This window comes from Methylomonas sp. 11b (assembly GCF_000515215.1).
Lineage (GTDB): Bacteria > Pseudomonadota > Gammaproteobacteria > Methylococcales > Methylomonadaceae > Methylomonas.
This window is the reverse complement of record NZ_KI911557.1, coordinates 4,999,273-5,056,943: the sequence shown is the minus strand read 5'-3', so window position 1 is coordinate 5,056,943 and position 57,671 is coordinate 4,999,273. Positions and strand designations below refer to the sequence as shown.

Below are 57,671 nucleotides of genomic sequence, written 5' to 3'. Positions count from 1 at the left end.
AGTATGGATAGTATCCTATTAACATATCCGATTCGAGTTTATGCTTAGTATCGACAGATAACCCACTATCGATATATTTATCAACAATAGCGCCAAACTTATCAACGAACACGTCCGAAAACGAGTACCCCCCGCTATTATTACGTTTATAAGCCACCAAATAACCGTCTACATATAGATTAACAGGCGCCTTTAAAGCGGCACTATAAATTAAATCAATGTGTACCAGATTGGTTCCGCAATAATCGCTGGCATCGACACCTTGCAAATAATCCTTGGATATTATATTTACGGAAATTAAAGTTGAAAACTTACCTAACTTAACGATAAACTCGTTTGAGTTTACAAATTCATACAACTTCTCACCACCACCGGGATATTCAGCCCTAAAGTCGAAGTCATATCCATATGCTCGAACCGAAACCACGCCATAACTTTTGCGTGCTAGCAAACTTTCCAGATGCTTTAATGAGCCATCTATCAGTAAGTCGTCATCGCCAAAAATTAAAACGTATTGACCCGCCGCCTGATTAAAACATTGTGCAATATTTAGATCAGGACCAATGTTCTCGGAGTTTCTTATATATCGTATTGGAAGGCCTTTGTTTAAGAACTCCTCAACGCAATCTTTAGTATTATCGGTAGAACAGTTGTCGGATATTAAAATCTCTATAGGGTGAGTTAAGTCACCAAGCTGAGATAAAATTTGTTCGATATTCTTAACTAAATAATCAGCCCTGTTCCAAGTTGGAATGGCAACAGTTAGCAACGGCCTAGTATGTTTATTCATATTTTTTATTATATTGTCGCGTGCCATTTTTTACGAAGCATTACCCACATCAACAGCGATGTCGGAAAACCGAAGCCAACATTTACTGCAAGTAAAACCATCACGATACCGGCAGAACCCCAAATTGGCGCCAGCCAAACCGAGCCACCGACGGTCAATAGCGCACCGGACAAGGACAACCAAAGAAAAGGCTCCTTGCGATGCGCCCTGAGATAGATAGCTAATAATCCGGAAATGTGGGCAAACAAAATTGCACCGATTAAAACAACGGTTTCCCAAAACGGTAAAAACCGTACGCCATACGCCGTGTAATCGGCTGCATAGCGAATCAAAACAAAAAACATCGCCCCAATAACAAATACCGCAAGCGAACGCTTAAAACCTTTGCTGAATTCGTTGTCCAGTAAATCCCATTCCTGCTGCCCGGCAGCTTTGGCTAACACGGGAATTCTGCTCGTCATCCAAGCTAGACTTAACAAACCCAACATGTTGCAAACAGTCATCGTCACACCCATTTGCCCTGCAACAACGGCATTCTGAGTCTGAAACAATAGCGGAGTGTGCATCTGAGTTAAAAAATACCCGCAGAGCCAGCTGATTCCCAAACGCCATTGCATCGGCCAAAGCTCTCGCCACCAACCGAAGTCTCCGGAAATTCCAAACAAAGCTGACACCCATAGTTTCGGATAGCGAAATAGTGCCCATACCAAAGCAATCAAGGCAGCCGATGCGGGCATCATAGCGACCGCATAAAGGCCGCCCCCCTCGATAAGCGTAAACCAAATGGCTATAGCTCCAACAATACCTTGCACCAAACGTAGCGAATAGACCTCTACAACCCTCCCGCTGCCTTCCACTATAGCCAAAACCGGCAATAAGGCCAAACCTACAGCCGTACTAACAACCAGAACCAACCAAGGTTGTTGCCAGGCTAAATCCGACTCCTGGGGCAGATGATTAAAGAAATACAAACCACCTGGATAAACCAACAAAAACAGCAGCCCTGAAACACCATACCAATACAACGCTTTTTTAGTCAGAGCCAGATAGCGGCCGACATTTTTACCAACGACCACCCCATGCGGCAACCAAGTCAATTCGGCAAATTCATGCGCCGCCTGCTGCACCAGTATGGTAGATAGGCCCATATCCAATAACGCCTGCAAGCCGGCGAGACTGGCAAAGGTGTAGTAGTAGCCTTGTTCGGCTGGCGATAAATATCGTGCGATGCAAAATAGCGTAACTAGGCCGGCGCCAGCCTGCCAACCCCGTTGCGCTAAAACTGCTAACGTTTTCTTATCGACCTGCATATAGTTTTGCCTCGAGTTCCCTGCATCCAATGAATGGATTGGCTAGTTATAAATTCAATTCGGCAAAAAAATCAAAGCCTGGATCGATCAATAGTTAAAGTTCTCTCGGGTAAGTTAAAAAGCTTACGATAAAATCGGCGCAACCCTCCAGCCAAACGGCCGGGCATTAAGCAATAGACCAGCAATACGATTAGTATACGGCCGCGCCAACCATCACCATATGCCATCATCGACAACAAATAATTGAATTGATTTATACCTTGGGCTTTATAGTTTAAAGCGACTTTAACCAACCATAAGCAGCCGTTCTTGCTATTCCTGTCCCTTGTCATATACCGAGTGATTTCCCCAATAAATTTTATACGGAGCTTTCTATCCTGCAAAAACCGACTAGTCCTGAACCAACCGGCATACCATTCCAAATCGCCGAAATAATATCCTGGGGCTGTATTTGGGGTATGTGTCATTATGTTATTTTTCGTACTGTAAACAACTAGAGGCTGAGCTTGAACAGCAAGGATTGCTGGTACTAATTGAGGGTAGGCATCACCAATATTCATGTAGGAATTTGGTAAATAAGCGGCCAAAATAGAACGCCGAGTTATTGTTGCGGAAATCATGCTAATACTAGCAAAGAATAACGATTCATTTTGAGCCAAATCCAGCGCACTGATAAGCTGACCTCTATGCTTATCCTCTACCAGCCAACCCAAACGAATAATATCGGCATCGCTATTTTCTAGCGCATAAATTAAATCTATAACATATTCTAGGTGCCAGTCATCATCATCGCCAATAATCCAGCAATATTTTGAATCAGTTATTTCCACTGCACGCAAAATATTACCGTTACCGCCAATATTATATTTATTGCGATGATATTGCAGATTAGGCCATTGTTCCTGATATTCAGCCACAACATCACCTGTTTCATCTGTCGATGCATTATCCAAAACATGCAAACGCATCTCGGCCAGACCGGCATCGAGAAAAGTTCGCAAAGTTTCTTTTAAACATGCGGCCCGATTATAGGTAATTATTACAGGCTCTAAGATGCGATTATTCCAATTAACGCTATCAGACATTTATTTTAAATATTCAAGTTATGTATGACATATTATTCTGGAATAACTAGATTAGCAATTCAATAATTTATTCAAACTCTCAATAATATAGGGCAACTCTTCTTCGATACCTAGCCAAAAAGGCAAACGTAGTAAGCGTTCTGACAGTTGACCGGTATTTGATAGCTTACCATTAGCTCTTCCGAAATTGCGTCCAGCCGGCGATGAATGCAACGGTACATAATGAAATACTGCATTTATACCTAGTTTTTGCAGTTCGTTAATTAGGTGTGTTCTAATAACTAAAGAATCTACCAAAATATAATACATATGAGCGTTATGTTGGGAAGGATCTGGCATAACAACAGGCCGCCTTAATTTCCCAATTTCTTCAAGCAATGCCAGAGAATGATGGTAAGACTCCCAAATAGATAGCCTACGCTTAGTTATATTGCCAGCCTCCTCCAGTTGCGCCCACAGGAAGGCGGCGATCACCTCGCCCGGCAGGTAGGACGAGCCTATATCCACCCAGGTGTATTTATCCACCTGCCCGCGGAAGAACTGGCTGCGGTTGGTGCCTTTCTCTCGGATGATCTCGGCCCGCTCGACAAACCGCTCGTCGTTGATCAGCAGCGCCCCGCCCTCGCCCGAAATCACGTTCTTGGTCTCATGGAAGGAATACGCGCCCATGTGGCCGATGGCGCCCAGCGTCTTGCCCTTGTAGGTGGAAAACACCCCCTGCGCTGCATCTTCGATCACCAGCAGGTTGTGGCGTCGGGCAATGTCCATGATGGTATCCATCTCGCATGCCACCCCGGCGTAATGCACCGGCACGATGGCCTTGGTCCGGGGGGTGATCGCGGCCTCGATCAGGGTTTCATCGATGTTCAGCGTATCCGGACGAATATCCACGAACACCGGTACCCCGCCGCGCAGCACAAAGGCGTTGGCGGTCGAGACAAAGGTATACGAAGGCATGATCACCTCATCGCCCGGCTGGATGTCAGCCAGCATCGCCGCTATTTCCAGCGCCGCCGTGCACGAGTGCGTCAGCAAGGCTTTTTTCGCGCCTGTTTCTTCTTCCAGCCAGCGATGGCACTTTTTGGTGAACGGGCCATCCCCCGCCAGCATGCTGTTGAAGTGGGCCTCGGCGATGTAGAACAGCTCCTTGCCCGTCATGTAGGGCTTGTTGAAAGGGACTTTCACTGAAAACTCTCCAAGGTTTCTGATCGCACCAATGTGCAATCAATCACAGGCTGAACAATTGGCGGGATCAAAATTGCGATTTTGTGCAGCCCGCTTCCAACCACCATCTTGAGAACTTGGCGCATCCACGGAGTCCGACGTGCGGAAAAAATCGGGTCTGAAGCCAATCGCTCAAGCATCCGATAGAACAATTTCTTTCCAAAGTAAACTTTTAACGCTTTGTTCTTCACTACAACATTTCTTATTTTCGGTACCGTAATCCAGTTCAAGGAATTCCATAAGCCTTCAGGGTCTTGCAAATCTTTTCTGTTCCGAATGGACTTTAGAAACACTTTTTCCGTCAATTTTTTTGAACCCAACGTTGGAACATTGAAATGCGCCTCGTACGGAAACATATAGTTGGGGCATGCGAAGCGATAGGCCCCTCCACAGGCAAGACTCCGGGAGACGCTATTGATTACCGCTTCGACATTACCCACGTGCTCCATCACATTGATGGAAAACGCAAAGTCGAACCTGTTTTTGATTTCGAGCGATTCCGCTGGAATCTCCAATAAAACAGGCATGCATTTATCTTCAATCGCCTGCGCCACGACCAGCGAACGCAATCGATCAAAATGCGAAAAACCCTCGCCTGTCGGCTCAAGGGCGGTGACGCGGTAACCTTCACGCACCAGTTGGGACGACAGGATCAACGCTCCTGCACCCACTTCGAGAATCTGTGCACCGGACGTTAATTGCTGGAGATTGGGCTCAATATAGGTTCTCCCAAAGCGGGCCTCGCCAGCATAGGTGTTGAACAATTCCAAAAGCTCTGGCGCGTCGTGAGCGACCTTTGTGTGAAGCCTGTCGAGCCATTCATCCATTTCGGGGTTCATGACTCCGTAGCCCCAAGCACGATACCCGCAAGAATGAGCGTGGCCGCAGCCATTCTTATGACCGAGACAGGCTCACCCAAAAATAACCAACTCCCCACCATCACCATGAGGAATGTCACCCCGATATAGACAGGGAAGCCGATGGAGAGAGGAATACGAGACACCACGACCAGCCAAAGAAAAGAACCCAGCAGGGCCGTAGCATAGGCAGAGAGAATGTATCCATCGGAAAAGTAACCTACCAACTTATGGATAAAATCCTTATCGAGCGAAACCACCCCGCCTAATTGTGCACGCCACTTGACGACCAACTGGCTGTAAGCAACAAGGAAAGCGACGGGGAGCACGTAAAGTAACAGCCTCATTTCACGCAAACTCCCGTCTGTTCAGAGATACTTTCTACCCGCTTCGCCGGCACGCCCTGGTACCAACCCAGAGGCTCGCCATCGTCAAGCAGGAGTGACTGGGCCGCCAACAGCACGTCGTCACCAACACGACGCTGATGTACAACCGTCGAGGTGAATCCGAAAAAGCAGCGGTCACCGACTGTGACTTCCCCACCCACGGTCACGTTGCTGGCAAAGAAGTTGTGGTGGCCGACGACGGTGTCATGGCAAAGCGTGGTGTTGGACCACACGACGTTGTTGTTCCCCAGTCGCACCCCGGGTTCCACGACCGCGCCGGGCATGATGAAATTGTTTTCTCCCATTTGTACGGTTGCCGCTAAGAATCCCGAGGTGGAGACGATGTTCTGCAAACCATATCCGGCGGCCTTGGCACGGTCGAACAAGCGTTGGCGCTGGCGCATTTCGCGGTAGCCAACGGCAACGTACATCGACGTTGAGGCCGGAGGGTGTTGCGCCGGGCACGCCTCCCAACTGAACACGGGCAAACCGCAACATGTATCGATATTTTTTCTGTCGGCATCCACGACAAACCCCAGCACCCGCAACCCCATTTCGTGGGTGGCGTAGTAATGGGCCAACCGGGCCAGCGACCCCGCGCCGAAAATCACCAGTGGCCTGGTCATTATTTGACGAAAACGAACCGCAGGTATTTGAACAGGTGTGACGACACCGGCAGGACGGCGTTCAGATACTGCTCTACCGTATCGGCATCCGCACGGGACTGCTCGTGCATCACCTTGGCCTGGCCGAGGAACCATTCGAATTCGACGCGGCAATCCGAAAAACCGATGGCTCGCGCGGCCTCCAGCACTTCCACAGCACTGAAGCCCTTGTCATGGGTCTTGATCGGCTCCGCCTTTTCCAGCAACTCGGCGTTCATGCCGTAGTGCTCTTCATAGTGCTCGCCGTTATGCAATGCACCCTGAATCTCGCGATGAACGATCGGGGTGATCGGCAATACCCCGCCGGCGAGCTTTTCGGCCCCGGCAATCGCCATGATGAAGTCGCGATTGGGGTTGAGGTCGGAGTAGAACACCCCGCCTTTTTTCAGCACGCGATATGCCTCCTGAAGAAATGCGCGGTAATCGACCAAATGATCCATGAAGGAGTACGCCGTGGCGAAATCAAACGTATCAGCAGAAAATGGCGTGCTTTCGGCCATACTTTCATGCAAGGTCACATTGCCTGAACTCAGGTCTACCTGCTTCATCATGTCTTGGGTAATATCCACGCCATGCACTTCGCCGAACAGGTCATGCATCAGGTGAATCATGAAGCCGGTGCCGCAACCGAAATCGATCACCTTGTTTTTCTCGCGGCAGGCAGCAGTCAGCCGCAGCAGGATATTGCGCACCTTTTCCTGGTTTTCGGGACGAAAATGCGGGCTCTTGTTGTATTCACCCGCGTTGGCGAGAAACGCATGGACGTAAATGTTGGCATTGATCGCCTCTTCCCTGCTTACCGTGGTCTGACTCATGGTTAAAACCTCTCAGTTAATTCTTAATCCCGTACCCGGGAAACATTGATTCTTTCCTGCACCAGATATCTGGGGCGGTGCAGCACTTCCTGATACACGCGGAACACGTAGCTACCGATCACCCCCAGGGTCATCATGACGCTGCCCAGGGTCAGGCAAAGCACCAGCAGAATCAGCGTGCTGCCGCCGGGCAGCGAGGCCCCGAACAGCAAATACTGCAGCGTGACGACCAGCCCATACAGCAGGCTGCCAAGCAGCAGGATCACGCCGAACATCATGGAGAGCCTGTGTGGCACATCGGTGTAGCTGATGAGGGAGTCAACCGCCAGTTGCAGGCGTTTCCTGAAGGTGTAGGAACTCTTGCCATGCGGCCGATCATGATAGGGGAGCTCCAGAAAACAGGATTTGAACCCCATGAAGAACATGAGCGGTCCGTAGAGAACGTTGACTTCCCTGAACTGCAACACGGCCTCCAGGAACTTGCGGTTGAAGGCCCGGAACGTCCCGATGTTCAGCGGCACGTTGGTTTTTACAATGCGGGCGAAGACGTAGTGGTAGAGCGTCGAAGTCAACCGGCTTGTCATTTTCCTGTCCGTGGACTGCTTGATGGTGTAAGCAATGTCGGCGTCTTCCGCACGCAGCTTTTGCACCAGCTCGACAATGTCTTCCGGCCTGTCCTGCAGGTCGGCATCCATGAGGATGGTGATCTCCCCTGAAGCATGTTCGAAACCAGCACAAATCGCCGGATGCTGGCCGAAGTTTCTCGACAGGTTGACGACCTTGACCGCAGGCGTTTCCGCGGCAAGTTCCTTCAGGATGGCAAGCGAGTTATCGCGGCTACCGTCGTTGATGTAGATAATCTCATAGCCACGGGAGCATTGTCCGAGGGTCGCCAGCAGGCGCTCTGTCAGTTCCCGCAACGCAGCAACGTTGTTGTACACGGGAATCACGACACTGATTTCCACTAAACCCGGCATCGCTTACCCCTGATTCGCCTTGTACAAACGCTGCTCTTCCGGCAGGAAAAACTCTTCCAGGTTGGTCGGCAACCGGGTGTCAAACCCGATCAGCCTTCTCGCCTGAGCGTTTAATTGACAACTAATCTCATTCGGTATGAAACGCACCCAATCCATGCGGGGCTTCATGAAAGACCTACATGCATTGAGTGTCATCGAGTGATTCCAGTGATCGGTGGTGTTTTCAAATGTACGATGATAAATCCTCGCATTGAATAACAACAGCGACCCGGCCTTACAATCCACCTGAATACAGTGCTTCTCAAAGAAATCTAGCCCAGGATTGATGTCCGAATGCTGTGAGCCAGGCAAAATCTTGAGCGCCCCACCGTTATCAAACGTGTAATCATCAAGCACCCAAATCAACCCCATGTTAAAGATATACCCCGGATGAAAACGAGGACAATCAACATGCAATCGGCTTGAGTAATTGCTTCCATGCGGTGGAATCGACGATGACGTCGCCGCGTACATGATCCAATGTTCACCTAAATGAGGGGCGATTAACTGCTGCAGGCGTGGGTCCTCCAAGAGACGGCCATAGTTGATGTCTCGGTTAATCAAGTCATGTATTTGGTAGCGGTCCAGAAAGCTTCTCTCAACTCCTTCAATCGGTTTAAACTCACTGATTGCGCACTCCATGGAAGTCCTAAGAATATTTACCTCTTCCTTACTAAGAAAATCGGGGAGTTCACTATAACCACGTGTTTGAATTTGGTATATATGCTCTGCTACTTCTGCACTAGCAAGTAATTCCTTATTGCTTACATCGATATTTTTCATAATTTAAATATACTCCACGCCATATACTAAAACAGCCTATTACTTTGCTACGAATTTCATATAGCGCGAAGAGTTTTGACCACAGTTAAACAATAAATCAACTATTGAAACTCCATGACAAAACTCCCCCCACAACTGCGGATATTCAGGATAACCATCGTAATTAATCCAACTAACATTGATACCCTCTTTTATGAAAAATTCTTGTTTGATGTAGTCAATTGCAGAGGGCCCAGAGAAATATTCACACGCGTTTGATTGCAAACATAAGCTAACAAGACGCTCAGTTTTTCCATCTCCTATAGTGTAGTCCCAAGAATTTTTGATAACCGTATCGATATTAAGGTAACCACAAATAGCCTCGATGAGAGTTCTATTAAACACTGACAAATTCAGGTGATTTTGCCCTAAATAAATTGGCTCCAACAATGAAGAAATCTCAAAAAAAAACGGCGCCCTTCTGTAATTTGCTGCTAGTGTTTTCCAATGCTTGTGCTGCCATAAACTGTTCGACATTTCCACATCGCGAATTCGTCGACTTATTCCCTGCCCCACTGGAACAGTAAGCCACTCGACACCTTTGGGTGTCTTAATCTTATTGCGATTTCGCCAATCATTCTTAGTAAACTGCATATCATCATAGAGAATAAACTCATCAACAGCCGCGATAATATCGAAGTAACCCTTCCACGGAATATAGTTCGATTGAAGAATAGCTACTTTTTTCACTTTAAAGTCACAGTAGAATAATAAAATATATGTGTGTTTACATTGAGCAATGTCATGCACCGCATACTATTTTACATTATCAAATAATTTTATAAATAGAATTCGGTGTACAGAATCCCTAAATAAGCTTTGCGCAACATAAGCCATTTTGAACATGCGTGTAAGGAATATTAGCATGCTGAACATACCCACAACGAGCAATAATTGCGTTAGGCTTTGCAACGTCAAGCACACTTAAAGTTCCAGTTCCGATCAACTGCCCTTGTAAGTCAAGATATGTAATAGGGAATAATATGGGAAAACGTTTCAAACTATCGTAGACTAAATCATCAACAATGATACGCCCTTTATCCAAATCTATATCGCACAGACTTGCCATGGCAACCACATCGGCATTTATATTATTTAAGTTTTTCAATGCAATTGACGGCCCCTCAAAGCCTTCTATCAATTGCTTTGTAAAAATTTTATAGTTCACCAATAACGATGCAATAACAACAAACATACAGAAAAATGAATAGAACTTAACAAATTTTAAAAAAGACTGATTCACATTATTTGCCAGCACCAACCCAAGTATAACTGATGTGATTACATTCAAGAAAAATGTTCTATAAAAATTATGAGCCGCATCATAAAAGTATAAAAAAACAATAGGGAAAATAGCCAGAATCAGCAGAAAACTACAAAAATAATTAAAACTCAAGGCATTAACTTTTCCATTCCGCAGACTAAAAATAATTTTACATAAAAATATTGATAAGCTATATATTAAAATAACAAAAACAGCCACCAAATTAAAAAACAATATAAATCTTATTAGAAAATTTAGAACCGATATACCAACCGAGCCTTCACTAACAGGAGGCAAATAGCCTATAGTATAACTAGCATTATATAAGAAAGGTTGTGAATATCCTATAAAACCATCAATCAACCATTTAAGCACTCCTTTTGATAAAACCAAATCGAAATCGATTGTCAATGAGGCAAAAAAATTCTCGATATTAGGATAATTTGGACACATCAACCTCTGCTTGGAGTAAAATATAGCCGACAGAGTAATACTACTAAAGTATATACCAACAATTGACCATGTTATTTTCTTGTTAGGAAAATAAGATAACAAATACAAACACAATACGAACGTAAGCGGGACAAACAAAATCCCTTGAATATGTACAAAAATAGAAAGCCAAGCACTAATTATCAACCCCATCAAGGTTATAAGACAAATAGATGACTCTCGATAATTTCGCTCAGAGCACACAATAAAGGCTAACAAGCAAAAGAAAAGATTAAATAAATGTAAAAACTCTGGCCTAGCCATAACTAACCCGGACCCCGCAACACCTATAAATGCTGTTGTAATAATTGTCGCGGAATAATGATTACTTAATTTTGCGACTCTGTATATGGCAGTTAAAACTATCGCCAAAGTGACTAACAAAGGGATAAATCTAAAATACACAGGAGACATGTTAAGCATGACAACCGATAAAACCCATGCCGGAAACTCAAGTAACAATGGAGTTTCTTGTTGCCACGATGGACAAAGCACGTATAACCCGTGCCCCATGCCATGGTCTTGAATATACCTCCCTGAACTAAACTGCAGAGCGATCTCATCAGGATAATAAGGCATATCACGCCAAACAATTAAAGACAGAATACATAAACCACTGACAAAGATTGCTAAATAGTTATTTTTTTGATAAAAACCCATGATTTGAATATATTGTCCAGCTTTAAAATACAATTTATAGACTCACGACCTATAATACTCAATGATTAGCAAGCTTGAAAACATCCACATGAATAGCGCTACTAAATAAACTGTCCCATAATCGATAGATACAATATCAAATGACTTTGATGCGGGAGCCACGATTTCTGTTGGCTTCATACTCAAAATAATCAATTTTAGCTGGGAAATTGATTCAACTGCCTGACTATTGCATTCCTTCTTATCTAAAATTTTCTCCCAATAAAGTATTTCATTTTTGACACTATTGAGTTCTTTGTTCAATTTTTGCTGATGATGATCGACAATTTTCTGAGCTAAAGCGGAAACTAAGCGCTCAGCATCGTCAACAGAATCCCAATGGACTAGTATCTTTATTGCTTTATTATTATCGATAGGATGCGTCCTAATTCTTTTTGAGAGCTTATTAGGAGATACGTTATTAGCAGTCGCCACCGTAATTAAGGTTTCTGAGTTACGTAAATATTCGATGGACTCCGCCGCACCAGCAATGGGCGTATTGTTATCAAATTGACCTAACTTAATTATAATTTGTGCCTCATATTTAACAGGCATTACTTCCAGCAAAATAAAGGCCATTAAAACCCAGAACAGGAGATTTAAACCTATATATTTCTTATTTTTTATCAGCGCATCAACTAGGCTTTTAAATGTCATGAAAATTTCCTTAAAGATATTAAAACCGGGTAACTCATGATTATCAACATGAAAAGCAGACAAAATGGACGAATATATGCACCAAATGTCAACCCGGTTGATACATCCACGTAATGCTGAGAAAGAAAACTAAATTGATTGAACTCAATTATCGGACCAACCACAAAATCTAGAGGAATCAACAGCACAAACATGATTATCCTTCTATATTTATTAGCATATCTTCCAATTAAAATTGCACTTAAATATGGCAGTAACAAAATAACTGCATACCCCCCTGGAGAATCAGTAGCCACCATCATACAAAGCAAAACAACTACGCTTAATTGCTCCCAAGTGAAAAAGTGAGCTTTTCGCGCTGATAAAAATAAAATATACGCCGCAACAAAAAGAACGAACCACCTTAAAAAGTGCGCAGCCAAATAGAGGATTCCCGGAATCCGGTCCTGATAGTAAAAGACAGCTTTCGACCAGGAACTAAGCGAAGTTGTATACCAAACTTTCTGAAAAAAATCCGAATTAACAGCGCCAGAAAAAGAAAACATATTTTCGAAAATTTGCCTATAGTTTCCATCTTCCAACACAAGCATACTTATTTGATTAATCAATAATGATGCAAAAAGACTCATCAAAAAGTATGTATATTCCCTTTTAAAAAACGGCACAAACCATAGCACTATTAAATACTGCTTAATATTTATAGCCAACGCAAGAAATACCGCGTCTTTCCAATTGACGCCAAAAGCCTGAGAAAAAGCCAACAACATAAAAGCAACTATAATATAGTTCCCTCTTTCTAACGCATAAAGCCCGGGGAATTGCATCAGCAACGCGAGAAATATAATTATCTCAACCGAAATATATTTTATCCTCACCCGCTTTACGATTAATTTTGTACATAAAAAAATTGCACAAAAATAAAATAAAAATAGCCAAGCGATAGAATGTGGCGCGCAATCTCGTAACTCTGCAGGTAAAACAACGGAAGCACAATAATCCGGCACTAACATTTGCGCCAATGCAAATACACTTATCGGATAAATTGATTGCCATATATCATAACGCCCATCATTCAGACTCCAATAATTTGTATTATAGAAGTCCATAAATGTATCTAAAGGCGCAAAGAAAAATGGTGGTATTGCAGAACCGCTGGATTCAAAATACTTGACAAAAAAGATCAGAAAAATTAGCTCTGAAAAGATTATCCATACGAACCACCAATGAATATCTTTATTTTTTACACACACACTATCAGCTGAAGTCATTCAATATGCCATCCATACTAGATAGTAAATTTAAGATAACTTACTTTGCGCACTATTCTTTTTAAAAGAAAATCGGCGATGCAAGATATAACTGCTTATCACAGTAATAGATACAATAATTGCCTGGGCAATCAATGTATGTAGATTAAGTCTCTCGACCAAAAGAGGTAATGCTATTAAATTAAAACCAAAAGCACCAAGGTAAACCATGTTAAACCTAAAAAATTCTTTCAACCACCGTCCTTTCACGCGAAACACATAAATCCTATAACCCAAATATGCATTAATCACCGATACAAAATGACTTATGATTAAAAGCCCCACATAATGTAAATCATGGTGTAGGAAAAACCAAATAACTGCAAAAAAACCATACCCAAAAGCGGTATTATACAAACCTACAAATAGATAACGAATTTTTTCGTTACCCCAAAAACGTTTAGTTATTGAACCCAACTTCCTTTCTCACGATAAAATTAGGGCGATTCTTCACTTCCTCGTATATCAAACCAATATATTCTGCAACAATACCCAACATAGTAAATAATATTCCGAACATCAAAAACATAACTGTCATAATGGTTCCATACCCAGCAAACGGCACACCCCAGAATATTGCTTTTACTATTGTCCATACTAACAGGACAAAGGAAGCCGCGGATATGGTTATTCCCAATATAGTAATAAGCTTTAAAGGCACATAAGAGTGAGCCAATATGCCTTTTAACGCCAGTTCGATAACCTTGAATGTATGCGCCCCAGACACCCCCGCAAAGCGTTCCGCACGTTCATGTTCGACGCCAATAGATTTGTAACCAACCCAGGCGAATAGTCCACGGATGAAGCGGTTACGTTCATGTATGGAATTGATGGTTTCGTAAACTTTTTTGTCGATCAGTCTAAAATCGCTAACATTTCTGGGGACCATACCATTGGTCAAGCCATTGGCAACCCAATAAAACAATTGCGAGTTAAAACGACGAATCAGGCCCGTGCCATTACGTTTAGTAACAATACCGTACACATTTTCATATCCCTCTTCCCATTTCTTGATGAATTGGGTTATTAAATGCGGTGGGTCTTGCAAATCCGCAGTCATGATCACAGCTGCATCGCCTGATGCATAATTAAGCCCGGCGGTAATGCCGCCATCCATTCTAAAATTACGCGCCAGTTGCACGATTTTAAAACGCGGATCTTTCTGATGTACCGCGCAGAGCTTATCGTAGGTATTATCTTGAGAACCGTTCTCTACGATAATAGCTTCAAAATCGTAAGCGCTATTTTCCACAAATACTGCCGTTAATTGTTTAGCTAATTCATCGACATTGTCCTGCTCGTTATAGGCAGGGATTACTATGGAGATTAATTTTTTGTTCATGTTGGAGATATTTATTGCAAATATTGCGCTACTACAGAATACAAATGTTCGTCCAAATCCGGGGTCATTTGATGTAATGGATTTGATTGCATAGAACCTGTTTCCGTTACCCTACTGGTTATTTTGGGAAGATAGGTTTGTTCCGGATCTATCGGCACAATAAAGCCAGCCGGTTGATCGCTTTCGAATAAAGCTTGGAACTCAGGGTTTTGCTCAAAATTAGTATCTAGTTTGATACAAGGCAGATTAAAGGCTTTGAATAAGGTTAGCCAATCCGGCAAGCCCAAGCCAGAGGACTGGTCGCAACCAATATAGGCACCATCAAAATAATTTCTTTGCGTCATGCGAATGGATGCGTAGCCATTATCGTTAAAAATAAAAATCTTCAGATTTAATTTATTAACCGCAACCGTACCCAACTCTTGTAAATTCTGGGCAAACCCGCCATCGCCTTCTACTAGAATGGTCCTACGCTGCGGATAGGCAAAAGCCGCGCCCATCGCGCCGCTCAACCCGTACCCCATGGATGCCAAGCCCTTGTTAGTAACAATGTGTTGGCCGCGCTGTTGGGCAAAGGTTTGCATCATCACGGTAAAGGCGCCGCCGCTACTGCATGGAATGACGTTATCGGTTTCTCGGCAGTGCACAGATAAACGGCTGACAAAATCGTACGGCGATACATAATTCTCGGCCGTGTTGTTGATCGGCTCGATCAACGGCAATTGGGCTTTCACTTTTTGGCAATAGCCCACCCATTCGGAATGATCGCCAAGGCTGGCGGCGGCCAATGCTTTTAATACTTGATTGGCATCGCCTTGCAAACCGCAATCGACACGGGGATGGCCTTTGTTAAGCTCGGTAGGGTCGCATTCCACTTGTACTACCCTGCCGTTAGGTACGAATTCCTGCCAGTTAAAACCGGTTTGTTGCAAGCCTAAACGGGTTCCTAGTGCGATAAGCAAATCGGCCTGCTGCATCAACAGATTGCTGTAGCGTTGACCCCAGGTATTTGGGCGACCAAAATATAAAGGATGATCTGCCGCCACCCTGTCCGCACCGTTCCATGTGGTTGCCAATGGAATACCCATGGGTTCCAAAGCATCGTAAATCTGCTCCACGGTCTGTCTAGCAACACCCGCACCGATTAACAAGAATGGCCGTTTTGCCGAGCGAACATCATCGATTAGGCGTTGAATTTCGGCTGCACCAATAGCTGGAATGGCCTGCTTGTTAGATGAGTGGAATTGGCATAATGGATCACTCGTATCGACTGGCGCACCTTGGATGTCCAAAGGAATTTCAAGAAACACCGGACCTTTGCGGCCTGTAATCCCAGCGTCGAGAATCTGGTTAAATTCTTCGCAGGATATCAAGCGATCCATCAGCACCGATTTTGAGGTAATCGGCTTGACGATATCGACACCATCAATCTCTTGAATGCCGCGCTGACGGACTTGTTGCCGACAAAGATCCGCAGTCTTTACTTGCCCGCCAATCACCAATAATTCCCGGCTCTCCAAATAAGCACCCGCTACGGCGGTGACGATATTGGTTAATCCCGGACCGGCAGTTACCAACGCAAAGGCTTTGCCATCGGCGCTTATTTCATTGAAATACTCCGCGGCAATGCCAGCGGCCACCTCATGCACCACGCTAACGCATTTGAAATGACGATTGACGCTAGCCAGAATGTGCATGATATTGCCACCCGCCACGTAAAAGCAGTGGGTATATCCTTTTGCTTTTAACCAATCGGCCAATAGATCGCTATATTTTATGGTCTTGTTTTGCATTGATTGTTTGCCAACTTATTGACGGATACCAAAAAAGATTTCTATTTTCTCGGCAACAAATTCCAGCATCTCGGTGGTTAAGGCCGGATAAATACCAATCCAGAAGGTTTGCCGCATAATTCTATCGGTCACATCCAGCGAGCCGGAAATTCTGTATTGCCTGCCTTTCATATAGGGCTGACGGGTTAAATTTCCGGCAAACAGCAAGCGAGAGCCGATTTTGTATTTATCCAGATATTTCAACAATTCCACGCGCTCGTGACCTGAGTCTTCCTTCAGCGTGATGGGAAATCCAAACCATGATGGATCCGATCCGGGCGTCGCTTCCGGCAGAATTAAATATTGCTCGCAGGTGGCTAAGCGTTGCTTCAAGAATTTAAAATTACGTTTTCTGATTTGAATCAATTCCGGTGCGCGCTCTAACTGCGCCAAGCCGCAGGCAGCCTGCATATCGGTAATTTTTAAGTTATAACCCAAGTGCGAATAGGTGTACTTGTGGTCGTAGCCGGCCGGCAAATCGCCTAACTGCCAACCAAATCTCTTTTTACAGGTGTTATCCACACCGGGAGCGCAGTAACAATCTCTCCCCCAATCCCGAAACGACTCTATGATAGTTTTTAGGCGCCGACTACTGGTAAATACTGCACCGCCCTCGCCCATCGTAATGTGGTGAGCCGGGTAGAAGCTAAGCGTACCAATATCGCCGAAGGTACCGACATTGCGGCCCTTGTAGGTTGTGCCTAAGGCATCGCAGCAATCTTCTATCAGCCAAAGATTGTATCTTTTTGCAATTTCGACGACTTGATCCAAGTCAAACGGATTTCCCAGCGTGTGGGCGATCATGATTGCCTTGGTTTTAGGCGTAATGGCCGCCTCGATCTTACTGGGATCGATGTTGTAGGTTGGTATTTCCACATCGACAAATACCGGGACCAGGTCATAAAGCAGAATGGGATTCACTGTTGTGGGAAAACCAGCCGCTACGGAAATGACTTCGTCGCCTTTTTGCAAGGCCCGGTCTCCCAGTTTTTCGGAAGTCAAACAAGCAAAAGCCAGCAGATTCGCAGAGGAACCGGAATTGACCGTCAACGCGCTGCTAACGCCTATAAACTCAGCCAATTGCTTTTCAAATTGATCATTGAATCGTCCTGTGGTTAGCCAACCGTCCAGCGATGCTTCAACCATATAGCTAAGCTCTTTTGCGCCGAGAATCTTACCCGACGGCGGCACCACGGACTGTTCCGGAACAAAAGCTTTCTCGGCATAACGTTCGGCGGCGTATTGTTCAACCAAATCCAAAATCTGTGCTCTTAATGTATTTTCTGTCACTGTCTTATCTATATATTCAATAAAATTAATGGGAACTTCTAATAACTCATAATCGTCGCTCCCAAGAAAGGGGGAACCCAGTGAAATCAGCAAGCTGGATCCCCGCTTACGCGGGAATGACGAAGTATTAGAGGTCTCCTAATGTTGATCGGCTGTCAAAAACTGCTCTAACTGTTCCGCGCAGACTTGCCGCATATCCTTGCCTTGTTGATAGGCCAGGTTCCAATCGACAATCATCGCCAACGCGTGGGCTAAAGTCCAACGTGGCACCCAACCCAAAAGGGTCTTGGCTTTGGAACAATCAAGCTTCAAATAGTGAGCTTCATGCGGCTGCTCGCTACCATCGATTTGCCAGCTAGCGCCATTGCCCCATAAGCCCGCCAGTTTTTCCAATATCCACGACACGGGTTGCGCATCAGCTTCGCTAGGCCCAAAATTCCAACCCTCCGCGTAGCGACAACCTTTTTTATACAGTTGTTCGGCCAGCAGAACATAGCCGGTCACCGGGTCCAGTACATGCTGCCACGGTCTGATGGCCGTAGGGTTACGAATCGTAACAGCCTCCCCTGCCATGAACGCTCTCATGATGTCGGGAATTAAGCGATCTTGAGCCCAATCTCCGCCGCCAATCACATTACCGGCACGGACCGATGCCACCGCCACACCATGTTCAGCGTAGCGTTCGCTGGAAAAAAAGGAATTGCGATAGCTGGCAGTCACAAGTTCCGAACAGCCTTTGCTGTTGCTGTAGGGATCGAAGCCACCCATCGGCTCGTTTTCGCGGTAGCCCCATAACCATTCCTTGTTCTCGTAGCATTTGTCGCTGGTGACTATCACTACTGACTTTACCGAGGCAGTGTGCCTGACCGCCTCCAATAAATTAACGGTGCCCATCACATTGGTGGCGTAGGTTTCCACCGGCTGTTGGTAGGAATACCGAACAAGCGGTTGCGCGGCCAAATGAAACACAAATTCTGGCTGAAAACTTTGCATTTCCGCCATCACGCTTGTTAAATCGCGAATATCACCTTCAACGTGCTGCAGTACCGAAGCGACATCGGCTACTTGGAATAAACTTGGCGCAGTTGGCGCCGGTAACGCATACCCTTTAATCTCTGCACCGAGCCCATGCAGATATAACGCTAGCCAACCGCCTTTAAATCCGGTATGCCCTGTTATAAAAACCCGTTTGCCTCGCCAAAAATCGCTATGTTCTACCATATCTTCCACGGTGCTTTTTGCTGTTGCCAAAGCTGTTCCAAATGCTGTTTATCTCTTAATGTATCCATGGGTTGCCAGAAGCCTTTATGGAAGTAAGCGTGCAGCTGATTGCTGTTCGCCAGACGCTCCATCGGTTCTTTCTCCCATAGCGTTTCGTCGCTGTCGATTAAATCGAACACAGCCGGCGACAATACAAAAAAACCGCCGTTGATCCAGGCGCCGTCACCCTGCGGCTTTTCCTGAAAACTCTTGATGCGGCTACCCTCCAATTCCAAGGCCCCAAACCGGCCCGGCGGTTGCACGGCGGTCACTGTTGCTGCGTTATTGTGGGAACGATGAAAATTGATCAGCGCATTAATATCGACATCGCCAACCCCATCCCCGTAAGTAAAACAGAATGTTTCATCGCCGACATAATCACGGACTCTTTTTAACCGGCCTCCGGTCATCGTTAATTCACCGGTATCTACCAAGGTCACTTTCCATGGCTCCGCATATTTTTGATGCACCTGCATCTCGTTATGCTCCATATCGAACGTCACATCCGACATATGCAGAAAATAGTTGGCAAAATATTCTTTTATAATATAGCCCTTATAACCCAAGCATATTATAAATTCGTTAATCCCATAATGAGAATATAACTTCATTATGTGCCATAAAATAGGCCTGCCGCCTATTTCTATCATCGGCTTAGGCTTTACCGAGGTTTCTTCATTGATACGAGTGCCCAATCCACCCGCAAGAATAACCAACTTCATCAAAATTTCCCCATTATTACTGATGCGAGAATCTACGCATTATCTTTGTTCAAATTACGAATATACTCAGCAGTTTCTAGAATCTGCCGATCTTGGCTGGTTACTGGAAACCCAAATCCATTTATAATATCTTTAATAGGGTGCTCGTTTCCCAAATAGCTATCAGCTTCATCACCTATTATATTCGGACGTTCAATTGTTAGATCGGCAACATCAAGTAACTTGCAAACCTTTACAGCTAACTCGCCAACTTCCACCGTCTCATCACCCACGGTATCGAAACGGACGATTTTTTCGAAACGTTCCGAGAACATCATACGAATACAGAGCAGCAACAAATCCAGAATATAAATGTAAGAACGAAACACGAGCTTATTTGCCCGAATTACCACATTTTCCCCGGCGACGACATTCGTGACAATCGAGGATAGGGCATAAGCACTTAGCTTATTAATGTACGGCCCGCTTAAATTAAATATCCTTGGAATAAGCAGTTTTATATCGTATTTATTGCATATCTCTTCAAAGAGCAACTCATCTTCATATTTTAATCTGCCGTATAGATTTGCAGACTTATCTCTATTGCTATCGTTTAAATAATCGTAAACCGCTCCAGACGAAGACAACAGCACGGCCTTTACCTGCGATTGCTTCAATACCTGTATAACCAAATTTTGAATATCTTTGTTCAGACGAATATACTCATCGTCTGTATATCCGCCAACCTTATCCTTGGTTAAAAACGCAAAGTGAAATAAATAGAGATCGTGTTGTGTATGCCGATGGATGATTTCCTTCAAAGGTCTAACGGATACTGTACGACCATCATCGAGTATTATCTGCTGCTCACGAGATCCGTATGCCGATACTCGACCGTTAAATTCATCGCCGTACAAAGCCGAAAACAGTTCCAAGGTTGCACGACCTAACCAGCCACTAGCGCCGGTCACAGCGATATGACTCTGCTTACTAAACAGGCAATCTAATATAAATCGATAGTCAGCGCCAAACGCTTTTTCGAAATTAAAAGGCATTATTTGTAGCTCTGACTAATGACTGAACTAATTGCAGACTTCAAATTGACTATATTTGCCTGGGTTTTATCGATAAATAATCGTTCTAATGCTCCGGAATCATTCACACTGATAATAATAAAATGACTGGCGGAATGCTTTTTATCCGATATAAAACACTCAAAGACTTTTTCCACATCAATGCGCCGGATAATTTCTTTCAGAGTTGGAATTTGATCCAACAAACCCACGACATAATCTTTCAACTGTTGAGTATCCGCTGGAATTTGCTTCAGGCCACCGCTCACTTGGGCATAATTAATGGCAATCAGCATGCCTAATCCAACCGCTATACCATGACTCACTTCAAAATTGGAAGCACCTTCCAAAGCGTGCCCGAAGGTATGACCAAAATTCAACAATAAACGCTCGGCTTTATCAAATTCATCAATTTCGATAAACCATTTTTTTGCTTTTAAACTTAATTCAATTATATCCGCATACCCTTCTACATTCATATCCATTTGCGGATTTAACTGCATATACTCAGAGAAACATAAACTGCCTTTGGCATAGCAAATCTTCACAGCCTCGCACAATCCGGCGATTTTCTGTTCTGCGTTGAGGGTTTTTACTAAATTCGGATCAATTATAATAGTCTCCGGGGGGTGAAAGTTTCCAACCAGATTTTTATAACGTCCAACATTGATAGATGACTTACCCCCAATACAAGAATCCACCATGCCCAATAGAGTGGTGGGAATATAATCCCATTTGATACCGCGCATATAAATCGAAGCACAAAAGGTGGCTATATCCTGCAGACTACCACCACCAACAGCCGTCAACTTAGCTTGCCTTGTTAAGGCTAAGTCTCGCATTTTTATGATTATCTCGGGGACGGATTTTAAACTTTTGGTTTCTTCATTCGCCGGTACGGCAATAACCTTGGCATTCCCGGAAAAAGCCGTTTCAAAAAAGTTATCGCATAACACGACGCTATTCTCATTTTGCCGTTGTACTTCGGCAAAAGCCCCGTTTTCTATTACCACGCGATAATTTGCAATGCTTGATTGAATATCAAACGACACGGACATGACTAAACCCTAAGTCTGCATTAATAAATTGACCTGTTATACCGGTATTTTCCGGAGAACACAGAAAATAAACCATATTGGCCACATCTTCCAACGTAGCCAGTCGGTTAAACTTCGTAGCGCCAATTATTGTTTTTAACTGTTCCGGCGCAAGATTTTGGTGTGTCATTGGTGTATCCAATGCGCCAGGCAAAACAGCGTTAATTAAATAGCCGTCACGAGCAAGATCGGTTGCCGCCGAAAGCACTAATCCATGCAACGCGGATTTAGTCATGCAATACGACAACTTGTCCTGTCTGGCGAGATTTTGCCATATTGAACTAATCACCGCTAAACGCGCGCTTTCAGCCAATAAGCCTTCATTTAATAAAATATTTAATGACTTGACGATAAACAAGCAGTTGGCTCTATACAACTCAATATTTTTATCGATATCGACATTATAAATACTGTCATTGCAATTCATTCCTTGCGCCCAACATACTGCATTAAACTGCCCGGCAGCTTTAAGCGCGGATAGATTCAAATTGGCATCGAATGGATCAAATAAAATGTGATCAGGAAAAGTGCTTTGCTTTCTGGACGCTATAACTACCTTCCATCCCTTAGCATCGAATAGTTGGCAAATACGCGTACCTATTGTACCAGTACCGCCGAAGACCAAAATTTTTTGCATTACGTCAACCGCATTAATTACTATCTCTTAATACGTTCCAACGCCCCTCTAGCATGGCTATTCGAGATAAGTCTTCCTTGGCGATAATGTCGTAATAATCGCGTTTATTCTGCAACCAAAGTAATTCAAAGTGCACAGCATTCAACAAACCTTTTTCGATATCCGGCTTGTCTAGCGAATGCCCGGAAAAAATGACTTTTCTAGTTTCAAACCGGGTAAGGTGAACCTGATTAATTTCTTTCAATGCCGGCAACGCATCAATGGAAACCCCACCACCCACCACAAAGTCCAAGCCTTTTTCTTTACACTCTTTAGCGGTGGCAATACAACACTCAGTCACTTGCGGTTGGTTAATGGCATCTCTCGAATAGCCCCGCGACAAAGAAAAATCGACGCGACCAAACACCATGCCATCGACGCCGTTGTCTTGTCTGGCTTGATCAGCCAAGTTTTGCACAACTTGAAACGCTTGTTCGGTTTCAATATTGAATAAAAAATCAGTATCTTGCTGCTCGTCTTCGGTAAACACCTTGTTCTTGGCATCAATGTACTTGGACAAGGCATAGGTACTCTCAATCATAGGTGCAATAATGTGATCCACACCAATCAACTTACTCTCTAATAAATCGCGCATCGCTTCGCAGCCGCCGATCTTCAAACCCACTTTCAGATCGGCTCTGCGCACGATCTCGATCAGTCTCAACAACTCGTCTGTCCTGGTACCTTCTGCTTCAAACTCGGCTTTAATGCCTTCATATCCATACTCCTGCTTTCCTTTCTTTAAAAGGTCGAGCATTGAGCGTTCTCTTTTATTCATATAACTTCCTCTTTTATTGAAATCAAACCAAGCGGCAGCGATAAACTGTATGCTGCAGTTATAGCCTGGCGGAAATAAACATGTTAAATGTTAGGCTAACAGGCATCCTTGAAAGTTACGCCCAGCAAATCCTTGCTCGAAAGTTGCGGCATGCCCTGGAATGGCCATGCGATTTTCAAATCTGCATCATTCCAGATAATGCAACGCTCATATTCGGGCGCATAATAATCAGTAGTTTTATATAAAAACTCAGCTGTTTCGGACAGAGTTAGAAAGCCATGTGCAAATCCTTCCGGTATCCACATTTGCTGTTTATTTTCCGCAGAAAGTATCTCGCCGACCCACTTTCCAAATGTAGGGGAACCCTTACGAATGTCCACCGCCACATCGAATACTGCGCCTTGGACCACCCTCACTAACTTGCCTTGCGCCTTAGGCGGCAATTGGTAATGTAAGCCGCGCAGCACGCCTTTTTGAGACTTGGAATGGTTGTCCTGGACAAAATTGACGCTTAAACCTGTCAACTCCTGAAAAACTCTTTCGTTGAAGCTTTCGAAGAAAAAACCGCGTTCATCACCAAATACCTTTGGCGTAAATAAAATGACATCGGGTATAGCAAGTCTAGTTGCCTGCATTAAAACACCTGCTTATTCAGTAGTTTCAGCAAATATTGTCCATAACCATTTTTCGCCAACGGTTTGGCCAGTTTTGCGATTTGCTCGTCGCCGATCCAATTACTACGCCAGGCGATTTCCTCCGGGCAGGCGATTTTCAGGCCCTGACGAGTTTCAATGGTTTCGATGAAATTACTTGCCTCTATTAAACTAGCGTGAGTGCCGGTATCCAACCAGGCATAACCACGGCCCATAATTTCCACGCTCAGCTGTTCTCTATCCAGATACACTCTATTTACATCGGTGATTTCTAGCTCGCCGCGCGACGACGGCTTTAAATTGGCGGCGATATCGACGACTTGATTATCGTAAAAATACAAACCGGTCACTGCATAATTACTTTTCGGCTGAGTCGGTTTTTCCTCTAGCGAAGTTGCCCTACCCTGAGCATCAAAACTGACGACTCCGTAACGCTCCGGGTCATTGACATGATAGGCAAAAACAGTCGCACCTGAGGATTGATCAGTCGCGCGTTTCAGTTGAACATGTAAATCGTGCCCGTAAAAAATGTTGTCGCCCAAAACCAGGGCGCTGGGTTGTGAACCAACAAAGTCCTTGCCGATGATAAATGCTTGCGCCAATCCGTCGGGACTGGCTTGCACGGCATATTGTAGATTAACACCCCAATCGCTACCGTCACCCAGCAAATGTTGAAACAAAGGCGTATCTTGCGGTGTGGAAATAATCAGAATGTCGCGAATCCCGGCCAACATTAAAGTGCTGAGCGGGTAATAAATCATGGGCTTATCGTAAATCGGCAGCAATTGTTTGGACACCGCTTTCGTCACCGGATAAAGCCGGGTACCGGAGCCTCCGGCCAGGATTATGCCTTTACGCTGGTTCATATTTATTTTCCGTAGAGTTCAGACAACATACGCTCGACTCCCAACTGCCAAGCCGGCAGCTGTAAACCAAACACGTTTTGCAATTTCTCGGTATTCAATCGTGAGTTTAACGGCCGCTTAGCCGGGGTTTGGTAAGCGCTGGTGGGAATTGCCGCGACCGACTGCTTATCGGTTTTCAGTTCTATACCGGCCCGACGGGCATAGTCGAACACCAGATGCGCATAGTCGTACCAACTGGTTTCGCCACTAGCGGTTAAATGGTAAACGCCAGCCGCTTCCGGTGTTTTCAAGGAATGACGGATGGCATGGGCACTGACATCCGCCAGTAACTCGGCTCCGGTTGGCGTACCGATTTGATCGTCAATCACCGACAGCTGCTGACGCTCTTGCGCCAAGCGCAGCATCGTCTTGGCAAAATTATTACCTCTGGCAGCGTAGACCCAACTGGTCCGAAAAATCAAATGCCGGCAATCGCTGGCTTCAATAGCTCGTTCGCCAGCCAGTTTGGTTTGACCGTAGACATTCAACGGACCCACTTGATCGTCTTCCCGCCAGGGTTTATCCCCGCTGCCGTCGAACACGTAATCGGTGGAATAATGCACCAACCAAGCACCGATGCGTTTGGCTTCTTCGGCTAAAGTACCCGGCGCCACTGCATTGATGGTATTCGCCAATTCGCTTTCCGACTCAGCCTTGTCCACTGCGGTGTAGGCAGCGGCATTGACGATGACATCGGGACGTAGTGCGCGAACAGTTTCGGCAATCCCGTTTGGATTACTTAAATCGCCACAATAATGCTGATCGAATCGGTCAAGCGCAACCAATTCACCCAAAGGTGCCAAGCTCCTTTGCAACTCCCAGCCAAGCTGGCCATTTTTACCTAACAGTAAAACTTTCATTCAATCAACCATGCAAGGCACTGATCACGCATTGCGCCCGGTATAGTTTTTGTCCAGCCAAGACTGGTAGTCGCCGGATAACACATTGGCAACCCAGGCTTGGTTATCCAAATACCATTGTACGGTTTTGCGTATGCCGGTCTCGAAGGTTTCCGCCGGTTTCCAACCCAGCTCTCGCTCCAGCTTGCCGGCATCAATGGCATAACGTCTGTCGTGCCCCGGCCGGTCGGTGACATAGGTAATCTGTTCCGCATAGGATTTGCTATCGGCGCGCGGCTGCAGTTCATCAAGAATACTGCACAGCGTGTTGACCACATCCAGATTGGCTTTTTCGTTCCAGCCGCCGACGTTATACACCTCGCCAAGCGTGCCTGACTCCAGCACCCGGCGAATCGCACTGCAATGATCTTTCACATACAACCAATCGCGAATCTGTTGACCGTCACCATAAATCGGCAAAGCTTTGCCGGACAAGGCATTTTGAATGCACAGTGGGATCAGTTTTTCCGGGAAATGATAAGGGCCGTAATTATTGGAGCAATTAGTGGTCAGTACCGGCAACCCGTAAGTGTGGTGATAAGCACGCACCAAATGGTCGCTAGCGGCTTTACTGGCGGAATAAGGACTATTGGGTTGATACTGATTGGTTTCGGCAAACGGCGCATCGGACTTTTCCAAAGAACCGTAAACCTCGTCGGTAGACACGTGCAGTAAACGGAAAACCTGCTTGGCCGGATGTTCCAAGTTGTTCCAGTATTGCCGCACCGCTTCCAACAAACGGAAACTGCCGACGATATTGGTTTGAATAAAATCTTCCGGTCCGTGAATTGAGCGATCAACATGGGATTCGGCAGCAAAATTGACCACGGCCCGAATTTGATGTTTTTCCAACAAACTTAGCACCAAGTCGTAATCGGCAATATCGCCCTGTACAAACTCATGGCGGGTATCGCCTTGTAGCGAAGCCAAATTCTGTAAATTACCCGCATACGTCAATTTATCCAGATTGACGACCAATTCGTCAGTTTGCGCCAGCCAATCCAATACAAAATTGCTGCCGATAAACCCGGCCCCACCGGTTACTAAAATGCTCATATATAAAGATTTTTTTAATTTTTCTAACCGTCTGCCCGACGAAAAACGCTAATTTTATCGGGGCCATTGTACCTTAGTACCATCGCTCAGTCTCTAGTGATTCTGTAAACATTAAGGCAAAAACAGTTTAAACTTGGCCCCGCCCAAACGACTTTCGTTGTCGATCTGCACAAATCCGCTTTTCCCGGCATTTTTGTGCAAGCCGGCCATCACCGAAACAAAATACAAACCCAAGCCGGTATTTCCCGATACCCAATCCAATTCGGCCGTATCGTTTAAGTCTGCGGCTAAAAAATGGGGCGGATAACCCTCACCGTCGTCTTCGATGGCGATAGTTAGGTAACCATCTTCATCAGCAACGGCAATCAAGATGGTTTTGTGGGTATAGCGCAAAGCGTTGTTCAAGACGGCTGCCAGCGAGTTGCTGATAATGGCATTATCGCAATAGCACATCTCGTCGGCAGCGCAATCCACTTGTAGATCGATATTGTGCAATCCGGCCAAGCGCGCCTGTTGATGAATCGCTTCGTCGACAATGTCGATCACCGGGCATTCTTCGATATCCAAACTAAATTTTTGCGAATCGACCTTATACATCACCAGCAATTGCATCAGGCTATGATTAATCCGGGCGGCCTCGAACTCCAACTGATTCAATTCGGCAGACGGGCCGTCTTGTTTGGCAGCAGTTTGCCGAACTAGCTCCAGCAAGGTACCCAAGGAATTTTTTATATCGTGAACGGTGGACGCGAGAATAGTCGGAAACAAACCGTTGTTTTTAGGATTGGTTTGCATGGTTTTAAGCCTTGACCGCTTGAGGCTGTCGCAATTTCGCATACTCCATTTGTAATATCCCCAGCTTATGTTGATCAACGCCAATTTGCTTGGCCTTGTTAATTAAAGCCTTGATACGTTGATTTTTTTCTTCGCAAAACTCGTTAACCTTCAAATCATGAATCATGATCTTCAGCATATTCACAATGATGGTTTTGTTATCCGGCATGGTCTGAATGGCTTGTTCGAACAGGTCCAAGGCCTCCTTGAATTTACCTTGCTTATACAACGCTACACCCTTGTTGTTGGTCGCGATCAAAGCCTGCTTGGTTTTTTGAATCAGGATTTCCGAGTGATTATCCATGCCGATGCCGCTTTGCATACGGCGCAAATCGTTCAAAAACTGTTCGTCGTCGATATGCGCATGAATCAGATCGTAAAGTATTTCTTCGGCTTTATCGTGTTCATCGCTCAGGAAACAGGTTTTCACCACCTCCAACTGCAAGTCCCTCGGCGCTTTATTACCTAAGCGGCTGCATATATCCACCGCCTTTAGCAAAGCCTTCTGCGACAACTCCTCGTTACCCAGCGTTTTATACACATCTGCTTCCACCGTCGAGGCACGCAACTCCGCCTCGGGATGATTGGCGTATTCCTTGCGCATTTCCTCCAGCGTTTTCAAGGCATCGTCGGCCGCATTGGTTTTGGCGTACAGCTTAGCCAATCCGGCAAAATCGCTACAGGAGCGATGCACCGAATACTTACCTAGCTTTACCACCGATTTGTAAGCTTTTTCGGCGGTTTCCAGATTGCCGTTCTTATCCGCCGCCTCGGCCAACTTTTTCTGCCTGAGTATCGATTGCGGCGACAATTGCAGGGCTTGCTGCAACACGCTTTCGACATCGTTGTACTGATCCAAAGCCTCGTAGGCCCTGCCCAGCCAGTCGTAACACTCCATCAACATCGGATTGTCAGCCACCAGACTCTGAAAACCGGCAATCGCTTGTTCAATGTTATTGTTTTGGAAGTCGATCACTCCCAAGCCTAAACGCGCCCAAGGCAGCTCACGATACTCCAGGACTTCGTGATATATCTGTCTGGCCTTGTCGAAATCGCCTGCGGAAATCGCCAGCTCGGCGCGCATTTTCAGCAAATGCAAATGCATTTTCTTATCTGCCGACAACAACAATGCGTCGCATAACTGAATTGCCTTAGACAAATCGCCGCCTGCCAGCGCCTTATCGATACTGGCCATAAATTCCTTGCGGGCAAAATTACGCGTCAGGCGACTCATCAACTGCTGAGCATTGAAGGGCTTGGTCAGATATTCATCGGGCTTGCTGTCCATGACGCCCAGCACGGCACTGGTTGTCTGCTCGGCACTAATCAAAATAAACACGCAGCGATAATCGATTAAATTCCGATGTCTGGCTTCTTCCAATACCTGTTGCCCATTCTTACCCACACCCAGGTTGTAATCGCACAACACGATGTCGAAACTGCTTTTGCTCATGGCATTGATCGCGGCAATGCCGTTATCCGCTTCGACGACAGTGACGGCTTGCAAGCTGTATAGCATGTCGCGCATAGCTTTGCGGAACACAGGATTGTCCTCGACAATCAGGATACTTTTGCCGGCTAAACTAAAACTCATGGCAGGAAGGCTAATAAAACGCTCAAGAAATCGGCTCCATAAAATCCACAATGCGGGCGGACTTGAAAAATAAAATTATCATCCCCAACTCGCCCGAGTCCACTTTACAACCAAATGAGTATAGACATGACTGTTGAGGCAAACAAACAAACCCTAGGTTTTCAAACCGAAGTAAAGCATTTACTGCATTTGATGATTCATTCCTTGTACAGCAACAAGGAAATCTTTTTGCGCGAGTTGATCTCCAACAGCTCGGATGCCGCCGACAAGCTGCGTTTCGAAGCCTTGGCCAACGACAGCCTGTACGAAGGCGACAGCGAATTAAAAATCCGCGTCGATTTCGACGAAGCCAAAAAGACCATCACCATTACCGATAACGGCATCGGCATGACTCGCGAAGAAGTGCAGGATCATATCGGCACTATCGCCAAATCCGGCACCAAGCAATTCTTCGAGCGCCTGACCGGCGACCAAGCGAAAGACAGCGAACTGATCGGCCAATTCGGCGTCGGGTTTTACTCGGCCTTCATCGTCGCCGACAAAGTCACGCTGAGCACCCGCAAAGCCGGCGCACCGGTTTCGGAGGCAGTGCGTTGGGAATCGGCCGGCGAAGGCGATTACACCATCGAATCGGTCGATAAAGCCACCCGCGGTACCGAAATCGTACTGCATCTGAAAGACGGCGAAGAGGAATTTTTAAACAGCTGGAAACTGCGTTCCATCATCAAAAAATTCTCCGACCATATCTCCCTGCCCATCGTGATGAGCAAGGAAATTCCGGCCGAGAAAGACGAGGAAGGCAACGAAACCGCACCGGCCCGCGTCGAAGACGAAACGGTGAACAGCGCATCAGCCTTATGGACCCAATCCAAAGACTCGATTTCTGAAGAAGAATATGCCGAGTTTTACAAACACGTCTCGCACGACTTCCAGGACCCGCTAACCCACGTGCATAGCCGTGTCGAAGGCACCAACGAATACAGCTTGCTGTTGTACGTACCCAGCCGCGCTCCGTTCGACATGTGGGACCGCGACACCAAACACGGCGTGAAGCTATACATCAAAAAAGTCTTCATTACCGACGACGCCGAGCAACTGATGCCGCGCTTCCTGCGCTTCGTGCGCGGGGTGATCGATGCCGACAGTTTGCCGCTGAACGTCTCTCGCGAGATTTTGCAGCAAAGCAAGCAAATCAGCGCGATTAAAACCGGCGCGGTGAAAAAAGTACTGGGCATGCTGGAAGATCTGGCCGAAAACGATGCCGAGAAGTACCAAAAATTTTGGGAACAGTTCGGCAACGTCATCAAAGAAGGCCCGATAGAAGATCATAAAAACAAGGATAGAGTCGCCAAGTTGCTGCGTTTCTCGTCCACCCATACCGACGATAAAACCCAGAACGTCTCGCTGGCCGACTACGTCAGCCGGATGAAGGAAGGCCAGGAGAAAATCTACTACGTCACCGCCGACAGCTTCGCCGCCGCGAAAAACAGCCCGCATCTGGAAATCTTCCGCAAGAAAGGTATCGAGGTGTTATTGCTGTCCGACCGCATCGACGAATGGCTGGTATCCAGCCTGACCGACTTCGAAGACAAACACCTGCAGTCCATTGCCAAGGGCGAACTGGATCTGGACAAGTTCGACACCGAAGAGGAGAAACAGCACCTGGAAGAAATCAACAAGGATTTCGAATCGGTGTTGAATCAAATTAAAGAGGTGCTGAAAGACAAAGTCAGCGAAGTGAAAGTCAGCCACCGCCTGACCGACTCCCCTGCCTGCTTGGTGACCGGCGCTTACGACATGAGCCTGAACATGGAGCGGATCATGAAAGAAGCCGGCCAATCCATGAACATGATGGGTATGGGTGGCAGCAAGCCAATCTTTGAGATCAACCCTGACCATGCCATCGTCAAAGCCTTGAAAAACGAACAGGACGACGCCCGCTTCGCGGATATCAGCCACATCTTGTTCGACCAAGCCATCCTTAGCGAAGGCGGCCAGTTAGATGATCCTTCAGCGTTTGTGCATAAGCTGAATGGTTTGTTACAAGGGCTACTGGGTTAATCCCTAAATGCGCTAAACAAAAGGCCGGGCAACCGGCCTTTTTATTGCTATTTACCCAATCGGAGGGGGACGCACAACTCGCCCCAACCCAGTTAACATTTTTTCGACCAAGCAAGCGGCTAGCGATTAAAACGTTTTCTAAGACCCAAGCCAGCAATAGCAAAACCAAACAAAAACCCACTCGCGGGTAACGGCACAGGTGCAAGCTCACGTGTCCAAGTCCCCGGATTGCCGGTCACAGACCCCGAAACGCTATAAATTAATTCTGCCGAATCCATTGCAGCTAAGCCATTTGCAACCGAACTTATCGAAACGCCGCCCAGCAAACCGGGCCGGCCATATTCATGTTTATTGAGTACCGCACTCCAATTACCGCTGAAGTGACCGTTGGCGTCGGTATCGAACTCTATTCGAGCACTCCTGTCGTAATAGGTCTGAAAGTGCGGATCGACCCCGGCATTGTTCGGAGTTGTGTAAAACGCCGCTGTGTCCATTCTATAAAACTGCCCTAAACCAAAACTAAAGGTAAACGGGATACGCGCACCGGAATAATCGTCAACGTCGAGAATAGCCCGACCATTTTTGGGTAGCAGCGATTCTTCCACGCTGAAACTGATGTTTACGCCGACATCTCCAAAATCGGATGGATATATGTCGGTAAAGGTATTGCCGGTATACGTGTATTGAACCAATGCAGCATTTGCGGGTGTAGTTAAGCCGGAGGACGCCAGGATTGCAGTGCTTAATGCCAAGTAACGAACGATGGTATTCATGATGTTTACCTATTTGGCCGGTTGTGGTCGAGATTGGTGAGTTTTTGATGATACGCGCGCTAACTCTAGCTTTCAAACTAATCCGCAAAACATCACAAATTTTGCTTATCGCTTTATTTGTGCAACCAATAATCGTCCACCCACATGGAACTCTCGTTAGCCTGTATCACTAGTAGAAGCTCTATTGCCTCGTTTCCACGCACCGCGTGGTAATGCAGGGATCCATAGGCTTCCATTTATTTGCCTTGCCTGATTGCCTTCAAAAACTGGAACCCGGTTGTTTAAGAAACTCAAGCTCTTCGGCAGTGGAGGTACGACCGAGAATTGGGTTGCGATGCGGGTAACGGCCGAAGCGATCAACAATGGCCTTGTGTTTTAACTCGAATTGGTAATTATCGGCTAAGCCGTTTTCACGGTAGAGCTTTTCCGCCCATACATGGATGGTTTTGGACTCGCTGTGCATGAACGGTAAATACAGGAAACTGCGCTCGATAGGCGACAAACTTAGATCTGCACTCACCGCTATCGCTTCCTGCGCCAATACCAGCGCCAGCGCATCGTGAGCAAATGCCAAAGGGGTGTTGCGGTAAATGTTTCTGGAGAACTGATCGATGACGATGACTTCGGCGAGTCGGCCTTTGGGTTCTTGCCGCCAAGCGAACAATTCGCCTTTTACGGCTTGTTGGAGTGTGGCTTCGAATCGGTGGGCGATGGTTTTATCGAAATCTGGGTTGGCGGACCACCAGAGTTTGGGGGCTGTTTCTTCGAACCAGAATTTTAGGATTGCTTGGTAGTTGGTCATTGGTTTGTTGTGTCGCTGACGCGACGGCTGATTTTAATGTCGGTTCGCGGACCGACAGCCGCGATACTTTCTTTTGCTCCGCCAAAAGAAAGTATCCAAAGAAAAGGCGGCCCGGATGCCGCTTATTCCCTGCGCTCCGAAGCTTTTGAACGGGGTTGCCTGAAGGGGCTTCCCAGCCCCTGCATGCAACGCGCCGCTTCCTTGCGGCGCCCCTACGGGCTAATCCGTTCAAAAGCTCCGGTGCTCGGCGCGGCATACGGGAGGCAATCATCCCAAAATTTAAAGCCTGTCAGCACACAAATGAAGTAACCTCAACGGATTGCAAAAACGAGGGAATTAGGCTCCACACATTTCGGATTTCGCTAAGCTTGAATGTACGCTATTTTTCCCTCGGATTTATCTAGATACGGCAAGTTCACTACGAATATGTTTACACCACTAATATCAATTTGTTCGTTAATTCTGGGTTACTTTGTTGGATTACTATTTAAGCCAAAATCTGGAGCCGTATTAACAATTTTCGGGTTATTGGGAGTATTTAGTTATATCTTTTTCAGTGCTCATGGCGACGAAGGCTCTCCATCACTGGCTGGGGGTTTGGGTTTAGTAGTGGCCTTTTTTTGGCCTATTATGGTTTTAACATATATTTTCGGAATATTGACTGGGGTGTTTACAAGAAAATTTTTAAGCAAAAAATCATATAAAGTTATTATCACACTTGTGATTTTTTGTATTTTATTAATTTATGCGTAACACAAAACGCCGCATAGGCGTAGGGTGGACAATGCTTTTCTGCCCACCGTTTTATTCCGCGTAGGCACAAAAACCGTGCTCACCCTGCTGCATACCAAAAGGATAACGGCACGATCGAAAGATATATAATATTCGTCGCTCATCACCATTGGCACTCAGTTGTATATAACAAGGATTATGACATCATGAAACGCAAAGCATTCTTATTGTTGGTGAATGTTGTAGTTTATGGGTGCGCTTCTCGATCACTAATCCAAGAAGAAAACCCGATTAAAGCAATTTCGAATTTTTATAACAGGAATGCGATTGTTGCTGCTCCAACGTTCGTCGGTAATGTCATCTGCGGAACACCTTTCATTCTGCTTGCTGAAACAACCGATAAGTTGTACACCGGAGACAAAAGCAAGACTTACAAGTCTTTTATTAACAACATTTGGTTACTACCAAGTTGCAGTTGTGGGGCGGTCACAGGGTTGCCGTTTATTCCCATATCTTATGTTCTTGATGAATCAAACTCCGATCCCTTGGGGCTTGAGATAACACCCTAGGATGGGATAGATACAAAGAATCGCAAAACCTAAATTAACGTAGGTTAGCAAACCAGCAGCAATTCCATCTTTTTATGCTCAAGGCGCTAAGGGCCAACGCTTAGCACATTAGCTTTTAATCTTTCTGCAAACTTTACGAATATTAGGCGGTTTCAAATCCCGTGGAGTTTTTCTCCCGCATGCTGCGCCGAGCACCGGAGCTTTCGGCGGGATCAGCCCGAAGGGGTGCGGCATGAATGCCGCACGTTGACGAAGGGGCAGGAAAGCCCCTTTCGTCAACCCCCGGCGAAAGCTTCGGAGCGCAGGATACAAGCGGCATCCGGGTGGCGTTTCTTTTGGTGACTTTTCTTTGGCCAAACAAAGAAAAGTTACTCGGCCGTCGGGCCGAGACCCGACATCCAAATAACCCGTCACGCCAGCGACACAAACCACATCAAAGCTACCGAATAAAAACACAATCCCCTATAATCGAACTTACTCAAAAACCACCACCCCAACCATGCCAACCCCCTTCCAGCGTATCGGTATCATCGGCAAGTGCGGCGATCCGGGTATTGCCGCGACGCTGAACGAACTGTTCCGTTACCTAAAAGCCCGTGGTCACGACATCGTCGTAGATAGCCAAAGCGCGGAATTGCTCGACAGCACCGACATAAAGGGCGTACATATCGAGCGACTGCCGGAATTGTGCGACTTGATTATCGCCGTAGGCGGCGACGGCACCTTTCTGGCGGCGGCCCGCGCCGCGGCGGATTTCGAAACGCCGCTGCTGGGCGTAAACCTCGGCAGGTTAGGCTTTTTGGTGGATATTTCGCCGGAGCAGTTGTCCAGCCGCCTGGATAAAATTTTGGCAGGCGAGTTTAAGAGCGAGCAGCGCCAACTGCTCAGCACTCATATCATCCGCGACCACGAAATTATTCATCAGCAAACCGCCGTCAACGAGGTAGTGGTACACCGTTGGGTGACGCCGAGCATGATAGAAATCGTCACCAGCATCGACGGCGTGTATCTGAATACTCAACGTTCGGATGGTTTAATCGTCGCCACCCCGACCGGCTCTACCGCTTATTCCTTGTCGGCCGGCGGCCCGATCCTGCATCCGGCCTTGAACGCGCTGGTGTTGGTGCCGCTGAACCCGCATACGTTGTCGAATCGGCCCATCGTCATCGACGACAACGTGGTCATCGAAATCCGTTTCAGCCAGACCAAACAGATCAACGCATTGGTGACTTGCGACCACATGGAGATTCCGGACGTGCGCATCAACGACAAAATCGTCATTAAAAAATCCGCCAAACCGATTAAAATTTTGCACCCCGCTGATCACGATTTTTTCCATACTTTAAGAAGCAAACTCAACTGGAGCGGCTACCCCGCCTAAGGCCATGCTGTTAAACCTGAACATTATCGACCTAGCCGTCGTCGACGCGCTGGACCTGGACTTGGACCCCGGCATGTCGGTGCTGACCGGCGAAACCGGCGCCGGCAAATCGATTTTACTGACCGCGTTGGGCCTAGCTTTGGGCGACCGCGCCGATTCCGGCTATGTCCGCCCCGGCAGCAAGCGTGCCGAAGTGAATATCGAGTTCGATTTAGCCAAAGCGCCGCTGGTCAAGCAATGGCTGATCGATAACGAACTGGACGACGACGGCCAGTGCATGATCCGCCGCACCATCAGTGACGACGGCCGTTCCAAGGCTTATATCAACAACCGCCCTGTCAACCTGCAAACACTGCAAGGTTTAAGCCGGCAATTGGTGGAAATCCACGGTCAACACGCACATTTAACCTTGCTGGACAGTGAGGAACAGCGCCGACTACTGGACGGTTTCGCCGGCAACCAGGCCTTGCTGGATAAGCTGAACAGCTGTTACCAAGACTGGAAACAAGCGCATAAACAACTGCAGCAACTATTAAAAGCCGGTAGCGATCAGGTCGAACGCGAGGAATTGCTGCGTTATCAACTCGACGAGTTGCAGCAGCTAGACTTGGAAAACTTCGATTATCAGGCCTTGGCAGACGAGCATCACAAGCTAGCCAACTTGGGTAAGATTCTCAGCGTCGGTCAGCAGCAACTGGATATTTTGTACGACAACGATCAGCAGTCGGTCGCCGACATGCTGGGGCATGTGATTCACGCCATCAACGAATTGGCGCAGTATGCCGGCGAGTTGAACGGCGTTTCCGAATTATTGAGCGATGCGGAAATTCAGATCGGCGAAGCCACCCAGCAATTACGCCGTTTTCTGGAAAATCAGGAAGCCGATCCGCAACAATTGACCTGGCTGGAAAACCAGATAGGCGTGATTCAGTCGCTAAGCCGCAAGCATAAAATCCAACCGGAAGAACTGCCTGAACTGGCCGCGCGCTTGGCTACCGAATTGGATAACCTGAGCCACAGCAGCGAGCGTATCGAAAGCCTGAATGCGGATTGCGGGCTGCTATTAAGCCAGTACCGCAAGCTAGCCGGCGACTTGTCCGCCAGCCGCCGCCAAGCTGGCACGGAGTTACAGCAACGCATTTCCGACGCGATCAAAGAATTGGGCATGCCGCACGGCGAGTTCCTCGTCAACCTCCGCACCCCGGAGGATGCCGAACCGCAACGCAACGGTGTAGACAGTATCGAATTTCTGGTCAGCACCAACCCCGGCTTGCCGGCCAAGCCGCTAGCCAAAGTGGCATCAGGCGGCGAGTTATCGCGGATCAGCTTGGCGATTCAAGTCACCACCAGTACCGACAAAACCACGCCAACGATGATTTTCGACGAGGTCGATTCCGGCATCGGCGGCGGTATTGCCGAAATCGTCGGCCAGAAGCTCCGGCGTTTGAGCCTCAACCGCCAGGTATTGTGCGTCACCCATTTGCCGCAAGTCGCGTCGCAAGCGCATCAGCATTTATTTGTCGCCAAGAATCAGAAAGCAGCGGTGACATCGTCCACGGTTCGCCGTTTGAGTGACGACGAACGCGTGAATGAAGTCGCGCGCATGCTGGGCGGCGTCACCATTACCGAAAACACTTTGGCGCATGCGCGGGAGATGTTGGTATCGGGTGGCTTGGCGCGCGATTAACAGTCCCTCATTTTAACGACAGACTCAATACTCCGACCATCACCAACACCGCCCCGCCAATCTGAGCGAGCGTCAATTCTTCACCCAACACATAATTGGCCATGAACAAGGTCGCTACCGGCCCCAGCGAGCCGATCAGCGAGGTATGACTGGAGCCTATCATCTTGATCGCTGCCGAGAGCATGAACACCGGCAGCACCGTCGAGAAGATCGCCATCAGCAAGCTCAATTGATACACCCGCATCGGTAACAGCAAGGCCTGCGGCGGATGCGTGAGTAAAAATTGCATCAGCGTCGCCGCGCAAGCCACCAGCATCGCGTAAGCGGTAAAGCGTGAGGCACCGATGCGAACCACCGTTTCGCCGGTGCCGATCAGGTAAGCAGCGTAGGTCAAGGTGCTGGCAAACACAAAACCGGCTCCCAACAACAAATGTTCCGACTGAATATTGATTTCATCCAAAAACACCACACCAATGCCGGCATAACTAAGCGTTAGCGCGATGATCTCTTTCCTACCGAAAGGTTTACCCAATATCAACGCCGACAGCACCACGACCATGGTCGGATACAGGAACAGAATCAGCCGCTCCAGCCCTGCGGAGATGTATTGCAGACCGATAAAATCGAACAAGCTGGACAGGTAATACCCCAGCAAGCCCAAGATCAGCAGCACCAGATAGTCTCTACCCGTTAACGGCGTCAGATCCTTCCGGCCGGCATGCCGCCAAGCGACGATTAGAAAAAACGGCGCGGAAAACAACATACGCAAAGCCAATAAAGTTACAGCATCCACCGGTTCGTAATACGCCAGTTTTACCAAGATGGCTTTGCCGGAAAACCCGATGGCCGCCAAAGTCGCCAGGCCAAAGCCCAACAAGCGGTTGCGGTTGGATAATGCAGTAGATGTAGTCGTTGCCATTAGGCCTCCTGAGTGATGCGGGCCTTAGGCAAATGTCGAAGCAACTGCGGCAAGACCCGCGGTTGCTTGATTGTTTAGAAAAACGCAAACACCACGGCGATAGACAAAGCCCATTGCCATAGGTGCTTAAAGAAATGATTGCGGTTTGAATAATGCATGATGGCTGGATTATAGCGGCATCGTCGCGGGCAGGCAAAATCCTCCTTGCCAAACCGGCAAGGAGGATGACGGCTACTTAGGCTTTGCGTTTTCTACCCAAACCCAACGCGCCAATCAGACCGGTACCGAACAACCACGCAGCAGCGGGCACTGGCACCGGGGCTACATAACCGGACAAATCGGCTGCGGAGACTTTATAAGCATGCAATACACCAGGCAGCAACTGATACTCACTGGTCAACGTTGCCGAACAGCCACTGGTTTGACCAAGCGGACATTGAATCGATGTTGCATATGGATCGGCGTCGCTGAAACGGAAGTACACATCGAACTGCGTGCCGGTGCCGTTTTGGGTAACGCTGTAGTCGTTATCGGTGCCGGCCAGCATCAAATAACTGCCGTCAGCCAGTTTCGGGCCAATTGCCAAGCCTTCCCACTTCTCAGGAGATTTGTTGCCAAGAGCTGCCAAGGTGTTGGCATCAAGATCCAGAAATTGCGCGGATTTGCTAACTTTGCTGTAAACAGCACCAACTGCGTCCAAATCGATGCCACTAACATCGGTCGCGCCGTTCAAATCAATTTTATAAACTTCTTTGTCTGCACCGGCAAAAGTAGCACCAACACCGACACCACGGTTGTTACGCTCTAGTACGAAGAACTCATGGTCGTTGATCGCTACCAAGGCCGATGTGCCCTGTCCTTGACCGGAACGCTTCATTTGGTAGGCATATTGAGCCACCGCTTCGCCAGTAGCCGTATCGAATTTTACAATCCGACTCACCGAACCGTTGCCGGCACCTTCGTCCAACATTGCACTTTGCAACATTGCAAACGCAAATTTGCCGTCAGGACTGATCGCCAGGCCTTCGAAGCCGCGATTGGTGCGTTTGCCGGCAGTATTCGGTTCTGGATCGCCGCCCGCATAGTTTGGAACATTAGTTGTACCGTTGCGCGGCACCAGATTGGTTGGAGTCGTATAGGTTTTCACTACCGCGCCAGTATTGTGATCGATCTCATACAGCGATGGACCGTATTCGTCGGACACCAGCAAGTTACCGTTTTTGGGGTGGATCACAACGCCTTCAGGGTCAAAGGCATTACCCAAATTACTGGTAGGGTTTGGCGCAATACCGTTCAGCGCGGAACCGCCTTTACTAAATTTCAGGGTTTGGGCGATTTGGAAATTAGAAATCGCGCCGGTAACGCTATTAATGTCCAGGGTAAAGCGCTGTACCCGTGTTTCATAATTCAACAAACCACCACCCGGGCCTCTATCCGACAAGCCCCACCACTCGTTACGGTTGGTATCGTAATAAATATCCGAAAAAAAGCCGACGCGGCGATCGAACGAATTGGCAAGATTGCTGGATAAATCCAGGGTATCGCCGGAAATAGCCAGGCCGTTGACGAAAGTTGGAGTAGCTAAGGCAGTATCGGCCAACAGCAAGCCGGCCAGTAAAAATGTTGGTTTTAAACGCATATCGAATACCTGATTTGACGGAGTTTTGTGACGAGAGTCTCAAATTTTATCCGGCATTCATTACATAGACATGACAACCACCGAGCGGCAAAAGCCTAAAGGAAATGATCTACTGAAAGGAATGACGAGTTTGCAGAAGCTTCCCGGCAACAACCGAAAAGCCTCTGCTTTCAACTCAGCGTTTGAATTGCCCAACCAATTGATTCAACTGCGCGGCCAATTTCACCAATTCGTTACTAGCGGCATTGGTTTGCGCGGCATCCTGGGCGGTGCGCTCGGTGAGTTGGCCGATATTGGTGATACTTTGCCCCACGTGCTGGGCAACCCGGCTTTGATTGTCAGCTGCTTGCGACATGCGCGAGTTCAATTGGCGAATCTGCGTCACCCGTTCGGCAATCGCGCTTAAACCCTGATCGGCGCTTTGCACTTGTTCGCGGCGCTGCTCGGCGCTGTTTTTGGCGTTGTTCATCACCGTCACCGCGTCTTTGGCTTCGCGTTGTAATTGATCGATGATGCTTTGAATTTCTTCGGTGGCCTTATGCGAACGCGTCGCCAAGGTGCGGACTTCGTCTGCTACTACCGCAAACCCGCGGCCCTGCTCGCCGGCCCTGGCAGCTTCGATAGCGGCATTCAAGGCCAACAGATTGGTTTGCTCGGCCAGGCCTTTAATCACATCCAACACCGCGCCGACACCATTACTTTTTTGATCCAGACGTTTGATCACTTCTGCGGCTCGGTCGATTTCATTCACCAGTTCGTTGATACCGTTGATGGCATTTTTGGTCGTTGCCGCGCCTTGCGCGGCCTCCTGATCGGCTTCCACGGAAGCTTGCGCCGCACCGGTCGCCCCGCCGCGCACGTCTTGCACAGAGTTCTCCAGTTCGTGAATCGCTTGAATCACCGTCTCGGTTTCACTCCGTTGTTGCGTGGCCGCTTGCGAAGTTTGCCGGGCCACACCGGATATTTGGTTGGTCGCCGCAGCCAATTGCTGACTTACCGACGATACCTGCCCCAAGCTACCGGCAAAATTTGCCAGCATGGTATTGAACGATTCGCTGACCTGGCCGATCTCGTCGCCGGAATCGACTTGCAACCGTTGTCGTAAATCCGACTGTCCGGCGATGGCGTTAACTGTGTCGCGCATAGCCACTAATGGATTAACCACAATCTTGCGCATCAGCATGTTGACCAGCAAGAGGCCGCCGGCAAACATCACCAAGGAGATAGCCGAAGCAATCACCAAATCGCGATTAATCTGCGCATCGAGATTTGCCAGTGAAAAACTCACCCGCACCGCTCCCAACACTGTCCCCTCGCTCACCGCGTGACAAGTCAGACAGTTGGTGCCGCGAAAATTGGCGCTAGCCTTAACCGGCTCCAGCACGGTGATCAGGCGTCCGTTTTTGTCGTTACCCGGTTGAATGATGCTTTCACCGGCCAGCGCGCGATCATCCAAATTATCAACGGGTCTTTGCTCGGATTTACCGGGACCGTAAAAATCGGTAATTTGCTTGCCACGAATTAACCGCACTTCCGTGACATTGGTATGCGAAAGGGCTTTATCGCGCAATACTTCACCCTGCGCCATCGCGCCGGTCAACATCAGCGTGTTCACCCCGTCGAAATAACTATTGGCAATATCCCGGGCTTTATCGGTCGCCAGCGTTTGTATCATGTCTTTTTGCCTTTCCGCCATAAATAGCGTGCTGACAAACATCAGCAACAAAAATACACTGGCTATGCTTAGCAATATTTTGGATTGGATTGTGGAGTTCTTGTTCATGAGATCGGCCAATGTATTGGAATGTGTGGTTATACACCTTGGGTTGTCGGCAGCTCCTGGAAAATCTATATGTAATCCTAAGCTTACCCTTGTAATCCATGTATCAAGCATAGAACAAATCCTTAGCGCACGAGCCATATATAGCAATCAGGCTAACAAGCGGTTATCCTGAATAGTGACGCCGCTCACGAATACGACTACTTTTGCAAATTGGCGCGTAACCCAGCGCATTTGCCGCTTCACGCAGAAGATCTGGCCGTGACCTGAAAAGCTTGCTTGATAACCCAAATAACCCACCGTTTGCCCAGCCTTGGAGAGTTGCCGTGGACGATTTTTTCGGTTTTATCGCTTTTGTCCTGATTTTGGTGCCCATCGTAATAATCGCGATGTTGACCGTTTTAATGGGCCGCCAAAAACGTAACCAGGATGACATTAATCAGACCCTGCGGAAGATAGAAGCGGCACTACGCGAAGACCGCAAACTGCTGCGTGAGCTGGCAAACGCGCAAGTAGTGCCTACTCACGAAACACCGCCGCAACCGGCTTTATTCGAAGTGCAAACACCGGCAACGGAACAGGTGCTATTCGATATTACCCCCAGCCAACTCCCTGCCGAACCGGTTCTGCAAACGCCCGAAATAGCGCCAAACCCTATTGCGGAGCCACCCCAGGAAAATCCCTGGAGTCAAAACACCTGGCAGCCCGCCGAACCCAGCCGTTTCGAACTGGCGGCACAGAAAATCCTGAAAGAAATCTGGAACTGGATCATCGTCGGCGAAGGCCATCGGCCCGAAGGCGTGGCGATGGAATACGCGGTCGCCAGCAATTGGTTGCTACGTATCGGCGTATTGATTTTAGTGACCGGTATCGGCTTTTTCCTGAAATATTCCATCGACAACGGCATGCTGGGCGAACAGGCGCGGGTTGCGCTATCGGTGCTAGCGGGCGTCGGCATGATCGTCGGCGGCGTGCGCCTGGTCGGCGGCAACTACCATTTGTTCAGCCAGGGCTTGCTGGGCGGCGGCATCGCAGTGTTGTATTTCAGCGTGTTTGCCGCGCACAGTTTTTATCATCTGCTAGACGTCTACCCGACCTTTGCCTTGATGATACTGGTTACCGCTTGCGCCGCGTTTTTGGCTATCAAGCTGGATTCCATGTTGGTGGCCATCTTTGCGATCATCGGCGGCTATTGCACGCCGATTATGCTGTCCACCGGCCAGGTGAATTTCCCTGGTTTGTTCAGTTACATGCTGCTGCTGGGCACGGGCATCCTGGCGATCAACTGGTACAAGCAATGGCATTTATTAAATTTCCTGAGCTTTTTCTTTAATTACCTGTTGTTCTTCGGCTCGATGCAGAATTATCAGGTCGAGTATTTCTGGCAGGTCTTGCCGTTCTTGACCGGCTTTTTTGTGCTGTATTCCACCACTGTGTTTTTGTTCTGCCTGGTCAATCAAACCAAATCGACCCTGCTGGATTTAATTGGCCTGATCGTCAATGCCGCCATCTTCTTCGGCACCGCCTACCATCTGATCGACGACGCCTACGGACAAATCTGGACCGCCTTGCTGACCGTGGCATTGGCGGCGTTTTATGTCGGCCATGTCTATTATTGCCTCGCGCGGAAGGTGGTGGATAAGGAACTATTGATCAGCTTCATTGGCTTGGCGGCATTTTTTGTGACCATAACCCTGCCCTTGCTGCTGTCTAATCAATGGATTACCGTCAGTTGGTCGCTGCAAGCCTTGGTAATGCTGTGGATGGCGGGCAAATTGCGCAGCGCGTTTTTACAACAAGTGGCATATCTACTGTATGCGTTGGTGCTGGTGCGTTTTTGTTTCATCGACTTGCCCGGCCAATACGGCATGCAAATGGATAGCCAGCAATCGTTCGGCGCCTTCTTGCTGGGCTTGTTGGAACGGGTAATCAGCTTCGGCATACCCATCCTGTCGTTGGCCTTGGCCTACACGCTAATCGAAAAACCGGCACCAGCTTCACCATTAGCCTGCGATGCCGGCAACGATGTGCCGCTGTGGCTGAAAGACAATCTGCTGTTGCAAATCATCCTGCTGGTCGGCGGCGGATTGTTGTTTGTGGTACTGCAACTGGAGTTGTTCCGCAGTTTTGCCTATCTGTATCCACCCTTGCAATTGCCGGTATTGACGTTGGTCTGGCTGGCCATGTGCTGGCTATTGTTGACCCGTTACGTGGCCGGTACGGGCGATTGGCTGCTACAAGCGCTTCGGCTGTTCCTGATCGGCGTGTTCCTGAAGATGCTGTTGTTCGATCTGCCGTCCTGGGACTTGACGCTGGGGCATATCGGCGTCGGCGACAGCGTCTGGACCTTGCGCTACGGCGGCGGCTATTCCTTCGAATTGGCCTTGATGCGTTTGTTGGACTTCGCGGCGACCATAGCCTTTTTGCTGTTCGCCTTACGCCGTCTGTCGAACAGCGGAACCGATACCGGCAATATCCGCCAATGGCTGGGTGGCGCGGCGCTGGTCTTGTTATTTACCTTTTTAAGTCTGGAAATTAACTCACTCTTGTATCAATATGTGCCGGGTTTGCGTTCCGGCGGTGTATCAATCTTATGGTCGATATTTGCGTTGACGCTGGTGTTCAACGGCATCAAGCGGCAAATCTCCAGTCTGCGCCTGGTCGGTCTGGCGCTGTTTGCCTTGGTGGCCTGGAAGGTGTTTTTCATCGACCTGGCGCGGCTGGAACAAATTTACCGAATCGTCGCCTTTATCGTGCTGGGCATGCTGGCGCTGGGCGGCGCGTTTTTTTACATGCGTTATCAACAAACTTTTATCGGCAATGCCGAAAACAAAACATGATCATGATCGCCAAATTTGCAGTGTTATGCTGCCTGTTTTTGACCCAGGCTTGGGCCAACGAAGCGCCGGCCTTCCGGTACAGCCGACCAGTACTGGCCCAAGATAACGGGCAACAAAGCCTGCTGGCCGTTCCGCTGGACAGCGCGGTGTATGCCAACACCGCCGCCGACTTTCGCGACTTGCGCCTGATCGATCAAAACGGCGTCGAAACGCCTTATTTGCTGCAAAAAATCGCCAGCAGGAAGACGGTCAGTAAGCGCGTGGCCAGCACCAGCAAGACCATCGATTTGCAAAAATTCGGCGACGAGGACGAAGGCTTCGTCGTTACCGTACAACTGGACAAAAACGCCGCCAACGCCGACGGCCTAAGCCTAGTCACCAACCAGCATGATTTCGAATACGCCTTGCAGATTCACGGTTCCAACGACGGCCAAAACTGGCAATTGCTGGTCGAGAGAGCGCAGATTTACGATTATTCGCGTTATATGACTGTTGGAAACCGCGACGTCGAGTTGCCGGCGAATAGCTTCCGGCAATTTAAAATCGTCGTTGCCAAAGCCAGCCAAACCCGGGTTGCCGAACTCTTGGAACTGACCCGCACCGTGCGCGGTGGCGAAGAATTGCAACGCCAGGAAACCACGCAACAAATCAAAGAACCTCTACATGTCGAGCGCATCGAGCTCTGGCACAACGTGGGCGAAACCGTGGCCGACACCGATCAGCAATTTGATTACCCGGCCAGTTTTAAAATCAAACTCGATACCGAGCAAAAAGCCACTTTCATCGACGTCGACACGCTGCGGCAACCGCTGAACGGTTTGAAGCTGCAAATCATGACTCCAAACTTCAGCCGCCAAGCCGAAGTGCAAATCCCGCTGACGCAAGGCTTGGAAACCCAAATGCGCACCATCGGCACCGGCTCTTTGGAAGCCTTGCATTATCAAGACATCAACCGCGAGCAAACCAGCATCGGCTTTCCGGAACAACGGCAATCACGCTACCGCATTGTTATTCGTGACCAGGACAACCCGGAACTGCATATCAACACCGTCGCCGGCACCGGTCCCGGCTACCAATTGCTGTTCTTGCCGCAAACCGGCCTGAGCTATCAAATCCAATACGGCTCCGAAACCGCCGAAGCCCCACGCTACGACACGGTACCGATCCAGGAGTTGTTGCGGCGAGGTTACCGCAGCAACGCGGCCGGATTGGGGCCGGAAACTGAGATCTCCTCTGCCGACAAGCATTTTAATTTCGGTCAATTGCTGAACAGCCGCTGGTTTCTGGGTGTCGCCATCGTACTGATGGTTATCGCGTTGGCTTGGAGTTTATTTCGCGTCGGCAAGCGGGTTGCCAATCTGTCTGATTCGACTGAGCGCCAATAATATCAGCCGTCACAGCCTTTGCCAGTTTTCAGATTTACGATGCCCTAAGCCTGGTTTGGCCGATTGCAGAGGCTTCGATTTACATGGCGATAATTAAGCAAGGGCTCATAACGGTAGAGTCGAGATGTGGCGCGGTAGCATTAGATTTGGCTTGCTGTTGCCGTCCCTTTCGTTTGACGGTGTCCTAATAGCCTTGCCTTAACCCCGTTTCCACACCCCGCTCATCGAACCGGACTGGCAGATTTCCCGCATCCGGCTCTCGGACAAAATATCACGCGTTCGCCCACGGTTCGTCACACCCCAAGCGGCTTAAGCGCACCAAACCTAGCGTCTGGTAGAGGTACGGAAGTGGATAGCCTCCGCCTGCTCGCTTTCTCACCTTATACTTGTTGCGTAACCACCGACGCAACCGCGCTGCCGTGTAATTATCCAGCGCACGATAGGCGCGATTGAAGGTTCCTACCTTAAAATAGTTTGCCCAACCGCGTAGCATGCGATTCAATTTATAGATCAGCAACGTGGTGTCATGCCACGCCATTGAATAGGCCGTCAAGGCATGGATCTTTTCGACCATGCGCCTGATGCTTTTCTTCGATGGCCGGAAGCCCAAATAGACCTTACCGTTTTGCGGCCGATACTGCAGGCCAAATGTGTAACCCAGAAAGTCGAACTCATCTTCCAACACATTACAGACTCGCGTTTTATCCTCGTTTACCGTCAGCTTGATTTGCCCCATGACCTTGCGCATCCATTGCAATGCTTCTTCGGCTTTACCTCGTCGGCACAAGATCACTAGGTCATCGGCATAGGTGACAATCCGACTGCCGAGCCGCTGTTCCAGGCCCAGTTTCTTCCACGCCAGCACAAACCGTCGCATGTACAAATTCGACAGCAGCGGTGAGATAGGCGATCCCTGTGGAATACCACACCGATGATCTTTGGCCTCGGTTGTGCGCTTCGTCCGTCCTCGCTTATCGGTTTCCTCTACCGGACATTCCAGCCACATCGTGATCAGATGCAGCACACGCCGATCCACAATCCGGCGTGCTACCGACTTGAGTAGCTCGGCATGGGGTATTGTCCCAAAGTAATCTGCAAGGTCGGCATCGACGACATCCGGGTGACCGTGATAGAGATGATCCTTCACCTCGATCACCGCCTGTTGAGCATTGCGGCCCGAACGGTAAGCATACTGCTCGTCCGGCAGATCGGCTTCGAAGATCGGTTCTATTACCAGCATGGCTGCCGTCATACAGACCCGGTCTCGTAGCGTCGATAGACCTAGCGGCCTCAGTTTGCCATTCGGCTTGGGGATGTAGACTCGTCTGATGGGATCTGGTCGATAAGTTTCCTCTCTGAGCGCAAGCGCCAGTTCACCAAGCCACCGCTCCACGCCATACGCTTCTATATCCGCAAAGCTCTGACCATCCACACCCGGTGCACCCTTGTTGGCGCGGCAGCAGGCATAGGCATGCGCCAAGATGTCTTCTCGGTATAGCTTGTCGTACAGCGCATAGAAGCGATAGTCAGTTTCAGCCTTCGCTTTTGCGTGTAACGCCATCTGTAGTTTCTGAACGCTTAACGGAGTTGATAGGTTGCCCAATCTCCTGTCCTTTTCCACTTATTGCGTTGATTTTGAACTAAGGCACCTTCCCTCCACCAGCATTACCCGGCTTCCTCGGTACTACAAGCCTCTCCGCCACCCTGCAGCGCCCGGCCTGTCCCTCACGGGCATCCGGTTGGTCATCGCTGGCCACGCCACAGGGCTTCCCGTGTTGCGTGCGCTTACCTTGTGTACATGCTGTCACCACTGCCCCGGCGCAGCGACTGGAAATACTCTTCGCTCGATTTCCCAGCCGTATCAGCCTTCCCCGAAAGGGTTGTCGGGTCGGCCTGCGCATCGACCTTTTCGAGGCTTGCTCGGTGTTCACTCACATTACGGCCTGCACACTCGCTGAATCGCCTAAAGCGATCTCTTTACATCGGAGGCTCCAGCCACTTCGTTACCTCCATGACTGCTCCGATTGCTTCCGGCCGGAGCGATTTAGCCGGGTGGGTCTCTCACCCACTGGTAAAGCGCCGCCTTTGCACGGCGCACACCCAAACCGGCCTGTCGCGCTTCTACAAACCGGCCATTCAGCCAATCCAGATTCTGCGAACTAGGGATCTACAAAGCCGCCATTGGCGATCTCACCCCAACGCTAATAGTGGCTACGCTTCGGATTTAGTACCGCAGTGGAATGGATAGCCTCCTGATAGTGTTTAGCCTAATATGATTGATTGCGAGACATCCACCGGCCCTGCGTTGCCTCGATTCAGCGTGAAAGGAATCAAGGGCGTCTGCCATTCCATCCTCCGCCCGAAATGGGCGAAAGAGACCATTGAGGTTCCTATCGTCTGAAGGTGGCCGTGACGGTTTTGGCATCGTCCATCGTAATCGTGCAGATTGCACGACGACCGGTACAGGCACCGCTCCAGCCGACGAATTTCGCCCACCAGTTGGCGGTGGCACGGAGAGTGACCCGAGTGCCGGTATCAAACGTTTCTTCGCAATCGGAGCCGCAGTTAATCCCGGCGGGCCGGCTAGTCACATGACCGCGCCCGCTCACCATCACCGAAAGCTTCGGCGCAGGCGCAACCGTCGACTCGGCACCCCAGTTGGCGTCGAATGCATTGCCTGAGGTCGTCAGAGAGACCGCTGCTCCGGTAATCGCCAACGGCGTTACTGCTTGCCGTGCGATTGTGATCGGAGTGATCGGGAGCGTTGCAGGTGCGGGCATGGTGAACAGGTCGTATCCAGCACCCGCTGCTCGCTGAAATAGAATCTGCGTGCCATCGGGCGACCACGAGGGGAATAGGTCATTGACGGTGTCATCGGCGGAGAGATTCGTGGCCGCGCTCCCATCGGGGTTCACGGCCCAGAGCTGCCAGGGGCCGCAACACGCGGAGACCTGCGCTTGGCTCATGAACACGACCTTGCTACCATCCGGTGACCAGGCCGGAGCTCGATCCTCCTCAAGGAACATGGCCCGATCGCTTCCAGGTTCACCTGCGGACACCACTACTTCGCCGCTTCCATCAACGTTGGCAACCACAATCTCGTGCTGGGATCCCTGGACCGGTTCACCGGTGCTCGGATCCGGATAGGTCTCGGGGCGCACGTCGACGAACGCGATCTTCGATCCGTCCGGAGACCACACCGGTTCCATCGTTGCATGCTCGGTCACGACCGTCTCAGCGAGGGTGCCAAGGTCTACTATGACGACAGCTGCGGCAAGGCCCTCCCGCTCCTTCATCACGGCGATTTGGGAGCCGTCAGGTCCCCACGACGGATCGAGTGCACCGCTGACAATCGCCGTCTTCCCCGAGCCGTCGGCGTTCATCACCGACAACGTGCGGGTAAACGAGTCCGAGATGAAGGCTATTCGGGAACCGTCGGGCGACCACACCGGGCTAAACTCGTCGATGTCAGTCGTGTCCGTGAGGTTTACGGCACCCGTGCCGTCCGGGTTCATTACCCAGATGTCCTGCTGCTCGGTCGGTCCGAACGGAATCGTGCTCGGCCCCCGCGCGACGTAGGCGATCTGACCGTTAGGCGCAATCGCCGCCAGCGCCGAAGCAGTGGTCAAGGCCAGGGGTACGATAACGCCTGCCGTAAGCGTGGCCACGACGGATATTCTAGATCTACGAGACATGTTTGCTTCTCTCCACTCAGTTAACTTAATTATTATGAATACACCCGTATATCGCCTGACGAAGGACAAAGGTTCAATCGGGAGTATTAAAAATGTTTCCCGATAACCCGCGTAGGATAGGTTGGGCAATAGCGGAAATCCATAGCGAGCTTTTCCAAGCTCCAGCAGATAGATCAAGACGGAAGGTTAGAAATTGTCCCGGCAGGAAAGACGGAAGCGGTTTTCCATGCTCAGGCTTTAGGTAAAACGAGCAAATAGACCCGCCAGTATTCTCGACGACCTTGCGGTCAACCCTGAATGCATGAAACTCCAAACGTTCAGTTGAGTTACCCATTCTCAATGTTATTGAATTTATCTTCTGCAATATTGGGATTTGGATCATCCCCATAAGTTGGCAAGGTTTGGTAGTTTTTCCAATGACGCCAGTAGACAATACTCAGATAAATCGCCAGTTATAACAAAATGCCGGATACAATCCAGAACAACAAAGTAAGAGATGTCATGGAACTATTCATTTAGTAAACGCTAGGCGATTGTTTAGCGCCATTCACATTACTTACTTGATTCAGCTTTGCACCTTCGATCAATTGCCCAAAACTAATGCCGCCGTCACCTGCCGGTATTTCAGCATGAAGATAAACCTCAAAGCCCTGCTCGTTCAGGAACATCATCGCCTGTTCCGTCAGCAGGCGATTTTGAAACACGCCACCCGACAGGCCAATCCGATTAATGTCATGTTTATTGCGCAGGGCTGTTGCCTGATCGGCAATAGCGCCGGCGAGACTGGCATGAAAAATCGATGCCCGTTCGGCGCGGCTGATGTGTTTATCCATCAACAGCGGCAACAATGGTCCCCAATCGCTGATCACTAGATTGGCATCGCTCTGAATCAGCGGCAAGGAAATACGTGCCGAATTCGCATGGCTTAATGCCTCCAGTTGCATAGCGGCATGTCCTTCATAGCTAGAATGGTGAGCGATACCGATCAATGACGCTGCTGCGTCGAACAAGCGTCCCGCCGAACTGGAAAGCGGGCAGTTCAGTTTGCGCCGCCAAATCTGCGCTAACAATTCAGCATCTTCAGGACAGTCGGGCCAATTCAAATTCTGTTCCAGACACAGCGACATTGCTACGCGCCAAGGTTCTCGAGCGGCTTTATCGCCGCCAAGCAAATTAAATGGTCGTAGCGAACCTACGCGTCGCCAAGCGCCCGGGCAGCCCAATAATGTTTCGCCACCCCAAATCGTGCCATCTTCACCATATCCGGTGCCATCCCAGGTAAACACCAGCATATTTTCCATCAACCCGTTTTCGCCCGCCAAGGCCGAGGCATGGGCGTGGTGGTGATACACCAGCAAGATCGGTAGCGGCTGTTTTCCGGCCCAGAGTTTGGAATGGTAAGCAGGATGCGCGTCGCAGACAATCAGTTCCGGTATGACATCGTACAGTCGCTGCAAATCGGCAATCACCCGCTCAAACACCTCGGCACTGCGTAACGAGCCCAGATCGCCGATATGTGGGGAAATCACGACGCGATTGGCAAATCCCAAGGCCATAGTATTTTTTAGGTCGGCGCCCAGGGCCAGCATGGGTTTGTGGAACTGAAATGGCAAAGTTCTTTCCACAGGCGCAATGCCTCGTCCCAAACGGATCGCCCGAGTTTTACCTGCAACCCGGCGAAACACCGAATCATCGGCCGGTCGGCGAATGGGCCGGTTATGATGCAAAAAAGCGTCCGCAACCTTGCTTAAGCGCGCCTCCACTTCGTCGTTTTCAGTCAATACCGGTTCGCCGCTTAAATTGGCGGAAGTTGCCACTAACGGTGCGCCAAAGCCGTCCGCTAACAAGTGATGCAGCGGGCTGTAGGGCAACATCAACCCCACCTCGGCCAAACCAGGAGCAATGTTATCCGCCAGGATGGAGCCGGTTTTTTTTCTGACCAGGACGATGGGACGTTGGGGAGAACGTAACAAATTCTTTTCGGTCTCCTCCAGATCGGCAACTTGATGGGCATATTCTAGGCCGTCATCACCCCGCCAAGGTATCAAGACTGCGAGAGGCTTATCCGGGCGCGGCTTTCGTTGCCTCAACGTCATCACAGTAGTCGGATTTGTCGTATCACACATCAGGTGATAACCGCCAACGCCTTTCACGGCAATGATCATGCCTTGCCTAAAGCCGGCGATACATGCAGCCAGTGCGGCTTCGTTGTCGACGACATCCGGATGGCCCGGATTACGGAAGGTCAAATGCGGCCCGCATTCGGCGCACGCCAAAGGTTGCGCATGATAGCGTCGGTCGCCTGGATTGCTGTATTCGGCATGGCAAGCAGCGCAAAGCTCGAAATCCGCCATGGCCGTATTGGGACGATCATAAGGCAAGGAATCTATCAGCGTGTAGCGTGGGCCGCACTGGGTACAGTTAATGAAGGGATAGCGGTAACGGCGTTCGGTGGGATTCTGCATTTCGGCCAGACAATCGTCGCAGACGAAATAATCGGGCGGAATATGATTGTCGGCAACCTCTCCGGCTTCACTGTGCTGAATGACAAAATCAACCAGTCCGCAGCAATCGACTGCCTGAATTTGTAGTGGTTCCGGTTGGGCTAACGGTGGTGCCCGATTAATCAAAGCATGCTGAAAAGACGCAAGTGCTACTTGATTACCTTCAACCTGTATTTCCACCTGACCACTGCGATTGCGCACCCAGCCCGACAGTCCGTATTCTTTGGCTATTCGACTGACAAAGGGACGAAAACCCACGCCCTGCACGCGACCGGTAACAACGATATGTAAGGCTAGAATCTTAGTCAACGAGACGAGTTAAATTCAAGCAATAACGACCGTTTCAGCCAGTTCTTTGCGCATGCCGCTGGCCCACCAGATACGACAGGCGCCTTCATCGGACACCATGCAAGGGCCAACCGGTGTGCGCGGCGTGCAAGCCGATCCATAGATGCGGCATTCCACCGGCCTGATTTTGCCCATCACCACCCGCGCACAATCGCATCCGGGCGGCATTTCTCCGGCACGATGACTGGCGTTATCCGTGGCTTCCGGAAATTTTAAACGGGCATTGTGCGCGGCAAATTCGGCTTTTAATTCAAAGCCGGAGCGGGGAATGATACCAATCCCGCGCCATGGCGCATCAATCACATCCAGGGTTTTGGCAAGCAATCGGCGGGCAGCCTGGTTCCCATGTGCTTTAACCACTTGCGGATAACAATTGTCCAGAAATGGTCGTTGCTCGATTAATTGTCTCAGTACGGAATAAGTCGCTGCCAGCAGACTCTCCGGCGAGAAGCCGGCGATGGCGGTGGGAATATGATGCTGCTCGACTACAAACTGCCATTCTTCCGGGCCCATCACGGTCGAAACATGACCGGGCGCAATCAAGGCATCGAAACCGGGTTGTTCGGACTCCAATAGTAAGGCCACTGCCGGCCAAGTCAGTCTGCCGCTCATCAACAGCAACAGATTATCCGGTATGCCCTCCGCAACCATCCCCGCCACCGGGGCACAGGTGGTTTCAAAGCCCGCCGCAAAAAATACGACCGTTTTTTGCGGCTCAGTTAAAGCAATTCGTACCACTTCCAGTGGCGATGCGACGGGTCTAACATCGGCGCCTGCCGCTTTGGCCTGTTCCAAGGAGCGGATGGCCGATTTAGGTACATTTACCGGCACTCTCAACATATCACCGAAGCTAACCAGAACAATGTCTTCGTGCAAAGCCAGTTGAATGGCTAGGTAAATATCCTGCTCAGGACACACGCACACCGGACAACCGGGCCCTGGAATAAGCTCGATATTACCGGGCAAGGCTTTACGTAAACCAGCCATGGATATAGAGCGTTCGTGCCCACCGCAGACATTCATCAAGCGTACTTTGTCGGGAAGCGGCAGATCGCGAATTTTCGCCAGCCACGCTTGGGCGGTATGCATCAGCCGACCTGCTTGATGGGACGAAAATGTGTTTCGGGGTTTTGTATATGAAGACTATTGCCGTCCGGCTGGATTTGCGGTCTTAGGGTTTGTTGCCGTTGTATACGGGCTTTATGATCGCCCACCTCTTGTTCCAACCATTGCAACCAGCCTGCTAGCCCTTCACCTGAGCGACTGGACAGTGTCAGCACGGGGGAGTGACTGGCCAGTTGACGTTGGCAGCGTTCGGCTTTTTCTGTGGAGAAATCGTCAAGATAGGGCAATAAATCGGTCTTGGTAATCAACATCAGATCCGCAGCACGAAACATCACGGGATATTTGGCGGGTTTGTCGTCGCCTTCCGTGACTGATAATAAAGTTATGTTGCGGTGATGTCCCAAGTCAAAGCTGGCGGGGCAAACCAGATTGCCGACGTTTTCGATAAACAGCAAATCAATTTTTGCCAAATCGAGATGTTCCAAGGCATGCTGGATTAAATGCGCGTCCAGATGGCAGGCGGTACCGGTGGTGATTTGGTAGGCGGGTACGCCCTGGGCGCGGATGCGCTCGGCGTCGTTTTCCGTTTCCAGATCGCCTTCTATCACTGCGATGCTGATTTTGTCCTTTAGTTGGCGAATCGTCGCCTCCAGCAACGCGGTCTTACCCGAACCTGGCGAAGACATCAGATTGATTGCCAATACACCGTTGGCATCGAATTTGGCCCGATTTAATTCCGCTTGTTCATCATTGTGCTTGAGCAGATTGCTGAGCACGGAAACAGCGGTGACCAATTTTTGGGGCGGTGCAGTAAACAACAAATGCCGGTTGCCGGATGTCACATTACAACCACAGGTATTACACATGATCTAACTCCGTACTATCAAAGTGCGTTAATTCAATCGGGATTTTCAAGTTCCACGCGCGCTAAGATCAGCTCGTCGCCACTCAGCAATTTCGTGTCGCAACTTCCGCAGCTTGCACAAATCAGTTGATTGACACACGCTGCCGATTCCGTTCCACACACATTGCAAAGTACGCAGACTGGCTGCTCTTCGGTTACCAGTTCGGCGTCTTCCGCCAGGGTGCCGGCGCGGCTAATAGTAAAAGCACTTTCCAGCAGCCGGGCCTCAATACCCGATAATGGGCCTATTCGTACAACAATCCGCACCACTTTTTCAGCCTGATGCTCCTTGGCAAGAGCGGTCACTTGATTCATCAAGTCCTCGCACAAGGAAAGTTCATGCATCAACATCCTCTTCGGCTATCTGGTCGAGCAGTTCCCAGGTCGAAAACGCTTCTTCGGCTGTTATTTTTTGGATCGCATAGCCGACATGGATCAGAACATGGTCGTCAATTTGCACCGATTCATCTTGTAACAGAAACAAACTTACTTCGCGTTCCACACCTCTGGCTGCACAACGCGCCATATATCCGTCAATCTGGGTGATTTGCATCGGAATGGCTAAACACATATCGATTTGTCCTGGCGTTTGGGCCTAAATAGCTAAGGTGTGAGTAGCATGGTACTGGCGGCTATCAATGTAAAGCCTAATAGTCGCTGAATGATCCGGTATTGACTTGAGTCACGCGCCAAGCCGATGCCAAGACCATGCAGTAACGACGTTGCCAGGACGAAACCGATACCATACAAAATAGGCGAAGCCGTATGTGGCAATTCCAGGCCATGAGCAACGCCATGGAATAGCGCAAAAAATCCAACAGTACCTGTTACGGCAAGCATCGATAATCGGACCGAACCAGCAATAATCAAACCCAAGACCAATACCGAGCTGGCAATGACCGGCTCCACCATAGGCAAGGATAAACCCAGCAAACCCAAGCTCGAACCCAAAACCATGGTGCCGAGAAAGGCTAAAGGTACCTGCCAAACCGCTTTGCCACCCAATTGACCCGCCCAAATGCCGACCGCAATCATGGCCAGTAGGTGATCCACACCGACAAAGGGATGGGCTAAACCTGAAATGAGGCCTGTACCTTCGGCGCCCAGGGTATGTGCTTCAGCGACAGGCCAGATACCAACAAAACAAAGCAAACCAAGCAAAGGCCAAAACATTTTAGTGTTCATAACTATTACCTCAGCGTAGTTGAAACGTTGACTTTGATTAGCTCTTCGCCATTGGGGTCGGTCACATGCACTGCACAACCGATGCAAGGATCAAAGCTATGGATAGTCCGCAATATCTCCAGGGGCTGAGTGGGTATAGCCAAGGTATGACCTTCCAAAGATTTCTCATAAGGCCCGGGGATATCTTTGCTGCGATCATTTGGGAACTGTGGGTTCGGACTTCTCGGCCCGGCGTTCCACTGACTGGCAACGATGCACTGATAGTTTTTGATTTTGCCGTTTTCGATGGATAACCAATGACCTAACGCGCCGCGAGGAGCTTCAGTGAAACCAACACCAGTCAGGGTAACACCATTATTCCAGGTGGATGTATCTGTCCATTTAAACGCACCGCTCAATGCGGAGCTTTGCGATATAGTGTCGGCATCCGAGACAAAAGTTGCCAAATTGTTGCGAAAATTGGGTTTTGCAGGATCAATGTTGACTAAAAGCCGTTCATGCCAGCGTGACATGGCATCGGCTATCACACTAGTCTCAATGGTGCGCGCTGCGATCCTACCCAAAGTAGAATCAATATCATCTAAAGAAAGCTTTAGCTGATTGACCCAAATCGAATCAACCAATGCCTTTGTCCTGAGGTGCGCAGCACGAACGGTGGCGTCCTGATTCGCAGGTGCTGCTCCAGAAGCTAAAGCATACATCATGACGACATGCGCCAATGGCCCCACTTCCATTGGTTTGTCATACCAACGAGGTGACTTGATCCACGAATAACCGACATTTCGATTTAAGGTGTAATTGGCACCGGGTTTTGGGCCACCTCGATTCGTATAGTTTGGGTTGGTTTGACCTTTACTAGGATGAAGTCCGGCATTGTTACCATTGGTTACATTGAGATAGCTATACCAGGAATGGGCCACGTACTCCTGAATCTCGCCGGTATTGTCCATGTCCAGCGGTTGGACGATCATGTCGCCATCGATGACGCCTTGCGGAATCAGGAAGTTCAATGGATCTCGGATGCCGGTTTCCGGGAATTCGCCATAACACAGATATTTCCAGCCTGTGCCACCGCGTTGCTCCCAACCTTTATAATAACTTGATGTACCAGGTATGCCATTGGACTTATAAAAGCCCGCAATCAGCACAGTGTCTGGCACATACACGTTATCGACAAAATCCTTCATCTTGGCGATTAGGGCGGTGACTTTCGCCATATTGAGTTTGTTGATCGAGGTCCCGCCCCTATCTTCACTCGCTTGTTGGCTGTAATTAGCACTGACCGCACAAGGTACGCCGCCAACCACCAAGTTGGGATGAGGATCTTTGCCGCCAAAGATGGTATGTAGTTTCACCACTTCACGCGCCCAGCCCAGTGCATCTAGGTAATGGGCAACGGCCAATAGGTTACCGGCCGGTGGCAGTTTGTAATCGGGATGTCCCCAGTAGCCATTGGCAAACAATCCTAGTTGTCCTCTATCCAGCAGATTTTTTAATTTCGCCTTTACCGCATTAAAGCTTGTCGTAAGTGTCGCCACGCTTTGATTGGCATAGTAGGTCGGATTATTCGATTTGGCTAAAGCGGCCGTGGCCGCCGAGTCGGCGCTCAAGGCAGACACGACGTCCACCCAGTCCAGCGCATGCAGATGATAAAAATGCATGACGTGGTCATGGATGTACTGCGCACCGATCATCAGGTTGCGGATCAATTCCGCATTCTCCGGCACTTTAATGCCCAAGGCGTCTTCCACCGCTCTGACCGAAGTCAACCCATGTACCACGGTACAGACACCGCAGATACGTTGTGAAATGTGGCAGGCATCGCGCGGATCGCGGCCTTGCATGATGACTTCAATCGCGCGCGCCATGGTGCTGCTGCTGAAGGCTTTGGTGACAGTTTTTCCATCCAGACCCAGCTCTGCCTCTATGCGCAGATGCCCCTCAATGCGGGTAACGGGGTCGATTACTATATTAGTAGCCATAAATATTCTCCGGTTTCCGCGATGTCATAATGCGGAATTGA

The 57,671-nt window shown here is 48.9% G+C and carries 50 protein-coding genes (1 of these 50 running past the window's edge); 6 read left to right on the top strand and 44 right to left on the bottom strand.

Annotated elements, in window-relative coordinates; genetic code table 11:
* The 30 genes from METH11B_RS0124220 to METH11B_RS0124075 all read right to left on the bottom strand — a co-directional run.
* On the bottom strand, positions 1 to 790 hold the 5' portion of the coding sequence (locus tag METH11B_RS0124220) for a glycosyltransferase family 2 protein (protein WP_197026993.1). The gene continues 242 nt to the left of window position 1, outside the view; 790 of the gene's 1,032 nt are visible here — the first part of the coding sequence; it begins with the start codon at positions 788 to 790; its stop codon lies beyond the left edge, outside the window.
* Between the two features lie 8 nt (positions 791 to 798).
* Positions 799 to 2,100, bottom strand: a complete 1,302-nt coding sequence (locus METH11B_RS0124215; protein ID WP_026604260.1) for a lipopolysaccharide biosynthesis protein — start codon at positions 2,098 to 2,100, stop codon at positions 799 to 801.
* A gap of 71 nt (positions 2,101 to 2,171) precedes the next feature.
* Positions 2,172 to 3,185, bottom strand: a complete 1,014-nt coding sequence (locus METH11B_RS0124210; RefSeq protein ID WP_026604259.1) for a glycosyltransferase family 2 protein — start codon at positions 3,183 to 3,185, stop codon at positions 2,172 to 2,174.
* A gap of 51 nt (positions 3,186 to 3,236) precedes the next feature.
* Positions 3,237 to 4,370 (bottom strand): dTDP-4-amino-4,6-dideoxygalactose transaminase, encoded by a 1,134-nt coding sequence (rffA, locus tag METH11B_RS0124205; protein ID WP_036276414.1) that lies wholly within the window; start codon positions 4,368 to 4,370, stop codon positions 3,237 to 3,239.
* Entirely contained in the window at positions 4,367 to 5,248 is an 882-nt protein-coding gene (locus METH11B_RS0124200) for a class I SAM-dependent methyltransferase (protein WP_026604257.1), read from the bottom strand. The genes rffA and METH11B_RS0124200 overlap by 4 nt, the downstream gene beginning before the upstream one ends.
* Complete coding sequence (locus METH11B_RS0124195; RefSeq protein WP_026604256.1) at positions 5,245 to 5,613, bottom strand: hypothetical protein; 369 nt, start codon at positions 5,611 to 5,613, stop codon at positions 5,245 to 5,247. The genes METH11B_RS0124200 and METH11B_RS0124195 overlap by 4 nt, the downstream gene beginning before the upstream one ends.
* Entirely contained in the window at positions 5,610 to 6,278 is a 669-nt protein-coding gene (locus tag METH11B_RS0124190) for an acetyltransferase (protein ID WP_026604255.1), read from the bottom strand. The genes METH11B_RS0124195 and METH11B_RS0124190 overlap by 4 nt, the downstream gene beginning before the upstream one ends.
* Positions 6,278 to 7,132, bottom strand: a complete 855-nt coding sequence (locus METH11B_RS0124185; protein WP_026604254.1) for a class I SAM-dependent methyltransferase — start codon at positions 7,130 to 7,132, stop codon at positions 6,278 to 6,280. The genes METH11B_RS0124190 and METH11B_RS0124185 overlap by 1 nt, the downstream gene beginning before the upstream one ends.
* 23 nt (positions 7,133 to 7,155) lie before the next feature.
* The gene (locus tag METH11B_RS0124180) at positions 7,156 to 8,109 is read right to left on the bottom strand and encodes a glycosyltransferase family 2 protein (RefSeq protein ID WP_026604253.1); all 954 of its coding nucleotides are present in this window, start codon (positions 8,107 to 8,109) and stop codon (positions 7,156 to 7,158) included.
* 3 nt (positions 8,110 to 8,112) lie between these two features.
* Positions 8,113 to 8,931 carry a phytanoyl-CoA dioxygenase family protein gene (locus METH11B_RS0124175; RefSeq protein WP_026604252.1) on the bottom strand — a complete coding sequence of 273 codons (819 nt, stop codon included), beginning with the start codon at positions 8,929 to 8,931 and terminating at the stop codon, positions 8,113 to 8,115.
* A gap of 39 nt (positions 8,932 to 8,970) precedes the next feature.
* Entirely contained in the window at positions 8,971 to 9,660 is a 690-nt protein-coding gene (locus METH11B_RS0124170; protein WP_036278285.1) for a WbqC family protein, read from the bottom strand.
* Positions 9,661 to 9,778: 118 nt separating this feature from the next.
* Complete coding sequence (locus METH11B_RS0124165; RefSeq protein ID WP_026604250.1) at positions 9,779 to 11,419, bottom strand: hypothetical protein; 1,641 nt, start codon at positions 11,417 to 11,419, stop codon at positions 9,779 to 9,781.
* Between the two features lie 9 nt (positions 11,420 to 11,428).
* Positions 11,429 to 12,082, bottom strand: a complete 654-nt coding sequence (locus tag METH11B_RS0124160) for a hypothetical protein (RefSeq protein WP_026604249.1) — start codon at positions 12,080 to 12,082, stop codon at positions 11,429 to 11,431.
* Complete coding sequence (locus tag METH11B_RS0124155) at positions 12,079 to 13,350, bottom strand: glycosyltransferase 87 family protein (protein WP_026604248.1); 1,272 nt, start codon at positions 13,348 to 13,350, stop codon at positions 12,079 to 12,081. Before METH11B_RS0124155 ends, METH11B_RS0124160 begins: the two co-directional genes overlap by 4 nt.
* Positions 13,351 to 13,380: 30 nt before the next feature.
* The gene (locus METH11B_RS30215; RefSeq protein WP_026604247.1) at positions 13,381 to 13,806 is read right to left on the bottom strand and encodes a GtrA family protein; all 426 of its coding nucleotides are present in this window, start codon (positions 13,804 to 13,806) and stop codon (positions 13,381 to 13,383) included.
* Complete coding sequence (locus tag METH11B_RS0124145) at positions 13,790 to 14,731, bottom strand: glycosyltransferase family 2 protein (RefSeq protein ID WP_026604246.1); 942 nt, start codon at positions 14,729 to 14,731, stop codon at positions 13,790 to 13,792. The genes METH11B_RS30215 and METH11B_RS0124145 overlap by 17 nt, the downstream gene beginning before the upstream one ends.
* An 11-nt stretch (positions 14,732 to 14,742) precedes the next feature.
* Positions 14,743 to 16,524, bottom strand: a complete 1,782-nt coding sequence (locus METH11B_RS0124140) for a thiamine pyrophosphate-binding protein (RefSeq protein ID WP_026604245.1) — start codon at positions 16,522 to 16,524, stop codon at positions 14,743 to 14,745.
* Between the two features lie 15 nt (positions 16,525 to 16,539).
* Positions 16,540 to 17,853, bottom strand: a complete 1,314-nt coding sequence (gene rfbH / locus METH11B_RS0124135) for a lipopolysaccharide biosynthesis protein RfbH (RefSeq protein ID WP_036278277.1) — start codon at positions 17,851 to 17,853, stop codon at positions 16,540 to 16,542.
* A gap of 138 nt (positions 17,854 to 17,991) precedes the next feature.
* On the bottom strand, positions 17,992 to 19,104 hold the full coding sequence (rfbG, locus tag METH11B_RS0124130) for a CDP-glucose 4,6-dehydratase (protein ID WP_231499667.1): 1,113 nt from the start codon (positions 19,102 to 19,104) through the stop codon (positions 17,992 to 17,994).
* Positions 19,068 to 19,835 (bottom strand): glucose-1-phosphate cytidylyltransferase, encoded by a 768-nt coding sequence (gene rfbF / locus METH11B_RS0124125; protein ID WP_026604242.1) that lies wholly within the window; start codon positions 19,833 to 19,835, stop codon positions 19,068 to 19,070. The genes rfbG and rfbF overlap by 37 nt, the downstream gene beginning before the upstream one ends.
* Positions 19,836 to 19,867: 32 nt before the next feature.
* The gene (locus METH11B_RS0124120) at positions 19,868 to 20,869 is read right to left on the bottom strand and encodes an NAD-dependent epimerase/dehydratase family protein (protein ID WP_026604241.1); all 1,002 of its coding nucleotides are present in this window, start codon (positions 20,867 to 20,869) and stop codon (positions 19,868 to 19,870) included.
* Complete coding sequence (locus tag METH11B_RS0124115) at positions 20,869 to 21,945, bottom strand: 3-dehydroquinate synthase (protein WP_026604240.1); 1,077 nt, start codon at positions 21,943 to 21,945, stop codon at positions 20,869 to 20,871. Before METH11B_RS0124115 ends, METH11B_RS0124120 begins: the two co-directional genes overlap by 1 nt.
* On the bottom strand, positions 21,929 to 22,621 hold the full coding sequence (locus tag METH11B_RS0124110) for an SDR family oxidoreductase (protein ID WP_026604239.1): 693 nt from the start codon (positions 22,619 to 22,621) through the stop codon (positions 21,929 to 21,931). Before METH11B_RS0124110 ends, METH11B_RS0124115 begins: the two co-directional genes overlap by 17 nt.
* A 13-nt stretch (positions 22,622 to 22,634) precedes the next feature.
* Entirely contained in the window at positions 22,635 to 23,438 is an 804-nt protein-coding gene (locus METH11B_RS0124105; protein WP_036276410.1) for an aldolase/citrate lyase family protein, read from the bottom strand.
* A 95-nt stretch (positions 23,439 to 23,533) separates the two neighbouring features.
* Positions 23,534 to 24,073 carry a dTDP-4-dehydrorhamnose 3,5-epimerase gene (rfbC, locus tag METH11B_RS0124100; protein WP_026604237.1) on the bottom strand — a complete coding sequence of 180 codons (540 nt, stop codon included), beginning with the start codon at positions 24,071 to 24,073 and terminating at the stop codon, positions 23,534 to 23,536.
* On the bottom strand, positions 24,073 to 24,957 hold the full coding sequence (gene rfbA, locus METH11B_RS0124095; RefSeq protein WP_026604236.1) for a glucose-1-phosphate thymidylyltransferase RfbA: 885 nt from the start codon (positions 24,955 to 24,957) through the stop codon (positions 24,073 to 24,075). The genes rfbC and rfbA overlap by 1 nt, the downstream gene beginning before the upstream one ends.
* A 2-nt stretch (positions 24,958 to 24,959) precedes the next feature.
* Positions 24,960 to 25,856, bottom strand: coding sequence for a dTDP-4-dehydrorhamnose reductase (rfbD, locus tag METH11B_RS0124090; RefSeq protein ID WP_026604235.1), 897 nt, complete (start codon positions 25,854 to 25,856; stop codon positions 24,960 to 24,962).
* Between the two features lie 24 nt (positions 25,857 to 25,880).
* Positions 25,881 to 26,951, bottom strand: coding sequence for a dTDP-glucose 4,6-dehydratase (rfbB, locus tag METH11B_RS0124085; protein WP_026604234.1), 1,071 nt, complete (start codon positions 26,949 to 26,951; stop codon positions 25,881 to 25,883).
* Between the two features lie 111 nt (positions 26,952 to 27,062).
* Positions 27,063 to 27,746 carry a sensor histidine kinase gene (locus METH11B_RS0124080; RefSeq protein ID WP_026604233.1) on the bottom strand — a complete coding sequence of 228 codons (684 nt, stop codon included), beginning with the start codon at positions 27,744 to 27,746 and terminating at the stop codon, positions 27,063 to 27,065.
* Positions 27,747 to 27,750: 4 nt separating this feature from the next.
* Complete coding sequence (locus METH11B_RS0124075) at positions 27,751 to 29,379, bottom strand: tetratricopeptide repeat-containing response regulator (RefSeq protein ID WP_026604232.1); 1,629 nt, start codon at positions 29,377 to 29,379, stop codon at positions 27,751 to 27,753.
* A gap of 126 nt (positions 29,380 to 29,505) precedes the next feature.
* On the opposite strand from METH11B_RS0124075, the gene htpG reads away from it, so the two are divergent.
* Positions 29,506 to 31,440: a molecular chaperone HtpG gene (gene htpG, locus METH11B_RS0124070; RefSeq protein WP_026604231.1), complete on the top strand. Its 1,935-nt coding sequence runs from the start codon at positions 29,506 to 29,508 to the stop codon at positions 31,438 to 31,440.
* 119 nt (positions 31,441 to 31,559) lie between these two features.
* Here htpG and METH11B_RS0124065 read toward each other — a convergent pair whose 3' ends face one another.
* Complete coding sequence (locus METH11B_RS0124065) at positions 31,560 to 32,213, bottom strand: PEP-CTERM sorting domain-containing protein (protein ID WP_026604230.1); 654 nt, start codon at positions 32,211 to 32,213, stop codon at positions 31,560 to 31,562.
* 259 nt (positions 32,214 to 32,472) lie between these two features.
* Positions 32,473 to 33,015: a DUF924 family protein gene (locus METH11B_RS0124055; RefSeq protein WP_026604229.1), complete on the bottom strand. Its 543-nt coding sequence runs from the start codon at positions 33,013 to 33,015 to the stop codon at positions 32,473 to 32,475.
* Positions 33,016 to 33,953: 938 nt separating this feature from the next.
* Here METH11B_RS0124055 and METH11B_RS29315 point away from each other — a divergent pair.
* The 3 genes from METH11B_RS29315 to recN all read left to right on the top strand — a co-directional run bounded on the left by METH11B_RS29315 (position 33,954) and on the right by recN (position 37,384).
* Positions 33,954 to 34,316, top strand: coding sequence for a hypothetical protein (locus METH11B_RS29315; RefSeq protein WP_155931188.1), 363 nt, complete (start codon positions 33,954 to 33,956; stop codon positions 34,314 to 34,316).
* Between the two features lie 499 nt (positions 34,317 to 34,815).
* Complete coding sequence (locus METH11B_RS0124050) at positions 34,816 to 35,697, top strand: NAD(+) kinase (RefSeq protein ID WP_026604228.1); 882 nt, start codon at positions 34,816 to 34,818, stop codon at positions 35,695 to 35,697.
* Positions 35,698 to 35,701: 4 nt separating this feature from the next.
* Positions 35,702 to 37,384 (top strand): DNA repair protein RecN, encoded by a 1,683-nt coding sequence (gene recN / locus METH11B_RS0124045; RefSeq protein ID WP_026604227.1) that lies wholly within the window; start codon positions 35,702 to 35,704, stop codon positions 37,382 to 37,384.
* Positions 37,385 to 37,391: 7 nt separating this feature from the next.
* Here recN and METH11B_RS0124040 read toward each other — a convergent pair whose 3' ends face one another.
* The 3 genes from METH11B_RS0124040 to METH11B_RS0124030 form a co-directional block, all read right to left on the bottom strand.
* Positions 37,392 to 38,303 carry a DMT family transporter gene (locus METH11B_RS0124040; RefSeq protein ID WP_026604226.1) on the bottom strand — a complete coding sequence of 304 codons (912 nt, stop codon included), beginning with the start codon at positions 38,301 to 38,303 and terminating at the stop codon, positions 37,392 to 37,394.
* A 235-nt stretch (positions 38,304 to 38,538) separates the two neighbouring features.
* Positions 38,539 to 39,942, bottom strand: coding sequence for an esterase-like activity of phytase family protein (locus METH11B_RS0124035; RefSeq protein WP_026604225.1), 1,404 nt, complete (start codon positions 39,940 to 39,942; stop codon positions 38,539 to 38,541).
* A 175-nt stretch (positions 39,943 to 40,117) separates the two neighbouring features.
* Positions 40,118 to 41,725 carry a methyl-accepting chemotaxis protein gene (locus METH11B_RS0124030; RefSeq protein WP_026604224.1) on the bottom strand — a complete coding sequence of 536 codons (1,608 nt, stop codon included), beginning with the start codon at positions 41,723 to 41,725 and terminating at the stop codon, positions 40,118 to 40,120.
* A gap of 323 nt (positions 41,726 to 42,048) precedes the next feature.
* Here METH11B_RS0124030 and METH11B_RS0124020 point away from each other — a divergent pair, with 323 nt between their 5' ends.
* Both METH11B_RS0124020 and METH11B_RS0124015 read left to right on the top strand, forming a co-directional pair.
* Complete coding sequence (locus tag METH11B_RS0124020) at positions 42,049 to 44,562, top strand: DUF2339 domain-containing protein (protein WP_026604223.1); 2,514 nt, start codon at positions 42,049 to 42,051, stop codon at positions 44,560 to 44,562.
* Positions 44,559 to 45,947: a DUF3999 family protein gene (locus METH11B_RS0124015; protein ID WP_026604222.1), complete on the top strand. Its 1,389-nt coding sequence runs from the start codon at positions 44,559 to 44,561 to the stop codon at positions 45,945 to 45,947. Before METH11B_RS0124020 ends, METH11B_RS0124015 begins: the two co-directional genes overlap by 4 nt.
* 271 nt (positions 45,948 to 46,218) lie before the next feature.
* Here the strand turns inward: METH11B_RS0124015 and ltrA are convergent, their stop codons facing one another.
* From ltrA to METH11B_RS0123965, 9 genes are all read right to left on the bottom strand, one after another.
* On the bottom strand, positions 46,219 to 47,508 hold the full coding sequence (ltrA, locus tag METH11B_RS0124010; RefSeq protein ID WP_026603203.1) for a group II intron reverse transcriptase/maturase: 1,290 nt from the start codon (positions 47,506 to 47,508) through the stop codon (positions 46,219 to 46,221).
* Positions 47,509 to 48,337: 829 nt separating this feature from the next.
* Entirely contained in the window at positions 48,338 to 49,642 is a 1,305-nt protein-coding gene (locus tag METH11B_RS0124005; RefSeq protein ID WP_026604221.1) for an InlB B-repeat-containing protein, read from the bottom strand.
* Between the two features lie 515 nt (positions 49,643 to 50,157).
* Positions 50,158 to 52,455, bottom strand: a complete 2,298-nt coding sequence (hypF, locus tag METH11B_RS0123995) for a carbamoyltransferase HypF (protein WP_026604219.1) — start codon at positions 52,453 to 52,455, stop codon at positions 50,158 to 50,160.
* Positions 52,456 to 52,470: 15 nt separating this feature from the next.
* The gene (gene hypD, locus METH11B_RS0123990) at positions 52,471 to 53,583 is read right to left on the bottom strand and encodes a hydrogenase formation protein HypD (RefSeq protein ID WP_026604218.1); all 1,113 of its coding nucleotides are present in this window, start codon (positions 53,581 to 53,583) and stop codon (positions 52,471 to 52,473) included.
* The gene (gene hypB, locus METH11B_RS0123985) at positions 53,583 to 54,425 is read right to left on the bottom strand and encodes a hydrogenase nickel incorporation protein HypB (RefSeq protein ID WP_026604217.1); all 843 of its coding nucleotides are present in this window, start codon (positions 54,423 to 54,425) and stop codon (positions 53,583 to 53,585) included. Before hypB ends, hypD begins: the two co-directional genes overlap by 1 nt.
* Positions 54,426 to 54,457: 32 nt before the next feature.
* Positions 54,458 to 54,778 (bottom strand): hydrogenase maturation nickel metallochaperone HypA/HybF, encoded by a 321-nt coding sequence (locus METH11B_RS0123980; protein ID WP_231499666.1) that lies wholly within the window; start codon positions 54,776 to 54,778, stop codon positions 54,458 to 54,460.
* 22 nt (positions 54,779 to 54,800) lie between these two features.
* A complete protein-coding gene (locus tag METH11B_RS0123975) occupies positions 54,801 to 55,034 on the bottom strand; it encodes a HypC/HybG/HupF family hydrogenase formation chaperone (protein WP_026604215.1) in 234 nt (77 codons plus the stop codon).
* A gap of 32 nt (positions 55,035 to 55,066) precedes the next feature.
* On the bottom strand, positions 55,067 to 55,648 hold the full coding sequence (locus METH11B_RS0123970; RefSeq protein WP_026604214.1) for a HupE/UreJ family protein: 582 nt from the start codon (positions 55,646 to 55,648) through the stop codon (positions 55,067 to 55,069).
* A gap of 5 nt (positions 55,649 to 55,653) precedes the next feature.
* Positions 55,654 to 57,630 (bottom strand): nickel-dependent hydrogenase large subunit, encoded by a 1,977-nt coding sequence (locus tag METH11B_RS0123965; RefSeq protein ID WP_026604213.1) that lies wholly within the window; start codon positions 57,628 to 57,630, stop codon positions 55,654 to 55,656.
* Positions 57,631 to 57,671: the final 41 nt, after the last annotated feature.

What these genes read in the sequence shown, in the direction of transcription:
- METH11B_RS0124215 (WP_026604260.1), bottom strand. Translation starts at nt 2,100, where the DNA reads ATGCAGGTCGATAAGAAAACGTTAGCAGTTTTAGCGCAACGGGGTTGG.
- METH11B_RS0124210 (WP_026604259.1), bottom strand. Translation starts at nt 3,185, where the DNA reads ATGTCTGATAGCGTTAATTGGAATAATCGCATCTTAGAGCCTGTAATA.
- METH11B_RS0124200 (WP_026604257.1), bottom strand. Translation starts at nt 5,248, where the DNA reads ATGAACCCCGAAATGGATGAATGGCTCGACAGGCTTCACACAAAGGTC.
- METH11B_RS0124195 (WP_026604256.1), bottom strand. Translation starts at nt 5,613, where the DNA reads ATGAGGCTGTTACTTTACGTGCTCCCCGTCGCTTTCCTTGTTGCTTAC.
- METH11B_RS0124190 (WP_026604255.1), bottom strand. Translation starts at nt 6,278, where the DNA reads ATGACCAGGCCACTGGTGATTTTCGGCGCGGGGTCGCTGGCCCGGTTG.
- METH11B_RS0124185 (WP_026604254.1), bottom strand. Translation starts at nt 7,132, where the DNA reads ATGAGTCAGACCACGGTAAGCAGGGAAGAGGCGATCAATGCCAACATT.
- METH11B_RS0124180 (WP_026604253.1), bottom strand. Translation starts at nt 8,109, where the DNA reads ATGCCGGGTTTAGTGGAAATCAGTGTCGTGATTCCCGTGTACAACAAC.
- METH11B_RS0124175 (WP_026604252.1), bottom strand. Translation starts at nt 8,931, where the DNA reads ATGAAAAATATCGATGTAAGCAATAAGGAATTACTTGCTAGTGCAGAA.
- METH11B_RS0124160 (WP_026604249.1), bottom strand. Translation starts at nt 12,082, where the DNA reads ATGACATTTAAAAGCCTAGTTGATGCGCTGATAAAAAATAAGAAATAT.
- METH11B_RS0124155 (WP_026604248.1), bottom strand. Translation starts at nt 13,350, where the DNA reads ATGACTTCAGCTGATAGTGTGTGTGTAAAAAATAAAGATATTCATTGG.
- METH11B_RS0124145 (WP_026604246.1), bottom strand. Translation starts at nt 14,731, where the DNA reads ATGAACAAAAAATTAATCTCCATAGTAATCCCTGCCTATAACGAGCAG.
- METH11B_RS0124140 (WP_026604245.1), bottom strand. Translation starts at nt 16,524, where the DNA reads ATGCAAAACAAGACCATAAAATATAGCGATCTATTGGCCGATTGGTTA.
- rfbF (WP_026604242.1), bottom strand. Translation starts at nt 19,835, where the DNA reads ATGAAGTTGGTTATTCTTGCGGGTGGATTGGGCACTCGTATCAATGAA.
- METH11B_RS0124120 (WP_026604241.1), bottom strand. Translation starts at nt 20,869, where the DNA reads ATGCCTTTTAATTTCGAAAAAGCGTTTGGCGCTGACTATCGATTTATA.
- METH11B_RS0124115 (WP_026604240.1), bottom strand. Translation starts at nt 21,945, where the DNA reads ATGTCCGTGTCGTTTGATATTCAATCAAGCATTGCAAATTATCGCGTG.
- METH11B_RS0124110 (WP_026604239.1), bottom strand. Translation starts at nt 22,621, where the DNA reads ATGCAAAAAATTTTGGTCTTCGGCGGTACTGGTACAATAGGTACGCGT.
- METH11B_RS0124105 (WP_036276410.1), bottom strand. Translation starts at nt 23,438, where the DNA reads ATGAATAAAAGAGAACGCTCAATGCTCGACCTTTTAAAGAAAGGAAAG.
- rfbC (WP_026604237.1), bottom strand. Translation starts at nt 24,073, where the DNA reads ATGCAGGCAACTAGACTTGCTATACCCGATGTCATTTTATTTACGCCA.
- rfbA (WP_026604236.1), bottom strand. Translation starts at nt 24,957, where the DNA reads ATGAACCAGCGTAAAGGCATAATCCTGGCCGGAGGCTCCGGTACCCGG.
- rfbD (WP_026604235.1), bottom strand. Translation starts at nt 25,856, where the DNA reads ATGAAAGTTTTACTGTTAGGTAAAAATGGCCAGCTTGGCTGGGAGTTG.
- rfbB (WP_026604234.1), bottom strand. Translation starts at nt 26,951, where the DNA reads ATGAGCATTTTAGTAACCGGTGGGGCCGGGTTTATCGGCAGCAATTTT.
- METH11B_RS0124080 (WP_026604233.1), bottom strand. Translation starts at nt 27,746, where the DNA reads ATGCAAACCAATCCTAAAAACAACGGTTTGTTTCCGACTATTCTCGCG.
- METH11B_RS0124075 (WP_026604232.1), bottom strand. Translation starts at nt 29,379, where the DNA reads ATGAGTTTTAGTTTAGCCGGCAAAAGTATCCTGATTGTCGAGGACAAT.
- htpG (WP_026604231.1), top strand. Translation starts at nt 29,506, where the DNA reads ATGACTGTTGAGGCAAACAAACAAACCCTAGGTTTTCAAACCGAAGTA.
- METH11B_RS0124065 (WP_026604230.1), bottom strand. Translation starts at nt 32,213, where the DNA reads ATGAATACCATCGTTCGTTACTTGGCATTAAGCACTGCAATCCTGGCG.
- METH11B_RS0124055 (WP_026604229.1), bottom strand. Translation starts at nt 33,015, where the DNA reads ATGACCAACTACCAAGCAATCCTAAAATTCTGGTTCGAAGAAACAGCC.
- METH11B_RS29315 (WP_155931188.1), top strand. Translation starts at nt 33,954, where the DNA reads ATGAAACGCAAAGCATTCTTATTGTTGGTGAATGTTGTAGTTTATGGG.
- METH11B_RS0124050 (WP_026604228.1), top strand. Translation starts at nt 34,816, where the DNA reads ATGCCAACCCCCTTCCAGCGTATCGGTATCATCGGCAAGTGCGGCGAT.
- recN (WP_026604227.1), top strand. Translation starts at nt 35,702, where the DNA reads ATGCTGTTAAACCTGAACATTATCGACCTAGCCGTCGTCGACGCGCTG.
- METH11B_RS0124040 (WP_026604226.1), bottom strand. Translation starts at nt 38,303, where the DNA reads ATGGCAACGACTACATCTACTGCATTATCCAACCGCAACCGCTTGTTG.
- METH11B_RS0124035 (WP_026604225.1), bottom strand. Translation starts at nt 39,942, where the DNA reads ATGCGTTTAAAACCAACATTTTTACTGGCCGGCTTGCTGTTGGCCGAT.
- METH11B_RS0124030 (WP_026604224.1), bottom strand. Translation starts at nt 41,725, where the DNA reads ATGAACAAGAACTCCACAATCCAATCCAAAATATTGCTAAGCATAGCC.
- METH11B_RS0124015 (WP_026604222.1), top strand. Translation starts at nt 44,559, where the DNA reads ATGATCATGATCGCCAAATTTGCAGTGTTATGCTGCCTGTTTTTGACC.
- ltrA (WP_026603203.1), bottom strand. Translation starts at nt 47,508, where the DNA reads ATGGCGTTACACGCAAAAGCGAAGGCTGAAACTGACTATCGCTTCTAT.
- METH11B_RS0124005 (WP_026604221.1), bottom strand. Translation starts at nt 49,642, where the DNA reads ATGTCTCGTAGATCTAGAATATCCGTCGTGGCCACGCTTACGGCAGGC.
- hypD (WP_026604218.1), bottom strand. Translation starts at nt 53,583, where the DNA reads ATGCATACCGCCCAAGCGTGGCTGGCGAAAATTCGCGATCTGCCGCTT.
- hypB (WP_026604217.1), bottom strand. Translation starts at nt 54,425, where the DNA reads ATGTGTAATACCTGTGGTTGTAATGTGACATCCGGCAACCGGCATTTG.
- METH11B_RS0123980 (WP_231499666.1), bottom strand. Translation starts at nt 54,778, where the DNA reads ATGAATCAAGTGACCGCTCTTGCCAAGGAGCATCAGGCTGAAAAAGTG.
- METH11B_RS0123975 (WP_026604215.1), bottom strand. Translation starts at nt 55,034, where the DNA reads ATGTGTTTAGCCATTCCGATGCAAATCACCCAGATTGACGGATATATG.
- METH11B_RS0123970 (WP_026604214.1), bottom strand. Translation starts at nt 55,648, where the DNA reads ATGAACACTAAAATGTTTTGGCCTTTGCTTGGTTTGCTTTGTTTTGTT.
- METH11B_RS0123965 (WP_026604213.1), bottom strand. Translation starts at nt 57,630, where the DNA reads ATGGCTACTAATATAGTAATCGACCCCGTTACCCGCATTGAGGGGCAT.